This is a genomic window from Inquilinus sp. Marseille-Q2685, assembly GCF_916619195.1.
GTDB lineage: Bacteria > Pseudomonadota > Alphaproteobacteria > DSM-16000 > Inquilinaceae > Inquilinus.
In genome coordinates this window covers 1,796,636-1,842,870 of sequence record NZ_CAKAKL010000002.1, presented here as the reverse complement: position 1 = coordinate 1,842,870, position 46,235 = coordinate 1,796,636, and the positions used below count along the sequence as shown (strand labels likewise).

The following is a 46,235-nucleotide window of genomic DNA, read 5'->3' as shown; positions in this document are numbered from 1 at the left end:
AATGGCAGGCGGGCGTGGGCGGTCGGTGGGTCAGCCGCCGCCGGGCTTGAGCAGCCAGGGGGCGCGGTCGAGGCGTTCACCGGTCTCGATGTCGTACCAGCCCTGGACCGGGACCTTGTCGCTTTCGTCGAGATGCCAGTAGCGGGCGGTGTCCGGGCCTTCCTCCGGCCACCAGGGGGCGGGGGGCTTGTCCTCTCCGTCCTTGGGCTTCCTCCGCCGTCCGAACCAGTCGGCGCCGGAATAGTCCGGGTCGATCCAGGCCGGGTCGGGGCGGATGCCCATGTCGCGGCAGAGGTGGAAGACGATCTCCTCCAGCGCATGCCCGGAAAGGGAGAGGTCGGCGTCGATCCCCGGATCGTCGACCAGCCGCCGCCACATCGCGGCGATCTGGGCCTCACAGGTCTCGGCGTCGAGATCGCGGTTGGCGGCGACCGAGCAGGCGACGGCGCGGGCCACCCGGAAACGGCGGGTCTCCTTGGCCGCGGCGCTGTCGCGGGCGTGAGCGGCGGCCTTCTCCGCCATCTCCTGGCGCTTGCGGGCGAGGTGGAGCTTGAGCGCCAGCATGTGGCGGACGGCACGGCCGGCGCGGTCGAAGGCCAGCCCATACTCCTTGGCCCTGGCGGCGTCGTCGGCCTGGACGGCGGCCATGGTGGCCCGGTGCATCGCCTCCGCCTGCTCCATTGCCATCTCGGCCAGCCGGTCGAGCATGCGCGCGGCCTGCTCCGCATCGGCCTGGTTGAGGCCCGGTGCGGCGGCAGGTTGCGGGGAGACGGAGCGCGGCTTGTCCATAGAACATATCATGAACTGGGCGCGACCGGTTAAGCAATGAACATTGCGTTACCAGCCGATGGTGGGCACGGATGCCCAGTCGGTTATTGCCAGGCGCGCCTTGGCAGGGGCGACCGTCGCCTTTGAGCGGAAAGCGGATGTGAGAACGCACGACGCCGCCCTGCCGCTTGGCCGCTTAGGGTGATATGCGGCCATCGCGCCGGGCTCCCGCGAGCGGACATAGCCAGATTCGACCCTTTCCGGCCCTAGCCGTCACCCGCTATCGTTGCAGAGCAATGACCAAGTATATCGAGATCAGCCGGTTCGAGAGTCCAGATGGGCGAGCGGCCTTGACCATAGAGCAAGGTGATCACGGCTTGTGGCGGTTCGTCCAATGGAAGCTATACGACCCCGCGCCGGACACCCCTGAACTCAGCCAAGTCGTCTGGGTGCCCTCGAAATGGTCTGGGCTCTACGCAGGCAAATCTGAGGCGGAAGCGGGGGCCTTTGATGAGGTGTCCTGGCGATCCGCTTTCTCATCTCGATAGTGACTGCTTTCCGCCCTTCCCGGTCGGCCAAGCCAACCGGAGGGCACCCGAAAGGCGATTATCGCACCGGGCTCCGGGAAGCGGACATGACCCGATTCGACCCTTTGCGGACGCCGGGGGAGCTAAAACACGAATTGCTGCCAACGCTTGTTCCGCCATCATCGAAAGCCGCTTTTCGATTAAAACGAGTGGCCTGCACTCAAACAACGCAGAATCTATTTTACTTTAAATATGCAGGATGGGAATATCATCCCGTCCAAATATCTACTCATAGATGAGGGCAAAGAATGAGATCAATTTCATGTGCCATCGCTTCGTTGGCGGTCCTTACTTTTTGCGCAACGCCTGCATGGTCTCTCCCGTCACAGGTCGTCACTTCCTCCGTTGATGTAAAGGCAGGACAATGGGTCGAGAAGACCGTACAATGTCCGGCCGGCATGTCGGTACTTGGTGGAGGATATGATTTCAGTCCAGCCAGCATCGATGTTGGCGGCATTACGTGCGGGAATAATCTTTGTAAGTTACCTCTTCCGAGAATTTACATTCAAGCGTCCTATCCATCAAGCAATACAATTTGGCGAGTGGCTGGGGAAGCTAAGGGGGATACGCGATTGACAGTATTTGCAACCTGCTCAGCGCCGTAATTTATTTCAATTTAACATCGAAGGGTGAGCGGATCGCAAATCTGTTCACCCTTCATCATGAAGCCTAACTCGACCTCCTCCACGGAGTTAGGCAACTTAGGTAATCTGGTGGTCGCTTCCGCTTTCCGCCCATCTCAGCCGGCCAGGCTGAACCGAGGTCGCCCAAAAGCGGCCGTAGCGCTCGGCGCCAGCAGCGCCGGGCTGACGCGTCACGCCCCGATCGGCACCTTGGTCTCGTATTTCACCCGCGAGAGGTTGAAGCTGGTGCGGAAGCGCTTGATGTTGTGCTCGTTCGCCAGGACGCGGCGGCAGAACAGGTTGTAGGCCTCCATGTCGCGGCAGGTGACGACCAGCAGGTAGTCGATCTCGCCGGACACGAAATAGCATTGCTGCACCTCGGGCTCGGCCGCGATCTTGCGCTCGAAGGCCGCCAGCACGTCCTCGCGCTGGCGGTCCAGCTCGACCCCGACGAAGGCGACAATGGTCTGGCCGACCTTCTCCGGGTCGACCAGCGCCACGTCGCGCACCACCACCCGCTCCTGGCGCAGCCGGCGCACCCGCTTCAGGCAGGCCGGCGGCGACAGGCCGACCCGCTCCGCCAGGGCCAGGTTGGTGACCTGGTTGTCCTCCTGCAGCGCGTCGAGGATGCGCCGGTCGATGGCGTCGAGCTCGACCGGGGCCGGACGGTTCGGGCTTTTCATGGATTTCCTCAAAGCGGCGTCGAGGCATTCCACAACGGAAATTCCGGTCATGCAAATCGAAATCCGTTGCCGATGATTTCGTCATAGCCTCGTTCCATCAAACAGGAGGCAGCCATGGACTCGACCAATCTGTCGAACCGCATCGAGGTGCACGACCGGGAGGCGCTGGCGGCGGCCCGCGCCGTGCTCGACGCCTGTGCCGACCCGTCGGCGATGGGCGAGGCGGTAAAGGCGGCGGTCGGGCGCAACGCGCAGTGGCGCGGCGAGGACTGCATCAACCTGCTGGCCCCCGAGGCACCGACCAGCCCCGGCGTGCGGGCGCTGCTGGCGGCCGAGATCGGCACGCGCGCGGCGGAGGGCCATATCGGCCGGGTCAACCGCTGGTTCGCCGGCACCCGCCATATCGACGAGGTCGAGGCGCTGTGCGTCGAGCTGCTGAAGCGGCATTTCCGATGCAACTACGCCGACCACCGGCTGTGCGCCTCGATGATCGGCAACGCCGTCGTCTACACCGCGCTGACCGCGCCGGGCGACGTGGTGATGACCGCGGCGCAGCCCACCGGCGGCCATTCCTCGAACCGGCACGACGGCCCGGCCGGCGCCATGGGCCGCACCATCGTCGACTTGCCCATGGACCCGGAGGAGCTGGTGGTCGACCTCGACCTGTTCCGCCGGGCGGCGCCGCTGGCCCGGCCGAAGCTGGTCGCGCTGGGCCTGTCGATGACGCTGTTCCCGCAGCCGGTGGCGGCGATGCGCGAGGTGATCGCGGAGTGGGGCGGCCGCTTCTTCTTCGACGCGGCGCATCAGCTGGGGCTGATCGGCGGCGGCCAGTTCCAGGACCCGCTGAAGGAGGGCGCGGACATCGTCACCGGCTCGGCCGGCAAGACCTTCGCCGGGCCGCAATCCGGCATCCTCCTGTGGGACGACCCGGCGATCACCGAGGCGGTGACGACGGCGGTCTTCCCGGTCTGGGCGGCGACGCATCAGGTCAACCGGGTGGCGGCGCTGGCCCTGGCGACGGCGGAGGCGATCGCCTTCGGCGCCGAATTGCAGGCCCAGATCGTCGCCAACGCCCGGGCCCTGGCGCGGGCGCTGCAGGAGCGCGGCGTGCCGATGCTGGGCGCGCGCAAGGGCTTCACCACCACGCATCAGGCCATCGCCGACGCCCGGAATTTCGGGCGCGGCCTGGCGGCGGCGCAGACGCTGGAGCGCGCCAACCTGATCGTGAACAAGAACCTGCTGCCGGCCGACCGCAAGGAGGACTGGGACTATCCCGGCGGGCTGCGCATCGGCACCATCGAGGTCACCCGGTTCGGCATGCGCGAGCGCGAGATGGAGGCGATCGCCGAGCTGATCGCCCGGGTACTGGTGCGCGGCGAGCCGCCCGAAGCGGTGCGGCCCGACGCGGTGGCGCTGCGGCACAGCTTCCCGACGCTGTACTACTGCTTCGAGAACGGGCTCCCTCCGGGTTAGGTCCGGATCGGTCAAGGCCGGGTGTTTTGCCTCTCCCGCTTGCGGGAGAGGTCGGAGACGCGAAGCGGCTCCGGGTGAGGGGGGGCGAGGCCGGGACCAACCCTCACCCGGCCGTCCTGCGGACGTCCGACCTCTCCCGCCAGGCGGGAGAGGCAATCTGCTCCCGCATTGGAGGAGTCAGCCGGTGCTGCGCCGCGCCCGGGGGTGGGCGTCGGCGTAGACGGTCATCAGCCGCTCGGTGTCGATCCCGGTGTAGCGCTGGGTGGTCGACAGGGCGGCGTGGCCCAGGAGCTCCTGGATCGTGCGCAGGTCGCCGCCGCCGGCCAGAAGATGGGTGGCGAAGCTGTGCCTGAGCGCATGCGGCGTCGCCGAATCGGGCAGGCCCAGCACGGCGCGCAGCTGGCGCATCTGCCGCTCGGCCACGCCGGGGTTCAGCGGGCCGCCGCGGGCGCCCAGGAACAGCGGCCCCGCGGCCGCGAGCGGGAAGGGGCAGGCGGCGATATAGGCATCGACCGCCTCGCGCACCGCCGGCAGCACCGGCACCATGCGCTGCTTGCGGCCCTTGCCGGTGACCACCAGCGTGTCTCCCTTCGGGGCCTCGCGCCGGGTCAGCCCCAGCGCCTCGCCCAGGCGCAGGCCGCAGCCATAGAGCAGGAAGAGGAGGGCGCGGTCGCGCAGCCCGATCCACGCCTCCTTGCTCAGGGTCTCCACGGTGTCGACCGCGGCCAGCGCGTCGGTCACGGCCAGGGGGCGGGGCAGGCGCTTCGGCAGCTTGGGGTTGCGCAAGCTGCCGATCGCCGCGTTGTGCAGCACCCCGGCGCGGTCGAGATGGGTCAGGAAGTTGCGCAGGCCGGACAGGCCGCGCGCCCGGGTGGCCGCGCCGGCCCCGCCGGCGGCCCGGCGCGACTGGTAGGCGCGCAGGTCGGAGAGCGCGGCGGCCGACAGGTCGTTCAGGCTGGGCGGCCGGCCCAGATGCTCGGCCAGGAAGCCGACGAAGCGGCCGACATCGCCGAGATAGGCACGCAGCGTGTGCGGCGACACCCGCTTCTCGTCCTCCAGCCAGACCCGCCAGCGGCCGGCGGCGTCGCGCAGATCCGCCGCCGCCGGCCAGCCGGCCATGGAGTCCTGAAAGGAAGTGGCAGCTTCCTCTTCTGTCATTGCCGGGCTTGACCCGGCAATCCAGAGAGCTTCGAGACCTTCTGGATGCCCGGGTCAAGCCCGGGCATGACAGTGAGAAGAAGCACGGTGCTGGTCTCGAATGGACGCGGTGCGCCCACCGCCCCTAATCCTGCCCGGGGCCGGTCAGCCAGGAGCGGATGCAGCGCTCCAGCACCCGGCCGAGGAAGCCGACCAGCTCGGTCCGCATGCCGGGATGGAACATCTCCGGGTCGCGGCTGCCGAGGGCCAGCACGCAGGGCGGCACCTCCGGCGACACGTTCAGGCGGATCAGCGCCTGGCTGCGCACCAGCCCGGCCCCGGCGCCGAACAGCGCCTCCTCGCCGGCGATGTCCGATTCGAGCATCAGCTCCTGCCCGCCCATGCGGCGGCCGACCTCGCCCGGCCCGAGGATGCGGACCTCGGCGCTGTGCGGCGGCGATTCCTCGCCCTCCGTCGCCTCGACCAGCAGCGTGACCACGTCGAGGTCGAGCAGCACCGCGAGGTCGGTCGACACCGTGTGGATCAGCTGCTCGAAGCTCTCGGCGTCGAGCAGGAACAGGATCGCGGCATGCACCCGGTTCTGGGTGTTGTGGTTGGCGCGGCTGGCGCCGATGAAGGCGCGCTGCTGCTCCTTCAGCCGGTCGACCTGGCCGCGCAGCCTCTCGGCCTGATAGCCCTGCAGGTCGATCACCCCTTCGCCGCGGTCGCGCGGCGGCAGGGCCAGCCGGGCTAGCAGATCCGGGTGCTGGACCAGGAAGTCCGGATGGGCCAGCAGCCAGGCCGAGACGTCCGCCGCGGTGATCGCGGGAGCGTCCGGCCGCTTCACTTCCTGTGCCAACGGGCCGCCCTCACGCCGCCGACTTCTGCTGCTTCAGGGCCGCGAGCTCGCTGTCATCGAGGATGCTCTGGCCGGTCTTCTGCCAGTCGGCCACGAAGGCGGACAGGCCCTTGTCGGTCAGCGGGTGGCTGAACAGGGCGCGCAGCGCCGCCGGCGGCAGGGTGCCGACATGGGCGCCGAGCTTGGCGGCCTCGATCACATGCCGCGGGCCGCGGATCGACGCCACCAGAACCTGGGTCTTGATGTCCGGATACTGGCGGTAGATCTGGACGATATCGGCGATGAGATTCATGCCGTCCTCGCCGACGTCGTCGAGCCGGCCGACGAAGGGCGAGATGAAGGTCGCGCCGGCCTTGGCGGCCAGGATCGCCTGGCCGGCCGAGAAGCACAGCGTGACGTTGACCATGGTGCCGGCGTCGGACAAGGTGCGGCAGACCTTGAGCCCGGCGGGCGTCAGCGGCACCTTGACCGCGATGTTCTTCGCGATCTTGGCGAGCTTGCGGCCTTCGGCCAGCATGGTGTCGAAATCGGTCGCGGCGACCTCGGCCGAGACCGGCCCCTTCACCACCTCGCAGATCTGCGGGATCAGGTCCAGGAACTTGGCCCCGGACTTGGCGATCAGGGAGGGGTTGGTGGTCACCCCATCGACCAGGCCGGTGGAGGCCAGGTCACGGATTTCGTTGAAGTCGGCGGTATCGATGAAGAACTTCATGGGCCTCGTTCCAATGGCCAGCGGTCGCTTCGGGCCGATGCGCGGCACCGGTGTCGGCCCGCGGGAGCAAGTCTAGCCCATGGCGGAGTCCGAGGCCACAGCAGCGACGCCGGTCGGGGAGGAGAGTGGCGCGATCGCCACGGTCCGGGTGCTGCTGCCGCTGCCATTGGCAGAAGCTTACGACTACGCGGTGCCGGAGGGCATGGATCTTGCGCCCGGCAGCTATGTGGAGGTGCCGCTCGGCCGCCTCAGGCGGATCGGCGTGGTCTGGGGGCCGGGCACCGGCCAGGTCGCCCGGTCGCGGCTGAAGCCGGTGCTGCACCGCTTCGATCTGCCGCCGCTGCCGGAGGTGGCGCGCAGCTTCGTCGACCGCGTGGCCCGCTACACCCTGTCGCCCCCCGGCGCGGTGCTGCGCATGACCCTGTCCTCGACCGGGGCGCTGGAGCCGCCGAAGCCGATCACGGCCTATCGCCGGGCGGACATGCCGCCCGAAGGCGTGAAGCTCTGCGCCGCGCGGCGGCGGGTGCTGGACGTGCTGGCGGACGGGCCGCCGCGGCTGCCGGCCGAGCTGGCGCGCGAGGCCGGCTGCGGCGCCGGCGTGATCAAGGGCATGGCCGAGGCCGGGCTGCTGGAGACCGTGCTGCTGCCCGGCTTCGACCCGGTGCCGCAGCCGGACCTGGCCCGGCCGCGGGCGGTGCTGGGCGAGACCCAGCGCGAGGCGGCGGACCGGCTGATCGACGCCGTCGCGGACGGCACCTATTCGACCACGCTGCTCGACGGCGTCACCGGCTCCGGCAAGACCGAGGTGTATTTCGAGGCGGTGGCGGCGGCGCTGGCGGCCGGGCGCCAGGTGCTCGTGCTGCTGCCGGAGATCGCGCTGTCGGCGCATTGGCTCGACCGCTTCGCCGCCCGCTTCGGCGTGCGGCCGACCGAATGGCATTCCGAGCTGAGCTCGACCCAGCGCCGGCGCAGCTGGCGGGCCGTGGCCTTCGGCGAGGCGCGGGTGGTGGTCGGCGCCCGCTCGGCCCTGTTCCTGCCCTATCCCGATCTCGGCCTGATCGTGGTGGACGAGGAGCATGAGAGCGCCTTCAAGCAGGAGGACGGCGTCGTCTACCAGGCCCGCGACATGGCGGTGCTGCGCGGCCATCTCGGCGGCTTCCCGGGGGTGCTGGTCTCGGCCACGCCGTCGCTGGAGACCCTGGCCAATGTCGAGGCCGGGCGCTACGCCGCGCTGCAACTGCCGGACCGGCATGGGGCGGCGCGGCTGCCGGCGGGGGGCGCGATCGACATGCGCCGCGAACCGCCGCCGCGCGGCCGCTTCCTGTCGCCGACCCGGCGCGAGGCGGTGGTCGAGACGCTGCAGGCGGGGGAGCAGGCGATGCTGTTCCTGAACCGCCGCGGCTACGCGCCGCTGACGCTGTGCCGGCATTGCGGCCATCGCCTGGAATGCCCGCATTGCACCGCCTGGCTGGTCGAGCACCGCCTGGCCGGGCGTCTCGAATGCCACCATTGCGGCCACCGCGCGCCGCTGCCCAAGGCCTGCCCGTCCTGCCAGGCCGAGGGCAGCTTCGCCGCCTGCGGCCCGGGAGTGGAGCGGATTGCCGAGGAGGTCGACGCCACCCTGCCGGAAGCGCGCTGGCAGATCGTCGCGTCGGACACCTTCTCCGGCCCGCAGGCGATCGCCGACCTGACCGCGGACCTGGCCAGCGGCGCGGTCAACCTGCTGATCGGCACCCAGATTCTGGCCAAGGGCCATCATTTCCCGGGCCTGACGCTGGTCGGGGTGGTCGACGCCGATCTCGGCCTCGCCGGCGGCGACCTGCGGGCGGCGGAGCGGACCTGGCAGCTGCTGCACCAGGTCGGCGGCCGGGCCGGGCGGGGCGAGAAGCCGGGCCGGGTGCTGCTGCAGAGCTTCATGCCCGACCATCCGGTGATGCAGACCCTGGTGGCCGACGACCGTGACGGCTTCCTGGCATCGGAGGCGGAGGCGCGGCGGTCGCGCGGCCTGCCGCCCTACGGCAAGCTGGTGGCGCTGATCGTCTCCGGCCCCGACCGCGGCGCGGTCGACCGGGTGTCGCAGGATCTCGGCCGCGCCGCGCCGCAGGGCGAGGGGCTGATGGTGCTGGGCCCGGCCGACGCCCCGCTCGCCATGCTGCGCGGCCGCCACCGCCGCCGCCTGCTGCTGAAGGCCGACCGGCGGGTCATGGTGCAGCCGCTGGTGGCGGAATGGGTGTCGCGAGTGCAGGTGCCGGGCACGGTGCGGGTGCAGGTGGATATCGACCCGTACAGCTTCCTTTAAGGGCCGGCCGTGTCACCGCGGCGGTTCGCTCAGCTCCAGCCGGTTGCCGGCCGGGTCGCGGGTGAACAGGCGGCGGTAGCCGACCGGCGGCCGCGGGTCGTGCTCGATCGGCGCCCCGGCGGCGCGCAGCCGGGCCTCGGTGACGTCCAGATCGGCCACGGTCAAGCAGAGATGGCGGTCCGCCGCCAACTGCTCGGCCCGGCCCGGCGTATCCGGCGACAGGTGGATCTCGGCCATGCCGACCCGCAGCCAGGCGCCCTGGCTGCGCCGGCCCTGCGGCTTCGGCAGCGGCTCCAGCCCCAGGGTCTCGACGTAGAAGCGCACCGTCTCGGCCTCCAGCCCGGCCGGGAAGGTCAGGTTCACATGGTGCAGGGCGAGGATGGTCACGAACGCCCCAGCAGCGGGGCGAAGGCCGACAGCACGGCGGCGTAGACGTCGCGCTTGAACGGGACGATCTCGGCCAGCACACGGTCCGGCGCCGACCAGCGCCAGGCGTCGAATTCGGGGTGCTCGGTCTCGAGGTCGATGTCGCGGTCCTCGCCCAGGAAGCGCAGCGCCACCCAGCGCTGCTCCTGGCCGCGGTAGCGCCCGCCCCAGACCTTGCCGACCAGATGGTCCGGCAGGTCGTAGCGCACCGTCTCCGGCGCCTCGGCCAGGAATTCGGCCCGGTCGGTGCCGATCTCCTCCTTCAGCTCGCGGAAGGCGGCCTGCCGCGCCGTCTCGCCCTTGTCGATGCCGCCCTGCGGCATCTGCCAGCCGTCGGGCGTGTCGCGACGGCGCGCCACGAAGACGCGGCCGTCGCGGTCGAGCAGCATGATCCCGACGCAGGGCCGGTAGGGCAGGCCGTCCTTCCGTGTCTCGGGCATGGCGCGGCGGCGGGGCTAGCCCGCCTGCCCCTTCTGGAACAGCGCCAGGCCGCGCAGCAGGTCGAGCGCCCGCGACAGCTGGTAGTCGACATCCGCCGGCTTGTTGGCGTCGGCGGCGCCGTCGGAGGGCGGCGACACCGCCTTGTCCTGGCCCGGGGTGGCCGGCTTGTCGGTCGACGAGGAGCCGCCCGCCGGCGGGGTCGCCGGGGCCTTCTGGTCGGCGCCGTCCTCGCCCGGCACGTTCTGCTTGTTGTCGTTGTTCAGCGCGCCCTTCAGATCGGCCTCACGGTAGCCGCGCATCTGCGCGATCTCCTCGATCCGGGCCTGCTGCACCTCGATGTCCGGGGTGATGCCGAGCTGCTGGATCGACCGGCCGGACGGGGTGTAGTAGCGCGCCGTGGTCAGCCGCATCGCGCCATGGCCCGGCAGCGGGATGATGGTCTGGACCGAGCCCTTGCCGAAGCTCTGCGTCCCCATCAGCACGGCGCGGTGGTGGTCCTGCAGCGCGCCGGCCACGATCTCGGAGGCCGAGGCGGAGCCGCCATTGATCAGCACCACCAGCGGCAGGCCGTCGGCGAGATCGCCCGGGGTGGCGTTGTAGCGCTGCGCCTGGTCGGCCTTGCGCGACCGGGTCGAGACGATCTCGCCCTTGTCGAGGAAGGCGTCGGACACGGCGATCGCCTGGTCCAGGAGGCCGCCCGGGTCGTTGCGCAGGTCGAGGACATAGCCCTGCAGCTTGTCGCCGAGCTTCTTCTTGATGTCGGCGATGCCGCGCTTCAGCCCGTCCTCGGTGCGCTCGGTGAAGCTGGTGATGCGGATGTAGCCGATGTCGCCCTCGGTCCGCCAGCGCACCGATTCCACCGGGATGGTGGCGCGCGCCAGGGTCAGGTCGAAGGGCTCCTGTTCGCCGCGGCGGACGGTGATGGTGATGTTGCTGCCCACCGGGCCGCGCATCTTGTCCACCGCCTCGTTGAGGCTCATGTTGACGATCGGCTTGCCGTCGATGGCGATGATCAGGTCGCCGGCCTGGACCCCGGCCCGGGCGGCGGGGGTGTCGTCGATCGGCGACACCACCTTCACCACCCCGTTCTCCATCGTCACCTCGATGCCGAGGCCGCCGAAGCTGCCCCGGGTCTGGGACTGCATGTCCTGGAACTCGTCGGAGTTCAGGAAGTTGGAATGCGGGTCCAGCGAGGTCAGCATGCCGTTGATCGCGGCCTCGATCAGCTGCTTGTCGCTGACCTGCTCGACATACTCCGCGCGCACCCGCTCGAACACCTCGCCGAACAGGTCGAGCTGCTTGTAGGTGTCGGTGGAGTCGCTGCTCGTCGCGGCCTTGTCGGGCGCCTTGTCCTGCGCCCAGCCCTGGAAGGTCAGGGTATGCCCGCCGACGAAGGCCAGGCCCATCAGGGCCCCGATGGCGACGGCGTTCAGGTGCTTCTTCATGCTTGCCCTCGCTGACGGCCGGGCCGCCAGGCGCTCGAGTCAATCGGCCGACCGGCCGTCTCCGGAACCGGAGGGGCGGCTGGCCAGGGTGGACGCCACCCGATGATATCTGCCGGGTTTCGGCGGGATCAAGTTACCTGACGTCCATCTTTGCGGTTTCGCGTCACCGTGACGCCGCGGTTGCGGCGTTCAGGCGGCGTCGATGAGGCTGCGCCCGGTCATCTCCTCCGGCTGCGCCAGCCCCATCAGCTGCAGCAGGGTCGGCGCCACATCGGCCAGCTTGCCGTCATGCAGGCGGCGGCGCGGTTCCGGGGCGTTGACCAGGATCACCGGCACCTTGTTCAGCGTGTGCGCGGTGTGCGGGCCGCCGGTCTCCGGGTCGCGCATCAGCTCGGCATTGCCGTGGTCGGCGGTGACGATCATGGCGCCGCCCTGGCGCCGGACCGCGGCCTCGACCTTGCCCAGGCAGGCATCGACCGTGGCGCAGGCCTTGATCGCCGCCTCCAGGATGCCGGTGTGGCCGACCATGTCCGGATTGGCGAAATTGACCACCACAAGGTCGTACTTGCCGCTGTCGATCGCCGCCACCAGCTTCTCGCACACCTCCGGCGCCGACATCTCCGGCTGCAGGTCGTAGGTGGCGACCTTGGGGGAGGGGACCAGGATCCGGTCCTCGCCGGGAAACTGCCGCTCCTCGCCGCCGTTGAAGAAGAAGGTGACGTGCGGGTACTTCTCGGTCTCGGCGGTGCGCAGCTGGGTCTTGCCGGCCTCGGCCACCACCTCGCCCAGCCCCTTGTCGATCGACTTCGGCGGGAAGATCGCGGACATCAGGCCGTTCAGCAGGTCGGAATACTCGACCATGCCGCAGGCGTCGGCGAAGCGGACCGGGGTGCGGGCGAAGCCGTCGAAGGCCGGGTCCAGCAGCGCCTGCAGGATCTCGCGCACCCGGTCGGCCCGGAAGTTGGCGCACAGCACGCCGTCGCCGTCCTTCATGCCGGCATAGCCGCCGATCACGCTGGGCAGGATGAACTCGTCGCCGGTGTCGGCGCGATAGGCGGCCTCGACCGCAGCGACCGGGTCCGGCGCCGCCTCGCCCTTGGCTTCGGCGACGGCGCGATAGGCCTTCTCCACGCGCTCCCACCGCTTGTCGCGGTCCATGGCGTAGTAGCGGCCGTCGACCGTGGCGACGCGGGCGTTCGGCAGCCCGTCGATGTCCTTCAGGAAGCGGCGGAGATAGTCGGCGCCGGCACGGGGCGGGGTGTCGCGCCCGTCGGTATAGGCATGGACCGCGACCGGCACGCCGGCCTCGGCGACGATCTTCGCCAGCGCCGCGATCTGGTCCTGATGCGCGTGAACGCCGCCGGGCGACAGCAGCCCCATCAGGTGGCAGGTGCCGCCCGAGGCCTTCAGGGCGTCGATGTGCTTGCGCAGCGCCTTGGCCTTGGCCAGCGAACCGTCGGCGATGGCGTTGAAGATCATCTGCAGGTCCTGGAACACCACCCGGCCGGCGCCGAGATTCATGTGCCCGACCTCGGAATTGCCGATCTGGCCGTGCGGCAGGCCGACGGCCTCCTCGCTGGCCTGCAGGAAGGCGTGCGGTTCCTCGGCCCACAGCCGGTCGAAATTCGGCGTGTCGGCCAGGCGCACGGCGTTGTCCGCCTCCTCCTCGCGCCAGCCCCAGCCGTCGAGGACGCAGAGGACGACGGGACGGGGTGGGGTCGTGGCTGCTGCGCTCATCGCATGTCCTTTCTCGGAATCCGCCCTTCATGTATCGGTTGTTGCGGCCAACGCAAGGGGGGCACCGGTATGGGCGATAGAACGGCACGGATCCGCGACCGCTGGCTGGCGGCGGCGCTGCTCCTGGCCGCGTGCGGCTGGCCGCCGGCCGGCGCAGCGGCCGACGCGGCCGATCCGGTCCAGCAGTGGCAGCAGCTGGTACGCGCCAACATCGTCCGCTATGCCTGCGGTGCCGCTCCACGCGATGCCGGACGGCAGGTCCACTTCGCCTATGCCATGAGTGACGCCCGGCTTCTGGCCCTCACGGCGCTGGCCAAGCGCCAGAATGTGCCGACGAGCGATGCGGGGGTGCTGGCCGATATCGACCGGCGCCGGGCCGAGGAGGAGAAGGCGGCGCGCGATGTGGTCGCGCAGCGCGGCTGCGGCGATCCGCAGATCAGGGAGCTGATCGGCCTCGCCGATCGGGCGTCGAACTGACATGCTCGACCGGATGGCAACCGGTGGCGGCCGTTGGCCTCTGGCGGTCCTGCTCCTGGCCGGCCCGCTGCTCGCCGGCTGCGCCGGCCCCGTGGTCGGCGCCGCCTATGACGCGAAGGACCCGGTCGATCGCTGGCAGGCGGCGCTGCGGGCCAATGCCGCGCGCTATGTCTGCGGCGCGCCGCTGGAGGAGGGGCGCGAGACCCGGCTGGCCGACGCCATGCTCGAAGCCCAGCACCAGGCGGAAGCGGCGCTGGCGCAGCGGGAAGGCACGCAGCTGACCGATCCTGAGGTGCTGGGCGATATCGCCTCCCGCCGCACGCTGCAGGAGCGGGCGGTGCGCGATGCGGTCGCAGAGCGCGGCTGCTCCGATCCGCAGATCATGGATCTGATCGCCCTGGCCGAGCGTTTGTCCGCCGGTCAGGGCTAGACGACGATGACGGAGGAAGCGATGCGCATCACGCGCCTCGGATCGGTCGCGGTGGTGGCGGTTCTCGCCCTCGGGGGCTGCAACGAGCAGGGCTATATCGATCCCGGCTATCCTGGCCCTTCGAGCTACCCCGGCTATTCCAGCTATTCCGGGCCGGGGCGGGTGCCGCAGCAGGCGGGCACTGCCGGCGACGCGCTGCAGCGCTACGACGCCATGGTCCGGGCCGAATCCGCCGCCCGGTCCTGCCGGGGGCGGCTCGACCCGCCGCAGGAGCAGCGCTTCGCGGCCGTGCTGTCGCAGGCGGAATCCGATGCGGCGGGCCAGCTCGCCAGTTCCTCGGGCGCCCCGGGCAACGAGGGCGCGGTGTGGCAGGAGCTCGGCAGCCGGCGCGCGGCGAATGAGCGCGACGCCGCCAGCTTGGCCCGACAGCGCGGCTGCCGCTCCGGCCCCGTCGAGGAGCTGATCGGCGCCTATCGCAACTTCGCGGCGCTGGGCTGACGGTCTCAGGGCCCGAACAGAACCCGGAACATGATGCGCCCGGGGACGGCGAAGGCGACGATCAACGGGATCCCGAGGGCAAAGCAGGCGATGTTCCGCATGATCCTGCGGTGGCGCTCGACATCGTGCCGCCGGGCGGCGGCCACCGCCTGCCACAGGCTGGCCAGGGTGAGCACGGCGAGCAGGTGAAGCCAACTGACTGGCCCGAGATGCGGCGGGACGGGGCGGTCCAGGATGCAGAGGGCGCTGACGCAACCGATGACGAGCGCCGCGACCCAGACCCGGCCCATGGCGCGGTGGCGCGGCGTCCCCTTCGGCAGGATCAGCTGGAGCGGCGCCAGGATGACGGCGATGCAGACCGCGGCGACATGCAGCTGGATGACAAGCGGGGCATCCAGCAGCGGCGCAAGAGACACGACCATTCCCCCTCTTGTCATGCCCGGGCTTGACCCGGGCATCCAGAGACTGTCGACATCTTCTGGATTGCCGGGTCAAGCCCGGCAATGACAGCAGAAGGGATGGGCCTCCAGCTCAAGCCCGGTGGTACGGATGCCCGCTCAGGATGGTCTGGGCGCGGTAGATCTGCTCGGCCAGCATCGCCCGGGCCAGCATGTGCGGCCAGGTGAGACGGCCGAAGGACAGCAGCAGCTCGGCCCGGTCGCGCACCGCGTCGTCATGGCCGTCGGCGCCGCCGATCAGGAAGGCCGCCTCGGCCCGGCCCTCGTCGCGCCAGCGGCCGAGCAGGCGGGCGAAGGCGGCGCTGTCGAGGTCGCGGCCGCGCTCGTCCAGCGCCACCACCGCGGCCCCGGCCGGCACCGCGGCCAGCAGCAGCGCGGCTTCCTCGCGCTTCAGCGCGGCGCCGGACAGGCCCTTGCGGGCCTCGACCTCGCGCAACGTCAGCGGCCAGGCGGACCGGCCGGCATAGTCGTCGAACAGGTCGCGCAACGGCCCCGGGCGGGCGCGGCCGACCGCGGCGATGGTCAGCCGCATTCAGGACCGTCCGGACCGCTCAGGCCGTGCCGGCGATGCGGGTCACCCGCTCGGCGTCGTCGTCCCACATCTTCTCGAGGGCGTAGAAATCGCGCACCTCGGGCCGGAACAGATGGACGACCACGTCGCCGGCGTCGATCAGCACCCAGTCGCCCCGCGCCTGGCCCTCGACCTGGATCGGGCCCGGCGCCAGCGGCTTCAGCTTCTCCAGCAGATGGTCGGCCATGGCGGCGACCTGGCGCGAGGAGCGGCCGGTGGCGATGATCAGGCTGTCGGCGATGGAGGACCGGCCGGTCAGGTCGATCACGACCAGATCTTCGGCCTTGTCGTCGTCGAGCGACGTGAGGGCGGTCTCGAGCAGGGGCCGGGCAAGGCTGGCGGCGAGGCCCGGCGGCAGACGCCCGGCTTCGGCCCGGGGCGTCTCGGTGTTCGGTCGTATGGCGTTCACCTCATGGTTGTGCGGCGGCACGGCGCTGATGCGCCGCGGCGTCGCCAGGGTCGGGGCGAAGCTGCCGCGCGGCCCTCAGCGCCGTGGCCGAGGCCGGGTGACGCTTCGCCAGGAAGAACACCCAGGCCGGTGGGGCCGTTCCGGCCAGCGCCCGGGTGTGATCCTGGTCGATCCGCGCCCGCGCGAACCGCTGCGCCGCCAATCCCGACAACGCTCTTAGAGAATAGGTAGGACGGTCGTAGACGGCAACCGGCACGGTCTCGAAGATTTTCGTCCAGCGCTGCCAGTGGCGGATCTGCGCCAGGTTGTCGGCGCCCATCAGCCAGACGAACTCGGTCCGCGGAAAACGGGCGGTCAGCGCCTTCAGCGTGTCGGCGGTGTAGCGGGTGCCGAGCCCGGCCTCGATCCCGGTGACGACGATCCGCGGGTGGCGGGCGGCGCGGCGGGCGGAGTCGATCCGCTCGGTGAAAGGCGCCATGCCGGCGGCCGGCTTCAGCGGGTTCTGCGGCGACACCAGCCACCACACCGCGTCCAGGCCCAGCCGCTTCATCGCCTCCAGGCTGATGTGCCGGTGCCCGGCATGGGCCGGGTTGAACGACCCGCCGAGCAGCCCGACGCGGCAGCCGTCCCAGATCCGGCCGTGCCGGGGATTGGGCGGGGTCAGCATGGCTGCGCCGTGCCCGCTCGATGAGCCGCTCCATCTTCCATCCTCCCCCTCCCCCCGCGGGAGGGGTAGGGGGGGGGCTGTCGACGGCCAAAGGGATGGCTCGAAATCTGCGAATGTCCGAAGGCGAGCGCCCGCCAGCTCGCGCGACGGCATACCCCTCCCCCCCTCCCGCAAGGGGAGGGGGAGAGTGGATGGAAGGGGCATCGCTGGTTGATGCAATCGAGGGGGATCCCGCCGGCGGTCAGGGCCGGGTCTGGCCGGTGCCGCGGACGAGGTACTTGTAGCTCGTCAACTGCTCGGTGCCGACCGGGCCGCGGGCGTGCAGCCGGCCGGTGGCGATGCCGATCTCGGCGCCCATGCCGAACTCGCCGCCATCGGCGAACTGGGTCGAAGCGTTGACCAGCACGATGGCGCTGTCGACCCGGGCCAGGAACGCCTCGGTCGCGGCCTCGTCGGCGGTGACGATGCTGTCGGTGTGGTGGCTGCCGTGCAGGTTGATGTGCTCGACCGCGGCGTCCAGCCCGTCCACCGTCTTCACCGACAGGATGGCGTCGAGATATTCGGTGTCCCAGTCGTCGTCGGACGCGGCCAGCACCCGCGGGTCGATCGCCTGCACCACCGTGTCGCCGCGGATCTCGCAGCCGGCCTCGATCAGGTCGTCCAGGATCGGCCGCAGCATCGACCCGGCGACGCTGCGATCGATCAGCAGCGTCTCGGTGGCGCCGCAGACGCCGGTGCGCCGCATCTTGGCGTTGTACACCACGCGCCGCGCCATCTCCGGATCGGCCGCCTCGTGCACATAGGTGTGGCAGATGCCGTCCAGGTGCCACAGCACCGGGATCCGGCTGTCCGCCGCCACGCGGGCGGTCAGCGACTTGCCGCCGCGCGGGATCACCACGTCGACGAATTCGGTCAGTCCCAGGAGCTCGCCTACCGCGGCGCGGTCGCGGGTCGGCACCAGCTGCACGGCGCTGCGCGGCAGCCCGGCCTTCTTCAGCCCGTGCCCGACCGCGGCGGCGATGGCGGTGGAGCTGCGGAAGCTCTCCGACCCGCAGCGCAGGATGCAGGCGTTGCCGGATTTCAGGCACAGCGCGGCGGCGTCGGCGGTGACGTTGGGCCGGCTCTCGAAGATCACGCCGACGACGCCCAGCGGCACCCGCATCCGCTGGATGCGCAGCCCGTTCGGCCGGGTCCAGTCGGCCAGCACCGCGCCGATCGGATCGGGCAGGGCGGCCACGGCCTCCAGCCCCTGGGCGATCGCCTCGATCCGCTTGTCGTCCAGCGCCAGCCGGTCGAGGAAGGAGCCGGCGACGCCGTTCCGCCTGGCTTCCGCGATGTCCTCGGCATTGGCCGCCAGGATCAGCGCCCGGTCGTCGCGGACCGCCGTCGCCGCCGCCGTCAGCGCCGCGTCCTTCTGCGGTCGCGGCGCCAGGGCCAGCGCGGCAGCGGCGCTGCGCGCGGCGGCGCCCAGGCGGCGCATCAGCTCGGCGGTGGTCTCGGTCTCGGTGTCGAGGGCAGTCATTGCACAGGCTTCCAGGGTCGATCCGCCAGCCTAGCGCAGGTTTCCGCCGGTTTCACTGCGCTTCGGCCGCAACGGCGCCATGTCCGTTATGGCTGCGGTCCTCGGCCGGCCCGCGGAACTCCGCCAGGTTCAGCGCCGTGTTGATCACGCCGATATGGCTGAAGGCCTGCGGGAAGTTGCCGAGCTGGCGTCCCGCGATCGGGTCGTACTCCTCGGCCAGCAGCCCGACGTCGTTGGCCAGGCCGACCAGCCGCTCGTAGAGGGCGGTGGCCCGGTCGGCGGCGCCGATCATGGCCAGCGCGTCGGCCAGCCAGAAGCTGCAGACCAGGAAGGTGCCCTCCTCGCCGGCCAGGCCGTCGACCCCCGACTCCGTCTCATAGCGCCGGACCAGCCCGTCGACCGTCAGCTCGCGCTCGATCGCCTCGACCGTGCCGATCACCCGCGGGTCGTCCGGCGGCAGGAACCCCACCATCGGGATCTGCAGCAGCGCCGCGTCCAGCATCTCGGAGCCGTAGGACTGGACGAAGGCGTTGCGGTGCGCGGAGAAGCCCTGGGCGCAGACCTCGGCATGGATGCGGTCGCGCAGCGCCCGCCAGGCCCGGACCGGCCCCTCCAGCCCGAACTGCTCGACCGCCTTGATCGACCGGTCGAAGGCGACCCAGGCCATCACCTTGCTGTGCACGAAGTGCCGCCGGGGCCCGCGGATCTCCCACAGCCCCTCGTCCGGCTTGTGCCAGATCTTCTCGAGATAGCCGAGCAGCACCCGCTGCACCCGCCAGGCGTCGTGCGGGTGGGTCAGGCGCTTCTTGCGGGCGACGTGGATGGCGTCCAGGAGCTCGCCATAGACGTCGAGCTGCAGCTGGGCGTGGGCGCCGTTGCCGACGCGGACCGGCTTGCTGCCCTCGTAGCCGGAGAGCCAGGGGATCTCCAGCTCGGTCAGCCGGCGCTCGCCGCCCAGCCCGTACATGATCTGCAGCTGCTCCGGCCGCCCGGCCGCGGCCCGGCGCAGCCAGTCGCGCCAGGCCGCCGCCTCCTCGGTGAAGCCGGCGCCCAGCAGGGCGTAGAGGGTCAGCGTCGCGTCCCGGATCCAGCAGTAGCGGTAGTCCCAGTTGCGCTCGCCGCCCAGCTCCTCGGGCAGCGAGGTGGTGGCGGCGGCGACGATGCCGCCGGTCGGCGCATAGGTCAGCGCCTTGAGGGTGAGTGCGGAGCGCAGCACCGCGTCGCGATACGGGCCGTCATAGGTGCAGTTGTGCGCCCAGCCCTGCCACCAGGTCTCGGTGTCGATCAGCGACCGGAACGGGTCGATCACCCCCGGCTCCGGCAGATGCGACGGGTACCAGGTCAGGATGAAGGGCAGGCGGTCGCCGGCCTCGACCGTGAAGTCGCCGACCGTCTTCATCGATTCGCCGTGCAGCGCGATCGGCGACCGGAAGCGCAGGGCGTCGGGCCCGGCGATGGCGACGATGCCGTCCGGCCGGTGCCGCACCCAGGGCACGATGCGGCCGTAGTCGAAGCGGAACGCCGCCTCCAGCCGCATCGGCACGGATCCCTCGCGGCCCTCGACCAGCCGGATGATCGAGATCTCGTCCTCGCGGTGCGGCAGGGGCATGAAGTCGATCACCGCGACCGTGCCGGTGTCGGTCTCGAACACCGTCTCCAGCACCAGCGTGTTGCCGCGGTAGCGGCGCCGCGTCCGGGCGGTGAGATGGTCGTCCGGCGCGATCTGCCAATGGCCGTTCTCGACATCGCCCAGCAGCCGGGCGAAGCAGGCTTCGGAATCGAAGCGCGGCAGGCACAGCCAGTCGATCGACCCGTCGCGCCCGACCAGGGCCGCGGTCCGGCAGTTGCCGATGATGGCGTAGTCCTCGATCCGCCCGGCCGGGCCCGTGAAGCGCCCCTCGGTGCGCACCCGCGGCTGCTTGCCGGTGGCGCGCCCCTCGGCGCCGTCGGCGGCCGGGGTGGGGACTGCGTCCGGATGCCCTGTCAGTGACGCCATGTCGATCTCCGCTCTCGTCGTCATGCCGGGGAAGGTGGGAAGCGCCGGTTTGTTCCGCTGCGCTGACAGCTTACGCCGCGACGGAACGCCGCGCATTCCGTCGTCTGCGATCGATCCGATCACCATAGCGGTCCCGACCGCGATGTCGAATAATGCGCTGGCCGATCCTTGCATCGGACGCGCGGCGGCTCCTCGGTTATTGCATTCTTTGATGTTGTCTTCTCAGGAACAGGCCCCAATCTTCTGATTATGAAGGCGTTGCGCACCCTGGCCCTGATCGCGGCCATTCTCGCGGCGCCGTGCGGGACCCTCTCGGCGGCGGATGCGCCGACTCGTCTCGACACTCTCCTCGACCAGCTCCGGACCACCGAGGACGCGGCGGAGGCGCAGCGGCTGGAGCGGCAGATCTGGACCCTGTGGCTGACCTATGAGGGCGCCGACCCCCTGGTGCCGGACCTGCTGCGGCGCGGCAACGCCGCCCTCCAGCAGCGCGACTACGCGCTGGCCGAGGCCGCCTTCACCGCGGTGGTCGAGCGGGCGCCGGATTTCGCCGAGGGCTGGGACCGCCGGGCGGTGGTGCGCTTCCTGCGCGGAGACTGCGACGGGGCGGTCCAGGACATCGGCCGGACCCTGGCGCTGGAACCGCGGCATTTCGGGGCGCTGTTCGGCCTCGGCCTGTGCCGGACCGTGCAGGGCGACCACCAGGCCGCGCTCGACGCCTTCGAGCGGGTGCTGGCGCTGGACCCGCATTACGCCCCGGCGCAGAGCCAGGCGGCGCTGATGCGGAAGTATCTCGCCGGCTACCCGCTCTGACACCCGTTCGACAATGCACCTGGCGCGGCCGTCTGATGGCGGGCTCGAGCGCTTCCGGTGCTCACGGACTCGTGTCCGCTGCGCTCCGGTTCTCGAAACCACTCACACCAGCGCATTTCCAAACGGTCTCTACGGCCCCGCCGGCGCGGCGATCCGACGCGACCGGTGCAACCGGACGCCCGGGCTACCACATCGGAAGGATCGCGCCGCCACCGGAGGTCCAGCCGCCATGTCGATCCGCCCCATCTTCGGCGACGGGCAGCTCCGGGCCCGCGACGACAGGACGGTCCGGCTGCACCACGCCTCCTGGTTCGGATCCCGGGTGCTGTTCGACCACCGGCGCTGGCTGTGCCGCGAGGTGGAGATGCGCTGGGCCGCGCCGCGGCACCTTCTGGTCCTGACCGAGGCCGGCCGGACCGGCGGCACGCGCGTCCAGGCCGACGGCAGGCTGTTGTTCGACGGTTCCGACCGGCCCGGCGTCTTCACCTTCGTGCCGGCGGGGGCCGAGCGCACCGGCGTCTATCGCGACGCCGACCTCTCCTATTCCGCGCTGTGGATCGACCCCGCCTGGGATCGCGCCGACCGCCTGGCTGGCCTGCCGATCCTGGTGAACCGCAGCGACACCGTGATCGGCACGCTGATCGGCGCGCTGCAGTCCGAGATCGCGCTCGGCTGCCGGCCCGACGCCGCCTATGTCGAGCATCTGGTGGCGCTGCTGGGGCTCCGGCTGGCGGCGCTGGACCACGCCCTGCCGCCGCCGTCGCGGCACGGGCGGCTCGGCCGCCACGCCCTGGCGCGGGTCCGGGACTATGTCGACGCCCACATTGCCGACGACATCTCGCTGACCGGCATGGCCGAGGCCGCCGGCATCGGCCCGGACAGCTTCGCCCGCCGCTTCAAGGCCACGACCGGCATGGCGCCCTACGCCTTCGTGCTGGAGGAGCGGATCCGAAGGGCCGAAGCGCTGCTGGCCGACGCCGCCCTGCCGATCGGGGCCATCGCCATCCGCCTCGGCTTCTCCAGCCAGAGCCATTTCACCGCCACCTTCCGGCGCCTCCGCGGCACCTGCCCCCGGGCCTGGCGGATGCGGATTCTTCCCGAATCCTGACAGTCCGGCCGGCTTCCTGATAGCGGCCGCGCCCCGCCGCCCCTACCTCCCGGGCATCGACGAGGGCCGGCTTCGGCCGCCTCGTTCCGCAGACGGGGATTCGCCATGGCCGCAGCTGACGGCAACACCGGGCCGACGCGCCGTTCCGTGCTGGAGGCCGGCGCCGCCGCCGGCCTGGTCTTCACCGCCGCGCCCGCCGCGGCGCAACAGCCCGCGCCTGCGCCGGTCCCGAAGGCGGCGCTGCGCCTCTCGATCAACGGGCAGGAGCGGGCGGTCGAGCTGGACACGCGGACGACGCTGCTCGACGCGCTGCGCAACACGCTCGGCCTCACCGGGTCGAAGAAGGGCTGCGACCACGGCCAGTGCGGCGCCTGCACCGTGCTGGTGAACGGCTGGCGCATCAACGCCTGCCTGACCCTCGCCGTGATGCATGAGGGCGACGAGATCACCACCATCGAAGGCCTGGCGCAGGACGACGCGCTGCACCCGATGCAGGCCGCCTTCATCGCCCGCGACGCGTTCCAGTGCGGCTACTGCACGCCGGGGCAGATCTGCTCCGCCGTCGGCATGCTGCGCGAAGTGGAAGCCGGCTGGCCCAGCCATGCCGGCGCCGATGTCGCCGCGCCCGGCCCGCTGACCGATGCCGAGATCCGCGAGCGCATGAGCGGCAACATCTGCCGCTGTGCCGCCTATCCCAACATCGTCGCGGCGATCCGCGACGTGGCGGAGGCCTGAGCGATGCAGCCCTTCACCTATGAGCGCGCGGTGGACCTGCGGGCGGCGGCCGCGGCGGTGGCGGCCCGGCCCGGGGCCCGCTTCATCGCCGGCGGCACCAACCTGCTCGACCTGATGAAGCTGGGGGTCGAGCGGCCGACCCATCTGGTCGACATCAGCCGGCTGCCGCTCGACCGGGTCGAGCGGACGCCGGACGGCGGCCTGCGCATCGGGGCGCAGGTGCGGAACGGCGACCTCGCCGCCGACCCGGCGGTGCGGCGGCACTATCCGGTGCTGGCGCAGGCGCTGCTGGCCGGGGCCTCCGGCCAGATCCGCAACAAGGCCTCGACCGGCGGCAACCTGCTGCAGCGCACCCGCTGCCCCTATTTCCAGGACCTGTCGCTGCCCTGCAACAAGCGCAGCCCCGGCTCCGGCTGCGCCGCGCTGGACGGCTTCAGCCGCATGCACGCCGTGCTCGGGGCCGGCGACGACTGCATCGCCGTCCACCCCTCCGACATGGCCGTGGCCCTGGCCGCGCTCGACGCCCGGGTCGAGACCATCCGTCCGGACGGCGGGGGGCGCACGATCCCGGTGGGCGAGCTGCACCGGCCGGCCGGCACGACGCCGGATGTCGAGACCGCGCTCGGCGCCGGCGAGATGATCACGGCGGTGGTCCTGCCTCCGCCGCCGCCCGGCCGGCAGCTCTATCGCAAGGTGCGGGACCGTGCCTCCTACGCCTTCGCCCTGGTCTCGGTCGCCGCCATCGTCGAAGCCGAGGGCGGCCGCATCCGCAGCGCCCGCGTCGCCCTGGGCGGCGTGGCGCCGAAGCCCTGGCGCGCCGGGGCCGCGGAGCGGGTGCTGGCCGGCGCCGTCGCGGCGGAGGGCAGCTACCGCGATGCCGCCGCGGCCGCCCTGGCCGAGGCGCGGGGGCGCCCCGGCAACGACTTCAAGATCCAGCTGGCCCAACGGACGCTGCGGCACACCCTGGCCGCGGCCGTCGAGCGCGCGTGAGGGAACGATGGCAAATGACAGCGTCGCGATCGGCAAGCCGGTCGACCGGGTCGACGGCCCGCTCAAGGTCACCGGCCGGGCGACCTACGCCTATGAGCATGTGCCGGACCAGGAGCCGGCCTACGGCGTCATCCTCGGCGCCGGCATCACCCGCGGTCGGATCGTGGCGATCGACCCGGCGGAGGCGGAGCGGGCGCCGGGCGGGCTGCATGTGATGCCCCATCGCACCGCGCCGCCCCAGCCCGCCTTCGGCCCGCCGGTCACGCCGACGCCGCCCGAGGTGTTCACCCGCGCCCGGCCCATGCTCGCCGACGACCGGGTGCGCTTCCACGACGAGCCGGTGGCGCTGGTGGTGGCCGACAGCTTCGAGGCCGCCCGCGCCGCCGCCGGCCTGATCCGGGTCCGGTATGAGGAGGAGCCCGGCGCCTTCGACCTCGCCGGCCGGCTGGACGAGGCCTATGCGCCGCCGCGGGCCAATGCCGGGCTGCAGACCGACAGCGCCGTCGGCGACTTCGACGGCGCCTTCGCCGCCGCGCCGGTCAAGGTCGAGGCGCTGTACCGGACGCCCTATGAGCACCACAACCCGATGGAGCCGCATGCCACGCTGGCCGAATGGTCCGGCGACACGGTGACGATCCGCACCGGGGCGCAGACGCTGGCGTATGTCCGGGCCGGCATCGCCAACACGCTGGCGATTCCGCCGGACAATGTGCGGATCGTCAGCGCGTTCACCGGCGGCGGCTTCGGTTCCAAGCTGACGGTGCATGCCGACATGGTGCTGGCCGCCCTGGCCGCGCGGGTGCTGCGGCGACCGGTGAAGGTCGCCCTGACCCGGCAGCAGATGTTCGGCAATGCCGGTCACCGGGCGGAGATGATGCATCTGGTCCGCCTCGGCGCCGACCGCGACGGGCGGCTGACCGCGCTGGGCCACGACGTCTGCTCGGCCACCTGCCGGTTCGAGGAGTATTGCGAGCAGACCGCGGTCGTCACCCGGTCGCTCTACGCCGCCCCGAACCGGCTGACCCGGCACCGGCTGGTGCCGGTCGATCTCCGCCGCGGCGAATGGATGCGGTCGCCCGGCGAGGCGCCCGGGCTGATGGCCTTCGAATCCGCCATGGACGAGCTGGCCGAAACGCTCGGCCTCGACCCGATCGAGCTCAGGATCCGCAACGAGCCGGCCCGGGATCCCGAGCGCAACGTGCCCTTCGCCGGCCGCAACCTGGTCGGCTGTCTGCGCGAGGGCGCGCGCCGCTTCGGCTGGGAGCGCCGCAGCGCCGAGCCGGGCCGCGTCCGCGACGGCCGCAAGCTGATCGGCCTGGGCGTGGCGGCGGCGATCCGGCCCAACTATCTCGGCGCCGCGACCGCCCGGGTGGCGATCGACGCCCGGGGCCGGGTGACCGTGCGGCTGGACATGACCGATATCGGCACCGGCACCTACACGATCCTGGCGCAGATCGCGGCCGAACGGCTCGGCGTGCCGCTCTCGGCGGTGACGGTCGAGCTCGGCGACAGCCGCTTTCCGCGCACCGCCGGCTCCGGCGGCTCCTGGGGCGCCGCCAGCTCCGGCACCGCCGTCCACCAGGCCTGCCTCGCCCTGCGGGCGAAGATCGCCGAGGCCGCGGGACGCGCTGACAGCATTCTGTCGGCGGATCTCCTCGCCCGCATCGCCCCGGACGGGCTGGAGGCCGAGGGGGCGTCCACCCCGATGACGGCGAATCCGGACTATAAAGAGTTCTCCCAGCACTCCTATGGCGCGCAATTCGCCGAGGTCGCGGTCGACATCGACACCGGCGAGGTCCGGCTGCGCCGCATGCTGGCGGTGATCGATGCCGGCCGCCTGCTGAACGCCAAGACCGCGCGCTCGCAGGTGATCGGCGGCATGACCTGGGGCCTCGGCGCCGCGCTGATGGAGGAGACGCATCTCGATCCCCGCCACGGCCGCTTCGTCAACCGCGACCTCGCCGAATACCACATCCCGGTCCATGCCGACGTGCCGGAGCTCGAGGTCGTGTTCCTGGAGCAGCCCGACGAAAGGGCCAACCCGCTCGGCGCCAAGGGCCTGGGCGAGCTCGGCGTCTGCGGCGCCGGGGCGGCGGTGGCCAACGCCGTCCACAACGCCACCGGCCTGCGGGTGCGGGACTTCCCGATCACCCTCGACAAGCTGCTGCCCGGCCTGCCGCTGGCGGATGTGTGAGGACCCGATGACGACGGATGGACGACTGACCCGGCGGCACATGCTCGGCGGCCTGGCGGCCGGCGCCGCCCTGGGCGCCGCGGTCCCCGGCCAGGCCCAGCCGCGGATCGCCGGCACGGCCCTCGCCAACGGCGCCTATGCCCACAATGTCGAGGTCGTCGGCTACAGCGACCTCGACCACCGGCCCGCCTTCAAGATGGCGATCCGCGAGGCGGCCGGCCGCTGGTATCTCCACACCGGCCATTTCTGGCACCGGGGCTGGAGCATCGTCGACGTCACCGACCCGGCCCAGCCCAGAGTCGCGCGCTTCGTCGAGCATCCGGGCGCGAACACCTGGACCCTGCAGGTCGACCTGCACGGCGACATCATGATCACGGCGCTGGAGAAGCCCTTCGCCAATTTCGGCGGCGATCCGGATGCGCCCTTCGACGAGGGCGTGGTGATCTGGGACATCGCCGACCCGCTGGCGCCGCGGCGGCTCGGCCAGTACCGCACCGGCGGCACCGGCACCCACCGCAACCTCTATGCCGGCGGGCCCTACATGCATGTCGCCGCCGGCATGCCCGGCTATCGCGGCAACATCTACCTGATCGTCGACATCTCCGACCCCGCCCGCCCGCGCGAGGCGGGGCGCTGGTGGGTGCCGGGCCAGCACGAGGCGGGCGGGGAGGCGGCCCCGACCCGCGTCGCCGCCGAACAGGGGACGCATGCCGGCGGCCATTGCCGCTGCGGCGTGTTCTGCGCCGGAGCGGGGGAGGACGTGTCGCTGCACGGCCCGCCCTACGTCGTCGGCGACACCGCCTACCTGCCCTATGGCGCCGCCGGCGTGGTGATCCTCGACATCGGCGACGTGTCGCGGCCGCGGCAGATCGGCGGCCTGGGCTTCAGCCCGCCCTTCCATTCCCGGTTCGGCGTGCATGGCGTCCTGCCGATCCCCGAACGGAAGATCGCCTTTGCCAATTCCGAGAACGTCACCTACGAGCGCGGCCCTGCGCACCACGCCTCGATCCTCGACATATCGGACCCGCGGCAGCCATTCCTGCTGTCGCTGCTGCCGGAGCCGATCCCGCCGGCGGAGGCGCCCTATGACGATTTCACGACGCGGGGCGGCTGGCGCGGGCCGCACAACATGAACCACCACCAGCACCATCCGGACGTGCAGAAGCAGGGCGACCTGTTCTACCTCGCCCATTTCAACGCCGGGCTCAGGATCTACGACGTCTCGAACGTCCGGCTGCCGCGCGAGGTCGGCTTCTTCATCCCGCCGGAGCCGGCGCGGCGCTACGGCCCGATGCCGGAGGGAAAGCTGGTGGTGCAGACCGAGGATGTCCTCGTCGACCGGCGCGGCTTCATCTACATCACCGACAAGAACCAGGGGCTCTGGATCCTGCGATACTCAGGGCCGGCGCCGGGGGGCGCCTGACATCCGTCAGTGGATGGTGCCGGCCGGCCTGGTGGTGCACCAGGCGCCAGCCATCGGGCTCGCGGCTGAACACGTTGGTGGCCGCGAGCCGGTTGTCGCCGATCTTCTCGATGCACAGCACCACGGCGGTATCGCCGTAGTCCAGCACCCGTGTCGCCTCGACGGCGATCCGCGGCGGGTCGCGCAGGATCGACGCCCAGCTCTTCATCACCGCCTCGCGCCCGGCCAGGACCGGCCAGCCCGGATGGATGCAGGCGACCGGCTGCCGCTGCGACCACAGCCCATCCATCGCGGCGGCATCGCCCTCGGCGAGGGCGGCGTAGAAGGCCTGGTTGGCGGCGAGCGGGGAATGGGTCATATGAAGGTGAGCCCCTTCGAGAATGCGCTGGCGTGAGTCGGCTGCTGGCGATTTTGAGAACCGGAGCGCAGCGGGCATGGAGGCCCGTGAGCACCGGAAGCGGAAAAATCGCCAGCAGACGGCCACGCCAGTAGCATTATCGACGGGGCTCAGTCCTCGATCCAGGCGATGCGCAGCACATTCGTGTTGCCGGGGGTGCCGAAGGGCACGCCGGCCGTGACCACGATGCGCTGCCCGGCGGCGCCGAAGCCGTCGTGCTTGGCCAGGCGGCAGGCCTTGCCGACCATCTCGGTGAAGTTGCTGACATCCTCGGTGTGCACCGAATGCACGCCCCAGCACAGGCCCATGCGGCGGGCGGTCTGCAGGTTCGAGGTCAGGCACAGGATCGGCACCTCCGGCCGCTCGCGCGCCGCGCGCAGCGTGGTCGAGCCCGAGGTGGTGTAGGTGGCGATCGCCACGGCGCCGATGGTGTGCGCCACCTGCCGCGCCGCGGCGGTGATGGCGTCGGCCGCCGTGTTCTCCGGGTCGTAGTGCACCGCGTCCAGGATGGTGCGGTAGATCGGGTCCTTCTCCACCCGCCGAGCGATGCGGTCCATCATCGTCACCGCCTCGACCGGGTATTCGCCCGAGGCGGTCTCGGCCGACAGCATCACCGCGTCGGCGCCGTCGAACACCGCGGTGGCGACGTCGGAGGCCTCGGCCCGGGTCGGGGTCGGGGCCATGATCATGCTCTCCAGCATCTGGGTCGCCACGATCACCGGCTTGCCGGCCTGGCGCGAGGCGCGGATGATCCGCTTCTGCAGCGACGGCACGTCCTCGGCCGGCATCTCGACGCCCAGGTCACCGCGCGCGACCATCACCGCGTCGGTCAGCTCGACCAGCTCGTCCAGGTGCTGGATCGCCGCCGGCTTCTCCAGCTTGACGATCACCTGGGCCCGGCCGGCGATCAGCCGGCGCGCCTCGGCGATGTCCTCGGGCCGCTGCACGAAGGACAGCGCCACCCAGTCGACATCGATGTCGAGGGCGAAGCGCAGGTCGTCGCGGTCCTTCTCGGTCAGCGGCGACAGCGGCAGCACCGCGTTCGGCACGTTGACGCCCTTGCGGTCGGACAGGCGCGAGCCGGCCTCGACCACGGTGTCGGCGAAGTCCGGGCCGCAATCAACGACCTTCAGGCGCACCTTGCCGTCGTCCAGCAGCAGGGCCTGCCCGGGCTCCAGCGCGGCGAAGATCTCGGGATGCGGCAGGGTCACGCCGGTGGCGTCGCCGGGGCGCTGCTGCAGCGACAGGCGGAAGCCCTGGCCCTCGGTCAGCTTGACCGGGCCTTCGGCGAAGGTGCCCAGGCGCAGCTTCGGCCCCTGCAGGTCGGCCATCACCGCGATCGGGTGGTCGAACTCGCGCTCCACCTCGCGGATCAGGGCGAGGCGCGCGGCGTGGTCCTCCTGCTTGCCGTGGCTGAAGTTCAGGCGGAAGACGTCGACGCCCGCCTCGAACAGCTTGCGGATCGCCTCGGCCGAGCTGGTGGCCGGGCCCAGCGTGGCGACGATCTTGGTCTGGCGCGTGCGGCGGAACGACGGGCGCTTCTTGGGCATGGCTGAACTCCGGGTCGTGCCGGCGCGCCGGGCCCAGCCCCGCACCGACGGGCGGGAAGAAATCACATCCGAGGCCCTTCGCCAACGTCGAATGTGCGCGGAGATTCGGATATTACGCGGACTTAATATTTCGCGGACGGCCGGATCTGCGCGGAATTGCGCGGCTTCGGGACCGGTGTTGCGGGTCAGACACGCACCGTGTTTTCCCGTCGCAGCACCGCTGTCGCGGCGTCCAGATCGGCCGCGCGGACCAGCAGGTAGTCGGTGTCGTAGGTCGAGATCGCGAAGATGCTGATCCCGGCCTCGGCCAGGGGCGCCGCGAGTCGGGCCAGGATGCCGGTCAGGGCGAAGTCGAGCGGCCCTTGGACCTTGAAACCGCGCCAGCCGCGCTCGGCCTGCGCCTCGGCCGGCACCCGCGCCTCGGGGCACGCCACCGACAGCTCGTCGCGGGTGCGGCTGACGGTGACGAAGGGATCGGACCAGTTGATCCAGCCGGGCAGGGACGCGTCCGCCGGCAGCCGGGCCACGGCCAGCGTCTCCGGCAGCAGGCTGAGGGTGAGGCGGGGCCCGGTCATCATGCCCTCCGGGCGAGGAGAATCCCGGCCAGCACCAGGGCGCCGCCCAGCCCCTGCATCGGCCCCAGCGGCTCGGCCAGGACGATCCAGGCCAGGGCGGCCGCGGCGACCGGCTGGATCAGCAGGGTGAGGGAGGAGAAGGCCGGCGGCAGCCAGGCCAGGGCGTAGGTGATCAGGCTCTGCCCGGCGACCTGCGAGACCCAGGACAGGCCCAGCAGCACCGCCCAGCCATACAGGCTCGACGGCACGAAGACCGGCTCCATCAGCAGCGCCAGCGGCAAGGTCGCCGCGGCGGCGACGGCGCTGGTCCACAGCATCACCGTGGCGACGGAGAAGCGGTCGCGCAGCCGGCCGACCGCCAGGATGTAGCCGCCGTAGAACACGGCGGCGAGGGCGGCCAGGGCGTCGCCGGCCAGGGCGCCGTCGCCGAAGCCGCCGCCCTTCAGCACCACCACGCCGGCGATGGCCACGGCCAGGCCGGCGGCGAAGACCGGGCGGATCGGCGTGCGGAACAGGACGAAGGCGCCGAGGGTGACGAAGATCGGCGCCAGGTTGGCCAGCAGCGTGGCGTTGGCGACCGAGGTGAGGGCCAGCGCCCAGTGCCAGGCCACCAGGTCGGCGGCGATGAACAGGCCGGGCAGGGCCAGGGCGGCGCAGTCGGCCAGGCTCCGCGCCCGCGCCGCCTCGCCGCGCGCCCGCTCGGCCCGGTACCAGAGGAACAGGATCGGCAGCGCCAGGGCCACGCGCCACACCGCGGTCGCGACCGGCCCCACCTCCGACAGGCGCACGAAGATCGGCGAGCTGCCGATCGCCAGCCCGCCCAGGATCAGGGCGGGCAGCGCCAGGCGCTGGGGGGGGGAGGGGGACAGGACGGCGTCGCTCATGATGGGCCGGAGCTTAGTCCCGGGGGCCCGTCGCCAGCCATGGCGGGCCGCGCAGGGGAGACCGGCGCGCCGCGCGGGCCGGCTCGGGTGATCATGGGCCATCATCAAACCGTCACGGCGCGGCGGCAGGATGCGCGCGCCGAAATCGAGGGATTCGCCATGCATCGCTTCGCCGCCCCGGTCGCCGGGATCCTGCTGGCCACCGCCACCGCCGTCGCCACCCCCACCGGCTCCGTTGCGGCAGACCCCGACGTGCTGGGCCGGCGGATCGAGGGGCTGTCGCGCTCGACCCAGTGGCGGCTGGTCGAGACCATCCCGGTGCCGTTCGACACCTATCACCCGCAGGGCTTCGCCCGGGCCGGCGACGTGATCTTCGCCTCCTCGGTCGAGATCACCGTGCCGACCAAGCGCTATGCCCAGCCGCAGGACGGCATGGACCGCGACACCGGCCAGGGCACCGGCCATCTGTTCAAGCTCGACGCCCGGGGCCGGCAGATCGGGCACATCACCCTCGGCGAAGGCTCGATCTACCATCCGGGCGGCATCGACTATGACGGGCGCTGGCTGTGGGTGCCGGTGGCCGAGTACCGGCCGAACAGCCATTCCATCCTGTACCGGGTCGACCCGCAGACGCTGGAGGCGGTGGCGGTCGGCCGCGTCGACGACCATATCGGCGGGCTGGTGCACGACACCGACCACAACACGCTGCACGGCGTCAGCTGGGGCTCGCGCCGCTTCTACACCTGGCGCCTGGATGCCGAGGGCAAGGTAGACGCCTCCACGCCGCCGACCGTCACTCTGAACCCCGAGCACTATCTCGATTACCAGGACTGCGCCTATCTGCCGGTCGGCCTCGCCATCTGCACCGGCATCACCGAGTTCCGCCGCGCGCCGGACGCGCCGGTCTTCGGCCTGGGCGGGATCGAGATCGTCGACCTCGCCGCCGGCCGCCCGACCTTCCAGGTGCCGGTGCTGCTGTGGACCGAGGACGGCACCGCCATGACCCGTAACCCGGTTCTGGTCGAGGCGACGCAGGACGGCCTGCGGCTGACCACGATGCCGGAGGACGGACAATCGCGGATCTTCGTCTACGAGACGCCCTGAACTTTTTGGGTGGGATGTCGGGACCGTCCGGGCGGCAGCGTCCTTGGGCCATCGCATCACGGCGGACCGCGATCCGCCAGACCAGGGATGGAGCCCGACATGCTGAAGATGATCCTGACCGGTGTTCTGGCGGCGGCAACGCTCGTCGCCGTGCCCGCCGCCGCCCAGACCCAGGCGCCGGACGCCGCGATCCGCAGCGGCCATGCCGAGGCCGGCGGAATCGGCTACTACTACGAGGTCCACGGGCAGGGAGAGCCGCTGCTGCTGCTGCATGGCGGGCTCGGCTCGATCGACATGTTCCGGCCGCTGCTGCCGGCGCTGGCGGCGAAGCGCCAGGTCATCGCCGTCGACCTGCAGGGCCATGGCCGCACGCCGCTGGGCGACCGGCCGATCGACCTGGCGGCGATGGGCGACGACATGGCCACGATCCTGCGCCAGCTCGGTGTCAAGCAGGCGGACGTGCTGGGCTATTCGCTGGGCGGCGGCGTCGCCTTCCGGCTGGCGGTGCAGCACCCGGAGATGGTGCGCCGGCTGGCCCTGGTCTCGGCCGGCTATGCCCGGGACGGCTTCTATCCGGAGATGCTGCCGCAGCAGGCCGCGGTCGGCGCCGGCATGGCCGAGATGATGAAGAACACGCCGATGTACACCTCGTACGTCGCGGTGGCGCCGAAGCCGGAGGATTTCCCGCGGCTGCTCGACGCCATGGGTGCGCTGATGCGCAAGCCCTATGACTGGTCGGCGGATGTGCCGAAGCTGACCATGCCGGTGATGCTGGTCTATGGCGACAGCGACATGTACCGGCCGGAGCACGAGGTGAAGTTCTACCAGCTGCTCGGCGGCGGGCTGCGCGACGCCGGCTGGCAGCGCGAGCACATGTCGAAGAACCGCCTGGCCATCCTGCCCGGCGCGACCCATTACGACATCTTCCTGTCGCCGCAACTGCCGGCGACGGTGATGCCCTTCCTGAACGGCGAGAGCAGCGCCACGGACTGGAAGTGAGCGGGACCTTTTCTCAACGCTTATTCCACATCGTCATTGCGAGGAGGCGAAGCCGACGAAGCAATCCACGGGCCGGTTCGCGCTGGCCCCTGGATTGCTTCGCTACGCTCGCAATGACGGTGTTGGAAATGCTGAAAAGGCACCAGCCGGCGGGAGAGGCAATCCGTTCGTACGCTCGTCGCCGCCGTCGCCGAGGTGTAAATGCCTCGGCTTGTCTTACGGCATGTACTGGCCGCCGTTGATCTCGATCATCTGGCCGGTGACGTAGCCGCCGGCGGCCTCGGAGGCGAGGTAGAGGAAGGCGGCGGCGCATTCCTCGGAGGTGCCGAGGCGGTTCATCGGGATCGTTGCCTGCATCGCTGCCAGCTGCTCCGCGGTCGAGAAGCGCTCGTGGAACGGGGTGGTGATGACGCCGGGCGAGATCGCATTGACCCGGATGCCGTCCTTCGCCAGCTCCTTGGCCCAGCCGCGGGTGGCAACGGCGACGAAGCCCTTCGCGGCCGCGTAGATCACCGAGCCCGGGCCACCGCCGTGCCGCGCGGCGATCGAGCTGAGATTGATGATCGACCCGCCGCCCTGGCGCCGCATCTGCGCCGCGCCCTCGCGCATGAAGCGGACGACATGGCGGACATTGACGTCCAGCACCGCGTCGACGAATTCGTCCGTGTACTCGGCGACCGGAGTGCGCTTGACCAGCGCGCCGGCGTTGTTGACCAGCACGTCCAGCCGGCCGAAGGCGGCCACGGTCTGCTCGACCAGGCGCTGCGCAGTCTCGGGCTTGGTCACGTCGCCCGGGGCCAGGATCGCCTCGCCGCCGGCGGCCTGGATGTCGGCCACCACCGCCTCGGCCGCCTCGCGGCTGGAATTGTAGTTCACCGCGACCTTGGCCTTGTTCTGGCCGAAGGCGCGGGCGGCGGCGGCGCCGATGCCGGTGCTGGCCCCGGTGATCAGCACGGCCTTGCCGGCGAGATCCGGGAAGACGGGCAGGGCGGACAGGGTGGTCATGGTGTCACCTCGGATGGCGTGACGGGTTGGTCAACTCGGTCATATCATGTCTGACAATTCTGGCGAGCGCACCCTGGCGTTGCGTCGCGCCTCCACAGCCTCGCGGCGCCCTGCTACCGTGCCCGCGATGATGCTTCTCGGACCCGACGACCCGCCGCCCTTCGAGCTGGTGAATCCCGACGGCAAGGCTTGCGCCCTGCTGGTGGCGGACCATGCCGGCCGCGCCTTCCCGAAATCCCTCGGCACGCTCGGCGTCGACCCGGCGGCGCTCGACCGCCACGTCGCCTACGACATCGGCATCGACGCCTTCTCCCGCCGCCTGGCCGAGCGGCTGGACGCGCCGCTGCTGCTGCACCGCTATTCGCGGCTGATCCTCGACCCGAACCGGCAACTGGACGATCCGACCTCGATCTGCGCCATCAGCGACGGCGTGATCGTGCCCGGCAACGCGAAGCTGACGCGCGAGGACGAGGCTGCCCGCGCCGACGCCTTCTTCCACCCGTATCACGACGCCATCGCCGAACAGCTGGACCGGATCGCGGCGCGCTGCCCGGCCCCGGCGCTCCTGTCGCTGCACAGCTTCACCCCCGTCATGCGCGGCTTCGCCCGGCCCTGGCAGGTCGGGGTGCTGTGGCGCGAGGACGGCCGCATCCCGCTGCCGCTGATGGAGGCGCTGCGCCGCGATCCGGAGATCACGGTCGGCGACAACCAGCCCTATTCCGGCCGCAACGAGCACGGCTACACCATCCACCACCACGCCGAGCCGCGCGGCCTGCCGCATGTGCTGATCGAGATGCGGCAGGACCTGATCGCGGCCGACGCGGCGGCCGCGGCCTGGGCCGACCGGATGGCCGGGATCTTCGCCCCGATCCTGGCCGACCAAACCTTGTACCAGCCGCTGCAGGCCGTGGCATGACCGAGCCGGCGCTGACCCTCGGCATCGAGGAGGAGTACCTGCTGGTCGACCCGGCCAGCCGCGACCTGGTGCCCGACCCGCCGCCGGAGCTGGTGGAGGCGCTGGAGAACCGGCACGAGGGCGCGGTCGCCCGCGAGTTCTTCCGTTGCCAGGTCGAGGTCGGCACCCCGGTCTGCCGCAGCATCGCCGAGGCGCGGGCCGAGCTGACCCGGCTGCGCCGGTCGGTGGTGGAGGAGGCGGAGCGGCACGGCCTGGCGCTGATCGCCGCCTCGACCCACCCTTTCGGCACCTGGCGGCCGCAGAAGCACACCGACCGCAGCCGCTACGACCAGCTGGCGCGCGATCTCGGCGTGCCGGTGCGGCGCCTGCTGATCTGCGGCACCCATGTCCATGCCGGGATCGAGGACCCGAACCTGCGCATCGACCTGATGCGGCAGGTCCGCTACTTCCTGCCGCATCTGTTGTCCCTGACCACCTCCTCGCCGTTCTGGCAGGGCACCGACACCAAGCTGAAATCCTACCGCTTGGCCGTGTTCTCGGAGCTGCCGCGCACCGGCATGCCGGAGGAGTTCCAGAGCTACGGCGAATTCGAGGCGACGCTGGCGGCGCTGGTCCAGGCCGGGGTGATCGAGGACGGCAGCAAGATCTGGTGGGACATCCGCCCCTCTGCCCGTTTCCCGACGCTGGAGATGCGCGTCACCGACGTCTGCACCCGGGTCGAGGACGGGCTGAGCGTCGCCGCCCTCTACCAGTGCCTGCTGCGCATGCTGTGGCGCCTCAGGGCGCAGAACATCGCCTGGCGCCGCTACCGCAGCGTGCTGATCGAGGAGAACCGCTGGCGCGCCATGCGCTACGGCTTCGAGGAAGGGCTGATCGACTGGGGCAAGGGCAAGCTGGTGCCCTATGCCGACCTGCTGGAGGAGGTGCTGGCGATGGTGGCGGAGGATGCGGCGGCGCTGGGCTGCGAGGCCGAGATCGCGCATGCGCGCACCATCCTGGCCCAGGGCACCTCGGCCCACCGCCAGCTCGCCGCCTATTACGAAGCCCTGGCCCAGGGCGCCGACGAGGCCGAGGCGCTGCGGCGCGTGGTCGACCGGCTGATCCTGGAGACCAAGGAGGGGCTGCAGCCCGCCGCCTGAGACCCCACATCTCGAATTCCGGAACCCGTGGACAACGTCATGACCGAGCCCCCCAAGACCGAGATCGACGCCAAGACCCGCACCGAGCTGGAAGCCGCCGCCTTCCGCACCCTGGTCGAGCATCTGCGCCGGCGCACCGACGTGCAGAACATCGACCTGATGAACCTGGCCGGCTTCTGCCGCAACTGCCTGTCGCGCTGGTACCGCGAGGCGGCGGAGGAGCGGGGCGTGCCGCTCTCCGATCCGCAGGCCCGCGAGATCGTCTACGGCGAGCCGTATGAGAGCTGGAAGGCCAAGCACCAGAAGGAGGCCTCGGCCGGCCAGCAGAAGGCGTTCGACGCCTCGCACAAGCACTGAGATCGGCGCGCCTCTCTGCGCCGAAGCCAGGGCGCCGGCTGCCGCCTGCGGAAGATGGGGCAGGACGACCGCCGGGCGCAGGGGGGCGCTGCTCGATCTCCGTCGGCAGGCCGGATCAATCGGAGCCGCACGAGGTGTCGCCGTCGATATAGGCGACGGACGGAGTCCAGCTGACCACGTCGTTCGAGTTGTCGCCCGCGTCGCCGGAATCGACCAGGAAATGCACCTTGTCGCCGGCGGCGACGTCGAGCCTCCGGATGGTGGTCGACACGCCGTGATCGGGGCCGGGGGCGACCAGCTTCCTGGGAAATTCGACCGTCGTGCTGGCCGTTCCGTCCGGTTTCTTGGATTCATGGACCACCTGCACGCCTGCCCCGTCGCCACCCATGTAGCTGACGGCGTAGCCGCGGATCGTGACGACGCCCGCCTTCGGCGCCACCCAGCTGCGCGCCACCAGGGAGGTTCCTCCTCCGGGCTGCATGGTCCAGGCGTCGATGCGCGGCGGGGTGTCCGTGCCGGCCGACTGCCAGCGCCTGGCGCCAGAGACATAGCTCAATGGAGTAACGTGGCCGTTGTCGGACGACCCGTATGTCCAGTTCTGCGCCTCCTGCTCGGGGCCGAAGTCCTTCGCGGCGAACCAGACATGGTCCTCGGTTGTCCTGCAGTTGTTGGATTTGGCGAACTTGTCGAAGTTGGTAAGAAGCGGCCGGTTGGTGAACGAGCCGTCATAGATGTTGTCGTTGAACGCACCGGTCGGGATCGAACTTCCTCGCCTGCTCCCCTCGCTGAAGAAGGCGGAGCTCTTCGCCTTGGAACGGGCTGCGGACTTGCCATAGTCGACCACCACGTTGGAGGCGACGATGGCGTCGGTGTTGGCCCCATCGGCGTGGTTGCCGAGCACCTCGATTCCCGGCCCGGCCGTGCCGCCGACGTAGTTCCCTATGACGGACACGTTGGTCGTCCACCCTTCATAGTTCAGGCCTGTCATGTCGGGGCTCGCAGTGTCCTGCGTGTCGACGATGATGTTGTTCACGATACGCACGTCCGTGGCATGGGCGATGTGCACGCCGGTGGTCCCGGTCTTCACAGGGCAGCCGCCGGCCTTGCTTACAAGAGAATCGAGGACCGTCGCGTCCGTCAGGTGCGTGAGCTGCAGCGAGTTGGGACAGCTGCGCTTGCCCGCAGGGTCGCTGTCGCCGATCTTGCCGTCGTCCTCGCTCAGGACCAGCCCGCTGAACACCGCATCCTTGATGAAGATCCGGCTGGGCGTGCGGCCGTAGCGGGTGGTCACCACCGATTGTTCGTTGTGCTCACCCCGCACGCGCGTGACGCGCAGGCCTGTCAGCGCCGGCTGGTCCTCCGGCAGCGTCGAGGCGCCCTCGATCAGCAGTCCGGTCCGGTTGCGGTGCACATAGATGTTTTCGATGCGGAGGTTGCGCTTGCCCGTTTCGGAGTAGTAGGCGCTGATGCCGGTGGCGAGCTTCTTCGTGCCCGTCTCGTCCTTGCCGTCGACCTCCAGGTCTCTCAACACGAAATTGCTCGGGTTGGTCAGCCTGACGGCGATCTCCCTCTGCACGTCCTTTCCGTCAATCTTTTCGGTCATCGAATTGTATCCGATCACCGGACGTCCTTTGCCATCCCCATAGGCAGCCACCTCGATGGGCTGGGTGTCCGAGCCGGCGCCCGTCAGGGACAGCCGCTGGTTCCACCTCGCGCCCCTGGCCAGCAGCACCCGGTCGCCCGGGCCGAGCGGCGTCCTGTTGATCTGGGTGAAGTCGCACCAGGCATCTTCCGGGCTGGTCCCGGTGCTGTTCGACGGGGGGCCGCCGGCGTCCTTGCAGGCGGGCAGGTTGCTGTTGATGTAATACGTGGCCGCGCTCGCGGAAGCGACCGGCATCGCCGCGGCCGCCCCCATCGCCAGGGCGGAGACCGGAACTGCTCGGAGCAGGAAGGGCAGGCATCTGATGTGCTTCATCGTGTTTCTTTCGAGAAGTCCAGCAGTGGATCCTTCGATAACACGCAAAGATGCCGAATGGGCGAAGAGGACGATCGGCAAAAGATCCGTGCAAGCGCTCCCATGGACGCGGACGAGGGGCCGAATCAGGCCGCGAGATCGCACCCGCCGCCGGCCGGAGGCCCGCGCCGGCGCTGGGCTGGGACAGCCCGCTTGCCGGTCCGGCCCGGCCGCTTTATGGTCGCCCGCCCTGAACGGACCATACCCTTTGAAGGACCAGCCATGTCGGATGTCGGTGGTATCGCCGCGGATCGCCTGAAGTCGTTCATCGAGCGCATCGAGCGGCTCGAGGAGGAGAAGGCGGGGATCGCGGGCGACATCAAGGATGTCTATGCCGAAGCCAAGGGCACCGGCTTCGACGCCAAGATCATCCGCCAGATCATCCGCCTGCGGAAGATGGAGCAGGACGACCGCCGCGAGCAGGAGGAACTGCTCGACCTCTACAAGCAGGCCCTCGGCATGCTCGAGTAAGAGACCGCTTCGGTCTCCAGCCGGGCGGAGCGACGGATCATGCGACTTGCGACGCCTCGGCTGCTGCTGCGTCCCTGGGAGGATCGCGACCGGGCGGGCTTCGCCGCGATCAATGCCGATCCGGAGGTCCGCCGCTACTACTATCCGGGCGTGCTGACGCCGGCCGAGACCGACGCCGTGATCGACGAGGCGGCGGCCGCGCTGGCGGAGCAGGGCTTCGGCTTCGTCGCGGTCGAGCGCAGGGCGGACGGCGCGCTGGTCGGCGGCGCCGGGCTGTCGCGCCCGGGGCCCGAGGTGCCGGGAGAGCATTCGGCCGAGATCGGCTGGATCCTCGGCCGCGCCTTCTGGCGCCAGGGCTATGCCATCGAGATCGGCCTGGCTTGCCTGGACGCCGCCTGGACCAGGTTCGGCCTGCCGGACGTTATCGGCTATACCTCGGCGATCAACACGCCCTCGCGTCGCGCCATGGAGCGGCTGGGCTTGGACTATGTCGCCGGCGGCGAGTTCGAGGACGTCACCGTCCCGCCCGGCGACCCGCTGCGGCCGCATGTGCTGTACCGGATCGCCCGGCCGGGATAGGGCGGGCGAGGCTCGACCTCTTTGCCTGGCCGCTATTCTGGCCAAAGCGACGCCGCTCGGGGCCGCATTGGAAACGAGCCCGCCCGGCTGCCGTCACGCCTGCCGGCCGCCTTCCGCCGTCTGGATCTGCAGCAGCGCCGCGCGGATGGTCTCGGCCTGCTGCGCGAACGCGTCCGCCCGCTCCGACCACAGCTTGGCCGTCTTGGACTGCCCCTGCTGCGAAGCCTGCCTGCCGAGACGGCGGAGCATGCGGCCGCGTTCCTCCAACGTGCGCAGGGCGGTCTCCATCGCCCGTACCACCTCTCCCGACAGGGCATTGCCGAAGGACGCGGCCGAATAGGCATGGCCGAGATGGCAGCGGTAGCGCAGGGTATCGCCGTCCTGCAGCTCCCACATGACGCCACCGCAATCCGGGCAGGTGAAGACGGAGCGGGCGCCGAGCCGGTCGAGCGCCGTCATGGCCTCCTCATACCCCTTGGCCATGATCTCGGCCTCCAGCTGGATGTCCGGCGGCACCGGCCGGGCCGGGCCCGCGGGGCTGGCGACCAGCCGTCCGAGCAAGCCCGGCAGCGCGTCGAGCGCGACCACATGGTCGGCCTCCGTCATCTCCAGGGCGTTGCGCGGCATGTCGGGATATTCGGCATCGGCCGGGTCCTGGACCACGGTGATGGCGCCGCAGCGGCTGAGCGCGCGCAGGCCGGCGCTGCCGTCGTCGAGATAGCCCGTCAGCACCACGCCGATGCTGCGCGTTCCGCAGCAGGCGGCGACGCTGCGGAACAGCGTGTCGATCGACGGGCGGACGCCGTTCTCCCAGGCGCCGGCGTTGAGCCGCAGCGTCTCGCCTTGCAGCAGCAGGTGATGGTTCGGCGGGGCGATATGGATCCGCCCGCGCTCCGCCGGCCGGCCATCCTCGGCGAAGCCGGCCGGCAGGGGGCCTGCGCGCTCCAGGATGGCAGGCAGGGTGCTGTTGTGGTCGCTCCGCATGTGCTGCACGACCAGCACCGCCGCGTCGAATCCGGCCGGCAGCCCGGCGACGATGCGCTTCAGCGCGGACAGGCCGCCGGCCGACGCGCCGATCGCCACGATGTCGCGGTGGGCCATGTCCCTTCCTTCGCGGGCACCAGGGTTCGTCCCTGGACAACCGCGCCGGAGGGGACGGCGTTCCCCGGATCAGCCGGGCGTGCGGTCCTGGTCGCGGCGCAGCTCGGTCATCGGCACCTCGATCCGGCACTGCAGCCCGGTGGGCTTGAAGGCCAGTTCGGCGCTGCCGTGCAGCTCGTAGGCGACGCTGCGCTTGACGAAGCTGAGGCCGAAGCCTTCATGGGTCGGCTTCTCCGTCTTCGGGCCGCCGCGCTCGGTCCAGTCGATGCGCAGATACGGGGCCGCGGCGCTCCGGGCCACGCGCCAGCCGACCTTCACCGTCCCGTCGGGCGTGGACAGGGCGCCGTATTTCGAGGCATTGGTCGCCAGCTCGTGGAATGCCATGGCAAAGACCAGCGCCGCACGGGCCGGCAGGAAGACCTCCCCGCCCGTCAGTACCGGCGGGTCCTTGCCCTCGTGATAGGGCTGCAGCTCGCGCAGCAGGATCTGGCGCAGGTCGGCGCCGGACCAGACATTCTCCGCCAGCAGCTCATGCGCGGTGGCGAGCGACTGGACCCGGCCCTCGAAAGAGCGGTTGAACTCCTCGAGCGAGGCGCTCGACTGCCGGGTCCGGCCGGCGATCGACAGCACGCTGGCCAGCGTGTTCTTGACCCGGTGGTTCAGCTCCGCCAGCAGCAGCTGCTGGCGCTCCTCTGCCTGCTTGCGCTCGGTGGTGTCGCGTTCGACCACCGCCACCGCCGTCAGCCGGCCGGCGGCGTTGCGGATCGGCGACGCGGTATAGGAGACGAAGATCCGGCGCCCGTCCTTGGTCAGCCTTTCGGTTTCGACCACGCTCTGCCGTACCGGCTGGCGCTGTTTCAGCCGGTCCAGGATCTGCCGCAGCTCGGTCGAGCGATGATGGACGGACAGGAACGACAGCGGGCGGCCGATCGCCTCCTCCGCCGCATAGCCGTAGACCCGCTCGGCCCCGGCGTTCCAGCTGGTGATCGTGCCGTCGGGGCTCATGCCGATGATCGCTTCCTGCGAGTTGTCGATGATGGCCGCCAGACGGGCCAGGGCCTCCTCGCCGCGCTTGCGTTCGGTGATGTCGATGAAGGTGATGACCACGCCGTTGATGACGTTGTCGACCGTCCGGTAGGGCAGGATCCGCATGATGTAGCTGGCCGACCCGTCCGTCAGCGCCACCTCCTGCTCCAGCCGGGTCAGGGTGCGCAGCACCCGGCTGACGTCGCGCGCCAGGGCCTCGTAGGCGAGGCGGGTGACGATGTCGGTGATCGGCCGGCCGAAATCGCTTTCGATCAGGTGGAAGATCTCGGTGATCGCCGGGGTGAAGCTGCGCACCCGCAGGTTGTTGTCCAGGAACAGCGTCGCGATCTGGGTGCTTTCCAGCAGGTTCTTGCGGTCGCTGATGGCGCGGTCGAGGCTCTCGATCTTGGAGTTGAGCTCGGCGTTGACCGTCTCCAGCTCCTCGTTGACCGACTGCAGCTCCTCCTTCGAGGTCTCCAGCTCCTCATTGGCGGATTGCAGCTCCTCGTTGACCGACTGGAACTCCTCGTTCGAGGACTTCATCTCCTCGTTCGAGGTCTCGAGCTCCTCGATCGTGGTCTGCAGCCGCTCGCGCGTCGCGATCAGCTCCGACTCCAGGTGCCGGATGATCTCGTCCTTCTGGACATCCGAGGCCGCCTCGGCGCGGATGGCGCCGAGCGGCTTCAACGTCCCGACCTCCTGCAGGATCAGGACGCACAGCTTCGGGTCGGACTCGCCCGTCGTCAGCGGCTCGGCGATGAGGTTGATCGACTGGAAGCCGCCGTCGACCGGCAGCGAGACGTTCTCGCGGATGGTGCGCCGGCCGGAGGCGAGGGCCTGGTGGATGACCGTGCGCAGGTCCGGGCGCAGGCTGGCCTCGACGATGCTGAACAGATTCAGGCTGGCCGCGCCGGGCGAAGGCTGCAGGTAGCGGCCGGTGCGGCCGGAGAAGTGCAGGATCTCGTAGTGCTCGTCCACGACGAAGCAGGCCGGCGCATAGCTGTCGACGACGCGCTGCGCCCGCCGGCTGATCGTGTCCTTCGCCAGCGGCTGCGGCGAGCCCAGGGGGCGCTCCAGATCCAGATGGTTGCGGTAGATCGAGGTGGTCAGCGGGAACTCGACCGCCGGGCGCTCCGCCTCCACCGCCCGCGCCTTGAACAGGCGCTGCCGGCTGTCGATCTTGGCGAACAGCTTCGGGTGCTGGGTGATGTTCTCCGACGGCCCCAGGAACAGATAGCCTCGCTGCCGCAGGGCGAAGTGGAACAGCAGCAAGACCCGGTTCTGCAGCACCGCGTCCAGATAGATCAGCAGGTTGCGGCAGGAGATCAGGTCGAGCTTCGAGAACGGCGCGTCCTTGATCACGTTGTGCACCGAGAAGATGCACATCTCGCGGATCTCCTTGAGCACCCGGTAGCTGCCGCCGTCCTTTACGAAATAGCGCTCGAGCCGCTCGGGCGAGACGTCGCGGCTGATCGACTCCGGATACACGCCGTTGCGGGCGACGGCCAGGGCGTGGTCGTCGATGTCGGTGGCGAAGATCTGGACCTTGAGCGAGACGTCGCTCTCGCTCATCCGCTCGCGCAGCAGGATCGCGATCGAATAGGCCTCCTCGCCGGTGGCGCAGCCGGGCACCCAGACGCGGACCTGGTCGTCCGGGCCCTTCTCCTGCAGCAGCTTCGGGATGACGTCGCGCTCCAGCACCTCGAACGCCTTGGCGTCGCGGAAGAAATGGGTGACGCCGATCAGGAGGTCGCGGAACAGCGCCTCGACCTCCTGCGGGTCCTTGCGCAGCAGCTCGACGTAGTCGGCCATGGTCGCGACCTGCAGCACCTGCATGCGGCGATGGACCCGGCGGATGAAGGTATTGTTCTTGTACTGGCTGAAATCGTGCCCGGTGCTGGCGCGCAGCAGGGTGAAGATCTTCACCAGGTGGCGGCGCCCCTCCTGGCGCAGCGACGCCATGCCCTCCTGCTTCAGGCGCGTCAGGCCCTTGGCGTATTGCAGCAGCTGCGCCGGCATCTCCTCCACCGGCAGGATGAAATCGACCAGGCCGGTGGCGATGGCGCTGCGTGGCATGCTGTCGTAGCGCGAGGTCTCGCCGGCCTGGGCCAGGGTCAGGCCGCCGCCTTCCTTGACCGCCTTCAGCCCGACCGACCCGTCGCTGCCGCTGCCGGACAGGATGATGCCGGCGACCTGCTCGCCGTGCTGCTCCGCCACCGACCGGAAGAAGCTGTCGATCGTCGACGTGTTGCTGCGCGGCGTCTCGATCTGGAAGACGTCGCCCCGCATGGTCAGCGTCGTGTTCGGCTGGATGACGTGGACGCGGTTCTCCGCGATCGTCATCCCGTCGGCGATCTGGACCACGGGCATGCGCGTGAACCGGGACACCAGCTCGGCCATCGCGCTCTTGTGATGGGCGTCGAGATGGGGGACCAGGACGAAGGCCATGCCGCTGTCGGGCGGCATGTGCAGGAAGAAGCGCTCGAACGCCTCCAGCCCGCCGGCCGAGGCGCCGATCGCCACGATCAGCCGCGCCGGCGGGGAAGAGCTTGCGGCCGGCCGGGAACGCGAGGATGCTTTTCTGGAAGGCGAGCGGCGGTCAGTCCGGCCGGCGGCTGCGGGTTTGGCGCGGGTCGGCACGCTTTCGATCTCCGTTCGGGCGTTGGCCGGATGTCCATTCCGGCCATGCAGGGCTCTCATATCGCCCGGCCGAGTATGCGGCAGAAGACGACATTATACCGTTTCGACCTGTTGCCAAGTTGAGGTCAATTGCAAATCGAGGTGCGCGGATGTCCTCCCCCACCCGGATCCTCATCGTCGAGGACGAGTTCCTGGTTGCGCTGCTGATGGAGGAAACCGTCCGGAACCTGGGTCATGAGGTTGTCGGCCCGGTCGGCGACCTGCCGGCCGCCATGCGCCTGGCCGAGGCCGAGCGTCTGTCGGCCGCCATCCTCGATGTCCATCTGCAGCACGGCGAACGGGTGTATCCGGTCGTCGGGATCCTGCGCCGCCGCGGCATCCCGCTGGTGCTGACGACGGCGTATCGCGACACCGAGATCGATGCGGATTGCGCCGGCGAGATGCTGCTGCGCAAGCCTTTCGATCAGCTGGAGCTGGAGCAGTGCATCGCCCGGCTCGTCCGCCCTTCATCGGCTGCGGAAAGCGGGGCCCGGGCGTCCTAGCGCGGCGTCGTGCCGGATTTGGAAATATCCTGTCCTATATTGTCCCTGGTCTGTCGGACCGGGCTCAGGTTCCTTCCTGCGGGCTGATTTCGGCGCTATCATATTCGGGAGCTTTGAAATTAGCATATGTCAATATTGGGAGATGTCACAGATGCATCTTGGGGCATCCATCCTGGGTCCGTCCGTTCCCGCCTCCGTCTTCCGCTGGTCCCGGCCGGTTCCCCGCGACGGCGCGCCGAAGCGGATCCTGGTCGTCGAGGACGAGCTGCTGCTGGCCGAGGACGTGGCGCAGTCGATCCACGCCATGGGGCTGGACCCGGTCGGGCCTGTTGGAACGCTCGAGGCGGCAATCGCGCTGGCCGAGACGCAGCAGCTCGACGGGGCGCTGCTCGACGTGCGGCTGCGGCGCGGGCAGCGGGTCTATCCGGTGGTCGAGATCCTCTGGCGGCGGCGGATCCCCTTCTGCTTCATGACCGCCTATACCGACGGGCAGATCGAGCACATGCCGGCCGAGGCCGTGCTGCGCAAGCCGGTGGCGGCGTCCGCCCTGCGCGACGCGGTGCTGACTCTGCTCGCGGACTGAGAGGCCGGGGCTTCGCGCGCCGAGCACGACGGCTGCATTTCCAAAGCAATTGCTTTTTTTTATCCGCCCGATATAGCAAGGAACAACTTGCAAAAAGAGGCGGGGCTATGGAGGAAACGATCGACGGCCGGTGGGGCGAGCTGCTGACCCGGCGCTACGCCGCGGCCGTCACCACCCTGTGCCTGGGCGTCGCGCTCTACGCCCTCAACGCCTTCCTGGTCTCGACCTCGCTGCCCACCGCGGTGGTCGAGCTCGGCGGCGTCGGGCTGATCAGCTGGGCCTTCACCGTGTTCCTCGTCGCCGCCATCGTCGGCGGCGCCGCCTCGGCGATGCTGAAGCAGCGGCTCGGCACCCGCCCGGCGCTGCTGCTGGCGGCGCTGGCCTTCCTGGCCGGCACGCTGGTCTGCGGCTTCGCCACATCGATGCCGATGGTGCTGGTCGGCCGCGTGTTCCAGGGCGCGGGGGAGGGGGTGATCGCCGCGGTCTGCTACGCTCTGATCCCGGAGATGTTCCCGTCGCGCCTGATCCCCAAGGTGTTCGGGGCCGAGGCGATCGTCTGGGCCGCCGCCGCCTTCGGCGGGCCGCTCCTGTCCGGCGTGCTGACCGAGACGGTGTCCTGGCGCGCCGCCTTCCTGGTCAACGTGCCGCTGATCGCGATCTTCGCCCTGCTGGTCGGCATCGTGGTGCCGGCCGGGCAGGCGCGGAACAGCGGCGGTGCGGTGCCGCTGCTGCGCCTGTTCGGCTGCGCCGCCGGCATCATGCTGGTCTCGGTCGCCGGCATCGTGCCGCACGGCTGGCAGGCGGCGCTGTGCGTCGCCGCGGCGATGCTGGTGCTGGCGGCGGTGGTGCTGGCCGACCGGCGCGGCCGCGAC

The 46,235-nt window shown here is 70.6% G+C and carries 44 protein-coding genes (1 of these 44 cut by a window edge); 21 read left to right on the top strand and 23 right to left on the bottom strand.

From position 1 onward, the window contains the following. Positions 1-30 precede the first annotated feature (30 nt). Positions 31-789, bottom strand: a complete 759-nt coding sequence (locus LG391_RS17740) for a hypothetical protein (protein WP_225769328.1) — start codon at positions 787-789, stop codon at positions 31-33. Positions 790-2,169: 1,380 nt separating this feature from the next. Beyond that, positions 2,170-2,661, bottom strand: a complete 492-nt coding sequence (locus tag LG391_RS17735) for an Lrp/AsnC family transcriptional regulator (RefSeq protein WP_225769327.1) — start codon at positions 2,659-2,661, stop codon at positions 2,170-2,172. Positions 2,662-2,775: 114 nt separating this feature from the next. Between LG391_RS17735 and glyA the strand changes: the two genes are divergently transcribed. Next, positions 2,776-4,134 (top strand): serine hydroxymethyltransferase, encoded by a 1,359-nt coding sequence (gene glyA, locus LG391_RS17730; RefSeq protein WP_225769326.1) that lies wholly within the window; start codon positions 2,776-2,778, stop codon positions 4,132-4,134. Positions 4,135-4,311: 177 nt separating this feature from the next. Here the strand turns inward: glyA and LG391_RS17725 are convergent, their stop codons facing one another. The 3 genes from LG391_RS17725 to fsa all read right to left on the bottom strand — a co-directional run bounded on the left by LG391_RS17725 (position 4,312) and on the right by fsa (position 6,842). Continuing rightward, positions 4,312-5,253 carry a tyrosine recombinase XerC gene (locus LG391_RS17725; protein ID WP_225769325.1) on the bottom strand — a complete coding sequence of 314 codons (942 nt, stop codon included), beginning with the start codon at positions 5,251-5,253 and terminating at the stop codon, positions 4,312-4,314. Positions 5,254-5,416: 163 nt separating this feature from the next. Next, positions 5,417-6,130: a DUF484 family protein gene (locus LG391_RS17720; RefSeq protein WP_225769324.1), complete on the bottom strand. Its 714-nt coding sequence runs from the start codon at positions 6,128-6,130 to the stop codon at positions 5,417-5,419. 10 nt (positions 6,131-6,140) lie between these two features. Further along, positions 6,141-6,842 (bottom strand): fructose-6-phosphate aldolase, encoded by a 702-nt coding sequence (gene fsa / locus LG391_RS17715; RefSeq protein ID WP_225769323.1) that lies wholly within the window; start codon positions 6,840-6,842, stop codon positions 6,141-6,143. Between the two features lie 79 nt (positions 6,843-6,921). Between fsa and LG391_RS17710 the strand changes: the two genes are divergently transcribed. Further along, entirely contained in the window at positions 6,922-9,141 is a 2,220-nt protein-coding gene (locus LG391_RS17710; protein ID WP_225769322.1) for a primosomal protein N', read from the top strand. Between the two features lie 12 nt (positions 9,142-9,153). On the opposite strand, the gene LG391_RS17705 is transcribed toward LG391_RS17710, so the two are convergent. The 4 genes from LG391_RS17705 to gpmI form a co-directional block, all read right to left on the bottom strand. Beyond that, positions 9,154-9,528, bottom strand: coding sequence for a VOC family protein (locus LG391_RS17705; RefSeq protein ID WP_225769321.1), 375 nt, complete (start codon positions 9,526-9,528; stop codon positions 9,154-9,156). Continuing rightward, entirely contained in the window at positions 9,525-10,007 is a 483-nt protein-coding gene (locus LG391_RS17700) for an RNA pyrophosphohydrolase (RefSeq protein WP_225769320.1), read from the bottom strand. The genes LG391_RS17705 and LG391_RS17700 overlap by 4 nt, the downstream gene beginning before the upstream one ends. Positions 10,008-10,022: 15 nt before the next feature. After that, positions 10,023-11,453: a S41 family peptidase gene (locus LG391_RS17695; protein WP_225769319.1), complete on the bottom strand. Its 1,431-nt coding sequence runs from the start codon at positions 11,451-11,453 to the stop codon at positions 10,023-10,025. 189 nt (positions 11,454-11,642) lie between these two features. Beyond that, positions 11,643-13,190, bottom strand: coding sequence for a 2,3-bisphosphoglycerate-independent phosphoglycerate mutase (gene gpmI / locus LG391_RS17690; protein ID WP_225769318.1), 1,548 nt, complete (start codon positions 13,188-13,190; stop codon positions 11,643-11,645). A gap of 69 nt (positions 13,191-13,259) precedes the next feature. On the opposite strand from gpmI, the gene LG391_RS17685 reads away from it, so the two are divergent. From LG391_RS17685 to LG391_RS17675, 3 genes are read left to right on the top strand one after another with little or no spacing between them, the layout of a single operon-like run. Further along, positions 13,260-13,667: a hypothetical protein gene (locus LG391_RS17685; RefSeq protein WP_225769317.1), complete on the top strand. Its 408-nt coding sequence runs from the start codon at positions 13,260-13,262 to the stop codon at positions 13,665-13,667. 1 nt (position 13,668) lies between these two features. Further along, positions 13,669-14,097, top strand: coding sequence for a hypothetical protein (locus LG391_RS17680; protein WP_225769316.1), 429 nt, complete (start codon positions 13,669-13,671; stop codon positions 14,095-14,097). Positions 14,098-14,118: 21 nt separating this feature from the next. Then, positions 14,119-14,595: a hypothetical protein gene (locus LG391_RS17675; protein ID WP_225769315.1), complete on the top strand. Its 477-nt coding sequence runs from the start codon at positions 14,119-14,121 to the stop codon at positions 14,593-14,595. Positions 14,596-14,600: 5 nt separating this feature from the next. Here LG391_RS17675 and LG391_RS17670 read toward each other — a convergent pair whose 3' ends face one another. From LG391_RS17670 to LG391_RS17645, 6 genes are all read right to left on the bottom strand, one after another. Beyond that, positions 14,601-15,017, bottom strand: a complete 417-nt coding sequence (locus LG391_RS17670; protein WP_225769314.1) for a DUF2306 domain-containing protein — start codon at positions 15,015-15,017, stop codon at positions 14,601-14,603. Between the two features lie 109 nt (positions 15,018-15,126). Then, on the bottom strand, positions 15,127-15,585 hold the full coding sequence (gene rlmH, locus LG391_RS17665) for a 23S rRNA (pseudouridine(1915)-N(3))-methyltransferase RlmH (protein ID WP_225769313.1): 459 nt from the start codon (positions 15,583-15,585) through the stop codon (positions 15,127-15,129). Between the two features lie 19 nt (positions 15,586-15,604). Beyond that, positions 15,605-16,054, bottom strand: coding sequence for a ribosome silencing factor (rsfS, locus tag LG391_RS17660; protein ID WP_374200748.1), 450 nt, complete (start codon positions 16,052-16,054; stop codon positions 15,605-15,607). After that, complete coding sequence (locus LG391_RS17655; protein WP_225769312.1) at positions 16,035-16,700, bottom strand: nicotinate-nucleotide adenylyltransferase; 666 nt, start codon at positions 16,698-16,700, stop codon at positions 16,035-16,037. Before LG391_RS17655 ends, rsfS begins: the two co-directional genes overlap by 20 nt. Before the next feature lie 241 nt (positions 16,701-16,941). After that, positions 16,942-18,222, bottom strand: a complete 1,281-nt coding sequence (locus LG391_RS17650) for a glutamate-5-semialdehyde dehydrogenase (RefSeq protein WP_225769311.1) — start codon at positions 18,220-18,222, stop codon at positions 16,942-16,944. 52 nt (positions 18,223-18,274) lie between these two features. Then, positions 18,275-20,218 (bottom strand): glycoside hydrolase family 15 protein, encoded by a 1,944-nt coding sequence (locus LG391_RS17645; protein ID WP_225769310.1) that lies wholly within the window; start codon positions 20,216-20,218, stop codon positions 18,275-18,277. A gap of 249 nt (positions 20,219-20,467) precedes the next feature. Here LG391_RS17645 and LG391_RS17640 point away from each other — a divergent pair, with 249 nt between their 5' ends. The 6 genes from LG391_RS17640 to LG391_RS17615 all read left to right on the top strand — a co-directional run bounded on the left by LG391_RS17640 (position 20,468) and on the right by LG391_RS17615 (position 27,481). After that, positions 20,468-21,031 carry a tetratricopeptide repeat protein gene (locus tag LG391_RS17640; RefSeq protein WP_225769309.1) on the top strand — a complete coding sequence of 188 codons (564 nt, stop codon included), beginning with the start codon at positions 20,468-20,470 and terminating at the stop codon, positions 21,029-21,031. Positions 21,032-21,260: 229 nt separating this feature from the next. Continuing rightward, positions 21,261-22,139 carry a helix-turn-helix transcriptional regulator gene (locus LG391_RS17635; RefSeq protein WP_225769308.1) on the top strand — a complete coding sequence of 293 codons (879 nt, stop codon included), beginning with the start codon at positions 21,261-21,263 and terminating at the stop codon, positions 22,137-22,139. Between the two features lie 105 nt (positions 22,140-22,244). Beyond that, positions 22,245-22,874, top strand: coding sequence for a 2Fe-2S iron-sulfur cluster-binding protein (locus LG391_RS17630; protein WP_225769307.1), 630 nt, complete (start codon positions 22,245-22,247; stop codon positions 22,872-22,874). 3 nt (positions 22,875-22,877) lie between these two features. Next, positions 22,878-23,864, top strand: coding sequence for a xanthine dehydrogenase family protein subunit M (locus LG391_RS17625; RefSeq protein WP_225769306.1), 987 nt, complete (start codon positions 22,878-22,880; stop codon positions 23,862-23,864). A 7-nt stretch (positions 23,865-23,871) separates the two neighbouring features. Continuing rightward, positions 23,872-26,058 carry a xanthine dehydrogenase family protein molybdopterin-binding subunit gene (locus LG391_RS17620; RefSeq protein ID WP_225769305.1) on the top strand — a complete coding sequence of 729 codons (2,187 nt, stop codon included), beginning with the start codon at positions 23,872-23,874 and terminating at the stop codon, positions 26,056-26,058. A gap of 7 nt (positions 26,059-26,065) precedes the next feature. Further along, the gene (locus tag LG391_RS17615) at positions 26,066-27,481 is read left to right on the top strand and encodes an LVIVD repeat-containing protein (RefSeq protein ID WP_225769304.1); all 1,416 of its coding nucleotides are present in this window, start codon (positions 26,066-26,068) and stop codon (positions 27,479-27,481) included. Here LG391_RS17615 and LG391_RS17610 read toward each other — a convergent pair. The 4 genes from LG391_RS17610 to LG391_RS17595 form a co-directional block, all read right to left on the bottom strand. Further along, a complete protein-coding gene (locus LG391_RS17610; protein WP_225769303.1) occupies positions 27,417-27,839 on the bottom strand; it encodes a nuclear transport factor 2 family protein in 423 nt (140 codons plus the stop codon). The genes LG391_RS17615 and LG391_RS17610 overlap by 65 nt on opposite strands. Before the next feature lie 149 nt (positions 27,840-27,988). Next, positions 27,989-29,428, bottom strand: coding sequence for a pyruvate kinase (gene pyk / locus LG391_RS17605; RefSeq protein WP_225769302.1), 1,440 nt, complete (start codon positions 29,426-29,428; stop codon positions 27,989-27,991). Between the two features lie 185 nt (positions 29,429-29,613). Then, positions 29,614-30,003 carry an ACT domain-containing protein gene (locus tag LG391_RS17600; RefSeq protein WP_225769301.1) on the bottom strand — a complete coding sequence of 130 codons (390 nt, stop codon included), beginning with the start codon at positions 30,001-30,003 and terminating at the stop codon, positions 29,614-29,616. Next, positions 30,003-30,887: a DMT family transporter gene (locus LG391_RS17595; RefSeq protein ID WP_225769300.1), complete on the bottom strand. Its 885-nt coding sequence runs from the start codon at positions 30,885-30,887 to the stop codon at positions 30,003-30,005. The genes LG391_RS17600 and LG391_RS17595 overlap by 1 nt, the downstream gene beginning before the upstream one ends. Before the next feature lie 93 nt (positions 30,888-30,980). Here LG391_RS17595 and LG391_RS17590 point away from each other — a divergent pair, with 93 nt between their 5' ends. Together LG391_RS17590 and LG391_RS17585 are read left to right on the top strand one after the other, a co-directional pair. Then, complete coding sequence (locus LG391_RS17590) at positions 30,981-31,991, top strand: DUF6454 family protein (protein WP_225769299.1); 1,011 nt, start codon at positions 30,981-30,983, stop codon at positions 31,989-31,991. Positions 31,992-32,090: 99 nt separating this feature from the next. Beyond that, positions 32,091-32,990, top strand: a complete 900-nt coding sequence (locus LG391_RS17585; RefSeq protein WP_225769298.1) for an alpha/beta fold hydrolase — start codon at positions 32,091-32,093, stop codon at positions 32,988-32,990. A gap of 216 nt (positions 32,991-33,206) precedes the next feature. On the opposite strand, the gene LG391_RS17580 is transcribed toward LG391_RS17585, so the two are convergent. Further along, a complete protein-coding gene (locus LG391_RS17580) occupies positions 33,207-33,995 on the bottom strand; it encodes an SDR family NAD(P)-dependent oxidoreductase (RefSeq protein WP_225769297.1) in 789 nt (262 codons plus the stop codon). A 127-nt stretch (positions 33,996-34,122) separates the two neighbouring features. Between LG391_RS17580 and LG391_RS17575 the strand changes: the two genes are divergently transcribed. Genes LG391_RS17575 through LG391_RS17565 form a run of 3 tightly spaced genes read left to right on the top strand, consistent with a single transcriptional unit; the run spans position 34,123 to position 36,407 of the window. Continuing rightward, positions 34,123-34,911: an N-formylglutamate amidohydrolase gene (locus LG391_RS17575; RefSeq protein WP_225769296.1), complete on the top strand. Its 789-nt coding sequence runs from the start codon at positions 34,123-34,125 to the stop codon at positions 34,909-34,911. Continuing rightward, the gene (locus LG391_RS17570) at positions 34,908-36,050 is read left to right on the top strand and encodes a carboxylate-amine ligase (protein ID WP_225769295.1); all 1,143 of its coding nucleotides are present in this window, start codon (positions 34,908-34,910) and stop codon (positions 36,048-36,050) included. The genes LG391_RS17575 and LG391_RS17570 overlap by 4 nt, the downstream gene beginning before the upstream one ends. Positions 36,051-36,089: 39 nt before the next feature. Further along, positions 36,090-36,407, top strand: coding sequence for a DUF1244 domain-containing protein (locus tag LG391_RS17565; RefSeq protein WP_225769294.1), 318 nt, complete (start codon positions 36,090-36,092; stop codon positions 36,405-36,407). 115 nt (positions 36,408-36,522) lie between these two features. On the opposite strand, the gene LG391_RS17560 is transcribed toward LG391_RS17565, so the two are convergent. After that, the gene (locus LG391_RS17560) at positions 36,523-38,382 is read right to left on the bottom strand and encodes a hypothetical protein (protein ID WP_225769293.1); all 1,860 of its coding nucleotides are present in this window, start codon (positions 38,380-38,382) and stop codon (positions 36,523-36,525) included. A 261-nt stretch (positions 38,383-38,643) separates the two neighbouring features. Here LG391_RS17560 and LG391_RS17555 point away from each other — a divergent pair, with 261 nt between their 5' ends. Together LG391_RS17555 and LG391_RS17550 are read left to right on the top strand one after the other, a co-directional pair. Further along, complete coding sequence (locus LG391_RS17555) at positions 38,644-38,892, top strand: DUF2312 domain-containing protein (protein ID WP_034834984.1); 249 nt, start codon at positions 38,644-38,646, stop codon at positions 38,890-38,892. Positions 38,893-38,931: 39 nt separating this feature from the next. Continuing rightward, positions 38,932-39,471, top strand: a complete 540-nt coding sequence (locus LG391_RS17550) for a GNAT family N-acetyltransferase (protein WP_225769292.1) — start codon at positions 38,932-38,934, stop codon at positions 39,469-39,471. Between the two features lie 93 nt (positions 39,472-39,564). Here LG391_RS17550 and LG391_RS17545 read toward each other — a convergent pair whose 3' ends face one another. Beyond that, positions 39,565-40,572 carry a chemotaxis protein CheB gene (locus LG391_RS17545; RefSeq protein ID WP_225769291.1) on the bottom strand — a complete coding sequence of 336 codons (1,008 nt, stop codon included), beginning with the start codon at positions 40,570-40,572 and terminating at the stop codon, positions 39,565-39,567. A gap of 69 nt (positions 40,573-40,641) precedes the next feature. After that, the gene (locus LG391_RS17540; protein WP_225769290.1) at positions 40,642-44,121 is read right to left on the bottom strand and encodes a CheR family methyltransferase; all 3,480 of its coding nucleotides are present in this window, start codon (positions 44,119-44,121) and stop codon (positions 40,642-40,644) included. A 266-nt stretch (positions 44,122-44,387) separates the two neighbouring features. Between LG391_RS17540 and LG391_RS17535 the strand changes: the two genes are divergently transcribed. The 3 genes from LG391_RS17535 to LG391_RS17525 form a co-directional block, all read left to right on the top strand. Beyond that, complete coding sequence (locus LG391_RS17535; RefSeq protein WP_225769289.1) at positions 44,388-44,780, top strand: response regulator; 393 nt, start codon at positions 44,388-44,390, stop codon at positions 44,778-44,780. 151 nt (positions 44,781-44,931) lie between these two features. Further along, complete coding sequence (locus LG391_RS17530) at positions 44,932-45,363, top strand: response regulator (RefSeq protein WP_225769288.1); 432 nt, start codon at positions 44,932-44,934, stop codon at positions 45,361-45,363. A 107-nt stretch (positions 45,364-45,470) separates the two neighbouring features. Beyond that, positions 45,471-46,235: the 5' portion of an MFS transporter gene (locus tag LG391_RS17525; RefSeq protein ID WP_225769287.1), read on the top strand. It continues 627 nt past the right edge of the window; the window shows 765 of its 1,392 coding nt (coding positions 1-765); it begins with the start codon at positions 45,471-45,473; its stop codon lies off the right edge, out of view.

Coding starts and splice junctions, on each gene's coding strand:
- LG391_RS17640 (WP_225769309.1), top strand. CDS start 20,468: ATGAAGGCGTTGCGCACCCTGGCCCTGATCGCGGCCATTCTCGCGGCG.
- LG391_RS17740 (WP_225769328.1), bottom strand. CDS start 789: ATGGACAAGCCGCGCTCCGTCTCCCCGCAACCTGCCGCCGCACCGGGC.
- LG391_RS17590 (WP_225769299.1), top strand. CDS start 30,981: ATGGGCCATCATCAAACCGTCACGGCGCGGCGGCAGGATGCGCGCGCC.
- LG391_RS17620 (WP_225769305.1), top strand. CDS start 23,872: ATGGCAAATGACAGCGTCGCGATCGGCAAGCCGGTCGACCGGGTCGAC.
- LG391_RS17635 (WP_225769308.1), top strand. CDS start 21,261: ATGTCGATCCGCCCCATCTTCGGCGACGGGCAGCTCCGGGCCCGCGAC.
- pyk (WP_225769302.1), bottom strand. CDS start 29,428: ATGCCCAAGAAGCGCCCGTCGTTCCGCCGCACGCGCCAGACCAAGATC.
- LG391_RS17680 (WP_225769316.1), top strand. CDS start 13,669: ATGCTCGACCGGATGGCAACCGGTGGCGGCCGTTGGCCTCTGGCGGTC.
- LG391_RS17600 (WP_225769301.1), bottom strand. CDS start 30,003: ATGACCGGGCCCCGCCTCACCCTCAGCCTGCTGCCGGAGACGCTGGCC.
- LG391_RS17735 (WP_225769327.1), bottom strand. CDS start 2,661: ATGAAAAGCCCGAACCGTCCGGCCCCGGTCGAGCTCGACGCCATCGAC.
- LG391_RS17595 (WP_225769300.1), bottom strand. CDS start 30,887: ATGAGCGACGCCGTCCTGTCCCCCTCCCCCCCCCAGCGCCTGGCGCTG.
- LG391_RS17725 (WP_225769325.1), bottom strand. CDS start 5,253: ATGGCCGGCTGGCCGGCGGCGGCGGATCTGCGCGACGCCGCCGGCCGC.
- LG391_RS17630 (WP_225769307.1), top strand. CDS start 22,245: ATGGCCGCAGCTGACGGCAACACCGGGCCGACGCGCCGTTCCGTGCTG.
- LG391_RS17685 (WP_225769317.1), top strand. CDS start 13,260: ATGGGCGATAGAACGGCACGGATCCGCGACCGCTGGCTGGCGGCGGCG.
- LG391_RS17695 (WP_225769319.1), bottom strand. CDS start 11,453: ATGAAGAAGCACCTGAACGCCGTCGCCATCGGGGCCCTGATGGGCCTG.
- LG391_RS17615 (WP_225769304.1), top strand. CDS start 26,066: ATGACGACGGATGGACGACTGACCCGGCGGCACATGCTCGGCGGCCTG.
- LG391_RS17550 (WP_225769292.1), top strand. CDS start 38,932: ATGCGACTTGCGACGCCTCGGCTGCTGCTGCGTCCCTGGGAGGATCGC.
- LG391_RS17675 (WP_225769315.1), top strand. CDS start 14,119: ATGCGCATCACGCGCCTCGGATCGGTCGCGGTGGTGGCGGTTCTCGCC.
- gpmI (WP_225769318.1), bottom strand. CDS start 13,190: ATGAGCGCAGCAGCCACGACCCCACCCCGTCCCGTCGTCCTCTGCGTC.
- LG391_RS17610 (WP_225769303.1), bottom strand. CDS start 27,839: ATGACCCATTCCCCGCTCGCCGCCAACCAGGCCTTCTACGCCGCCCTC.
- LG391_RS17530 (WP_225769288.1), top strand. CDS start 44,932: ATGCATCTTGGGGCATCCATCCTGGGTCCGTCCGTTCCCGCCTCCGTC.
- LG391_RS17535 (WP_225769289.1), top strand. CDS start 44,388: ATGTCCTCCCCCACCCGGATCCTCATCGTCGAGGACGAGTTCCTGGTT.
- LG391_RS17585 (WP_225769298.1), top strand. CDS start 32,091: ATGCTGAAGATGATCCTGACCGGTGTTCTGGCGGCGGCAACGCTCGTC.
- glyA (WP_225769326.1), top strand. CDS start 2,776: ATGGACTCGACCAATCTGTCGAACCGCATCGAGGTGCACGACCGGGAG.
- rlmH (WP_225769313.1), bottom strand. CDS start 15,585: ATGCGGCTGACCATCGCCGCGGTCGGCCGCGCCCGCCCGGGGCCGTTG.
- LG391_RS17560 (WP_225769293.1), bottom strand. CDS start 38,382: ATGAAGCACATCAGATGCCTGCCCTTCCTGCTCCGAGCAGTTCCGGTC.
- LG391_RS17555 (WP_034834984.1), top strand. CDS start 38,644: ATGTCGGATGTCGGTGGTATCGCCGCGGATCGCCTGAAGTCGTTCATC.
- LG391_RS17670 (WP_225769314.1), bottom strand. CDS start 15,017: ATGGTCGTGTCTCTTGCGCCGCTGCTGGATGCCCCGCTTGTCATCCAG.
- LG391_RS17710 (WP_225769322.1), top strand. CDS start 6,922: ATGGCGGAGTCCGAGGCCACAGCAGCGACGCCGGTCGGGGAGGAGAGT.
- LG391_RS17545 (WP_225769291.1), bottom strand. CDS start 40,572: ATGGCCCACCGCGACATCGTGGCGATCGGCGCGTCGGCCGGCGGCCTG.
- LG391_RS17575 (WP_225769296.1), top strand. CDS start 34,123: ATGATGCTTCTCGGACCCGACGACCCGCCGCCCTTCGAGCTGGTGAAT.
- LG391_RS17565 (WP_225769294.1), top strand. CDS start 36,090: ATGACCGAGCCCCCCAAGACCGAGATCGACGCCAAGACCCGCACCGAG.
- fsa (WP_225769323.1), bottom strand. CDS start 6,842: ATGAAGTTCTTCATCGATACCGCCGACTTCAACGAAATCCGTGACCTG.
- LG391_RS17650 (WP_225769311.1), bottom strand. CDS start 18,222: ATGACTGCCCTCGACACCGAGACCGAGACCACCGCCGAGCTGATGCGC.
- LG391_RS17625 (WP_225769306.1), top strand. CDS start 22,878: ATGCAGCCCTTCACCTATGAGCGCGCGGTGGACCTGCGGGCGGCGGCC.
- LG391_RS17645 (WP_225769310.1), bottom strand. CDS start 20,218: ATGGCGTCACTGACAGGGCATCCGGACGCAGTCCCCACCCCGGCCGCC.
- LG391_RS17570 (WP_225769295.1), top strand. CDS start 34,908: ATGACCGAGCCGGCGCTGACCCTCGGCATCGAGGAGGAGTACCTGCTG.
- LG391_RS17655 (WP_225769312.1), bottom strand. CDS start 16,700: ATGCTGACCCCGCCCAATCCCCGGCACGGCCGGATCTGGGACGGCTGC.
- LG391_RS17580 (WP_225769297.1), bottom strand. CDS start 33,995: ATGACCACCCTGTCCGCCCTGCCCGTCTTCCCGGATCTCGCCGGCAAG.
- LG391_RS17700 (WP_225769320.1), bottom strand. CDS start 10,007: ATGCCCGAGACACGGAAGGACGGCCTGCCCTACCGGCCCTGCGTCGGG.